The following is a 57,671-nucleotide window of genomic DNA, read 5'->3' as shown; positions in this document are numbered from 1 at the left end:
GACCTTGTAATGCTTGCACAGCTTGTGGCCATATCCTTTGCCGCCAGCGCCACTCTCCTCGTAGGGAAACATGTCCAGGTAGAATTTTTCGTGATGATGTTTCCCGCACGATTAAAGGCAATTGTGGACGCCTTCATACAGCTTTTGGGCTTCTCCCTCTTTGTGGTTATTGTGTGGCGCCTTACCGTTTATGGTTATCACCTCCAAATCTCGGGAGAGGTGAGTTCCACGGCCCGTATTCCATTATACTTTTTTGCATATGGAGCGGCCTTGGCCTGTTTGCCCGTGTGTCTGCTACTGCTGCTCCATTTCCTGAAAATAATCGGCAAAATGGTGGGCGACAAATGAATCCTTCTACGATAGGAATTTTGGGAATTGCACTTCTTTTAATACTCTTTTTACTGCGGATGCCCGTGGCCTTTGCCATGATCTTTGTCGGGGTCCTGGGATTTGCGGCCCTCGGGGGCATAGAACCGGCATTCAGCATTCTGGCCCAGGACCTCTTTGAGACCTTTTCATCCTACCCCCTGTCCGTAATACCCATGTTTATCATGATGGGGTCATTTGCCTTTGCATCGGGCATAAGCCAGAGGCTTTACAAGACGGCTTACGCCTGGGTGGGGCCGATGCGGGGAGGACTCACAATCGCCACAGTTCTGGCTTGTGCCGGATTCGCGGCCATTTGCGGATCTACCGCAGCAACGGCGGCCACTATGGGAAGAATCGCCCTTCCGGAGATGCGCAAATACGGTTATGACACCACCCTTTCAACCGGTACCGTTGCGGCCTCCGGGGCACTGGGCATTCTGATCCCACCGAGCACGATACTTATCGTATACGGCATACTGACTGAAGAATCCATTGGCAAACTCTTTATAGCAGGTGTCCTCCCTGGCATATTATTGAGCTTCTTTTTTGTGGCCACGGTCGCCATACTTTGCATCAGGGATCCCAAATTGGGTCCTCCCGGGAAATCCATCAGCCTGAAGGAAAAATTAATCGCCACCACAGGAATCATCGAGGCCGCCATCCTCTTTGTGCTTACGATCGGAGGGCTGTTCCTGGGATGGTTCAGCCCAACCCAGGCCGGGGCCATCGGGGCGGGCGGGGCCTTGCTTATCGGCCTTGGCCGACGACAGCTCAACTGGAAGAGATTTATCAGTGCGAGCAAAGACGGCCTTCAAACCTCCTGCATGGTCCTTTTCATTATCGCCAGTGCGACTGTTTTCGGGCATTTTATGGCCATTTCCAATATCCCTTTTATGCTTGCGGATTGGATAGGACAGCTCCCCGTCTCCCCAATCATCATCATGGGAGTCATTATCTTCATCTACTTCCTCGGTGGCTTCTTCATGGACTCCATGGCCCTGGTGGTGGTCACGATCCCCATATTTTTTCCTGTGGTCATGAAGCTGGGATTCGATCCCATATGGTTCGGGGTCATCATAGTCCTCGTGGCCGAGATGGGTGTCATCACTCCTCCCGTGGGCGTAAACGTCTTTGTCATCAAAGGCATCGCCCCCGATATTCCACTCCACATCATCTTCAAAGGGATCTTTCCTTTTCTCTGGGCCTTGATCATCCTAACCGCCCTCCTGATGATCTTTCCCCAGATCGCCACCTTCCTGCCCAGCCTGGTATCCATTTAGGGAAGGAGGGGTGTCTTGCAGAGCCGGTATTCCGGGGTAATCGGGCCGGGGGGCCGAGGGAGGACTGGGTGGTGCGGATCTTTCCTGAAATCCTAAAAGGAATGAATACTCCATGGGTAAGCACAACCCTTTAAAAAAAGTTTATTACGGTTGGGTGATCGTCGGGGTATCTCTCGTCTCCATGGCCTTCTGGCTGGGGATCCGCACCAGTTTTTCGGTCTTCTACGTGGCGCTACTTGAGGAGTTCTCCTGGCGGAGGGGGGACTCCGCAGGCGTTCAATCCATGGCCCTCATCACATACACCTTCCTGGCTCCTGTGGTCGGCTCCCTGATCGACCGTTTTGGACCCAGGCGGGTCATTCCTCCGGGTATCCTTGTCCTGGGTTTGGGATTGGGTCTTTGCGCCACCATAAAAACCCTACCCCAGTTCTACCTACTCTACGGGGTGGTAATGGGTTCCGGGATTACCTGCATAGGGATCATCTCTTATTCCGCCATCCTCGCTCACTGGTTCGAAAAGAAGAGGGGCCTGGCCAGCGGGATCGCGGTTTCCGGCATGGGACTCGGCACCTTCACTCTGGTCCCCCTCTCCCAGACCATGATTACCGCATGGGGTTGGCGGGCGGCCTTTATCATCCTGGGCGGGCTGGTACTGATCATTCTCCTCCCCCTTAACGGCCTAGTGCTGAGGCACAAGCCGGCCGATGTTGGACAGGCTGTAGACGGCGAGGAAACAACGCCACCGGTTACCGGTGAAGGGACTGATCCTGTTTCCGCCCAGCGGGATCGTGAATGGACAATCGGGAGTGTCTTCGTCCAGGGGCGGTTCTGGGCCCTCATGGGGTTCGCTTTCTTTTCCATTATAGGGATCTACGCGATTCTTACCCATAACGTGAAATACCTTGTGGACCAGGGAGTGGACAAGATGACAGCAGCTTGGGTCTTTGCTCTCGTGGGCGTCGTCTCTTCCATATTCCGGATCTTCTGGGGGTGGCTGTCGGATCGAACCAGCAGGGAGGCCACCTTCACCATGGGAATAGGGTGTGCCTGCCTGGGAGTAATATCCCTCATGCTCGTAGAGATAACCGGGAACAAGGGCTTCGTTTACGGGTTCTTCCTCCTGTTCGGCATGGGGTGGGGCGCCACGGCTCCCATGTTCATGGCCGTTTCGGCTGATCTTTTCCAGGGCAGGATCTTTGGATTCATATACGGGTTGGTCGAGGCCGGGATCGGGATCGCCGGGGCCATCGGTGCCTGGATGGCCGGGGAGATTTTCGATCGAACCCAGAGTTACCAGGTGGCCTTCGTCCTGGTGCTGGTCGTCTTGGTCCTCTCGGCGGCCCTCGTGTGGCTGGCAGCCCCGCGAAAAATAAGAAGGTTTATCTAGTTCCCATTCATAAATGACCGTTTATGGACGGAAACCAGCCGCTTGGCGGCATGGAAAAAGTGAAGATGAGCATCAATAGTAATAACGTCCTTAGATAAAATCTACCCTGTCATGAGCAAACTACTATCGGATGAAGCGGATAGCTTTAGGATCCAAGGGGTCGAGGGGTCAAGGGGTCAAGTGAAAATCATCTTTCCTTATATCCCGATTTTTCACTCGAACCCTGGACCCCTTGGATCCTTGAACCCTACTCAAAAAAACGATCCAACTAAAGTCTTCGCCTGAAGGCGAGGGATTTTCTCCCATTCCCAGTATGGGACATTAATAGTGATAGCGTCCCTGGATAAAATCCACCCTGTCATGACTAACGACATAAACCAGCCGATGCTCTTGTGTAATTCGACGTGACCAAACTCCCGTTCACACAGTTCAAGGTGTCTCGATTTTCACTGCATCCTGGACCTTTCATTTTCCCAACAAAAAAGGACCTACGGTTCAATCCCGCAAGTCCTTGAAGAGACCTTTTAAAAACGCCCCTTTTGCCCAATCTCTGCGTTTTTCAAAGGTCTCTTTGATTTTCCTGGTGGGCCTGGGAGGCTTCGAACCCCCGACCAATTGATTAAGAGTCAACTGCTCTACCAGCTGAGCTACAGGCCCTTTTCTTTGCGTCTTTGTCGTGTTATAGAAAGCGCGCCCGGCAGGATTCGAACCTGCGACCTACGGGTTCGAAGCCCGGCGCTCTATCCAGCTGAGCTACGGGCGCAAGAGAATTATGCAGACTTTTAACAACGATTCGAGTATTTGTCAACACCATTTCTGCGAAAAATTTCTTGACATTGAGAGGGAGGTCTTTTAAATATAACGTTTCCGATATTTACAAAAGGATCATATGCTATGAAAACCTTTGTGGCAAAGGAACATGAAGTCGAGAAAAAATGGTACCTGGTTGACGCGGAAAACAGGGTCCTCGGAAGGCTGGCAACCCAGATCGCGAATCGTTTGCGCGGAAAGCACAAGCCCATTTTCACTCCCCACGCCGACACGGGAGATTTCGTGGTGGTCATCAACGCGGAAAAAATCCGACTGACCGGAAGAAAATGGGACAACAAGTACTATTACCGGCACAGCGGATACCCGGGCGGCCTCAAGGCGATATCGGCCAGGAAACTCCTGGAAAAAAAGCCGGAGGATATCCTGCGCCTTGCCGTGAGGCGGATGCTTCCCAAGAACAGCCTGGGAAGAAGGCAGCTAAAAAAATTGAAAGTCTATGCAGGACCTGAACACCCGCATCAGGCACAACAACCGGAAAAACTGGAGATCTAAATGGCCGAAGGGATGATTCACGCGGTAGGAAAAAGAAAAACATCCGTCGCCCGGGTCTGGATGAGGCCGGGGCATGGTGTCATCACCATCAACAAGAAACCGATGGATGAATATATCACCAGGGAGACCGACAAGATGGTCATCCGCCAGCCCCTTGAGCTGACCGACAACCTGGAAAAATTCAATATCACGATAAACGTAAGGGGAGGGGGCATTTCCGGTCAGGCCGGGGCCATCAGGCATGGCATCGCGCGGGCCTTGGGGGAATTGGACCCGGAATACCGGCTTATCCTGAAGAAGGCGGAACTCCTTACCCGCGATTCCAGGATCAAGGAAAGAAAGAAATACGGACAGCGCGGCGCCCGGGCCCGTTACCAGTATTCCAAGAGATAGCATCCGTCTGTACCCTTTGCCCTCCAGCGAGGACAAGGATATTGCCGGTACCGCAAGAAAAAGGGAAGCCTTCGGGGCTTCCCTTTTTTTCTAAAACGCCGATCCCCCCGGAAGGGAGTGCCTTTTGGCTGATCCCACTGAGACCGCGATGACGGAGGCAAAAAAAAACATCAGGATCGTTGTGGCCTATGACGGGAGCCGGTACCACGGATGGCAACGGCAACCCCGTGCCCTGTCCATACAGGCTGTCCTGGAGGAAGCGATCCACAGGATAACCCGCGAACCCTCCACCCTCATCGCTTCTGGAAGAACGGATGCGGGCGTTCATGCCCTCCACCAGGTATGCCATTTCTTCACACGTTCCTCCATTTCCCCGGAATCCATCAGGCGAGGGCTCAATTCCCTCACTCCCGAGGATATCCACATCAAAGAGGCGGGGTACGCTCCACTGAATTTCCACGCCCAATACAGCGCAAGAAGCAAAACCTACGAGTACAGGATTTTGAACCGCCCGGACCCGGACCCCTTCCTGCGCTTCTATGTCTGGCACATCCCCGTGAGATTGGATCTCCGTGAGATGGAAAGATGTCTCGAATTGATCCGTGGGGTCAATGACTTCTCGGCCTTCCGGTCCTCGGGCGGAAGTCCCGGCGACCCGATCAGGAACATGATCCGGGCCGAACTCCATCCCCCCCGGGGAGGGATTATCTCCCTGGTTTTTGAGGCGAACGGATTCCTCCGCCACATGGTCCGAAACATCGTGGGCACCCTTGTGGATGCAGGAAAGGGAAGGATCGACCGGAAAGAGTTCAAGCGGATCATGGCTTCCCGGGACAGGAGACAGGCAGGCATCAAGGCACCGCCCCAGGGCCTGTACCTGAAGATGGTCCACTACGACGTGACCTAGTGCCCTGTTTCCCCCCCGGAAAGCGCCTCCATGAGCGATTCTCTCACCGTCCGGTGGATCTGTTTGAATGTCCCGTCGAAGTTGCTCACGGACAGTCTTCCCGTCTCGATGAACTTCACCACGATTTCCTTGGCCGCCTTCAACGCCAATTCTTCTTCTCGTTTCATAGACCCTCTCTTTGAAAAATAGACCCCCGCTGACTGGAAGAAGGCAATGCGAAGGATCAGCGGGGGCCGCGACATAAGAAGAACCCTGTTGAGCCCTCCCTAGTCTTTACTATCTCAAGGAAATTCTATTTCCAGACCCCGGGAATCTCCGCATGGCATTCGGGGCAATGTCCGTCTTCGATCCTGAAAGTTCCAACGGTAAAGCCGTACCTGTCGATAAGAAGGTGCCCGCACTGGTGGCAGAAGGTCTTTTCACCCTCATCTCCCGGAAGGTTTCCGGTATAAACATACCTCAGCCCCGCCTCGAAACCGATTTCCCTGGCACGCCGGATCACATCCGGGGGAGTGGCGGGAACATCCAGAAGGCGGTATGTAGGATGAAACCGGCTGATATGCCAAGGAATATTCTGATCCAGCCGGGCGAGAAAACCGGCGATTTCCCTGACTTCCTCCTTGCTGTCATTCAGACCCGGGATCAGGAGGGTGGTCACTTCGATCCAGATCCCCTGTTTGTGCATGGTCTCCAGAGACCTGAGCACAGGATCCAACCTGGCCCCGCACTGATCCCTGTAAAACTTGTCCGAGAAAGACTTGAGATCCACGTTGGCGCCGTGGAGGTGCGGATGGATGTCCTGAAGGCATTCCACGGTCATATACCCGTTGGAGACGAAGACGTTCCGAATCCCCCTTTCAGTGGCGAGGCGGGCCGTGTCGACGGCCAATTCGTAGTAGACCGTGGGTTCCGTATAGGTGTAAGCGATGGTGGCTGAGCGACTCCTTTCCGCCTCCTCAACGATCCTCCCCGGAGTCATGTCCTCTCCCCATATGCGGCCTTGATCTACGGGCATTTGAGAGATGTCCGCATTCTGGCAGAAGCTGCATCGGAAATTGCATCCCACCGTGGCCATAGAATAGGAAGGGGTACCTGGAAGAAAGTGGAAAAGCGGCTTCTTTTCGATCGGATCCACGTGCCTTGCTACAACCTTTCCGTAAACGAGACTTACCAGGGTACCTCCGCGATTTTCCCGGACGTTGCAGATTCCCTTGCCCCCGTCCCGTATCAGGCACCGGTGATTGCAAAGAAGGCACTTGACCTTTCCGTTATCCAGCTTTTCGTACAAATAGGCTTCCTTCATATTTCCGCTTCCCCTCCATGCAACGGACATTCCCCCCGGCTGATTCCAGGGATCAGGGGGCGTTTGGTCTCCTTGAACCCGATTCGAAGCGGGTGTTGCTCGGTTCTCACCCAGTACTTCATGGTGATAAAAACCCCAAGAAAAAGACCGAAAGGGCAATGTTCGAGCCTGTCCGGTTTTTTCGGGTGCGGTGCGGGGAAATCCAAAAAAGCTGGATACAATTGGGCACATCTCCAGGTCACCGGAGCGTCTCCGAAGGCCCGTTGCACCAGATTTTTCAGTTCCCAGAGGTTGAAGAACCGGGCCCGGCTGAAAAGAGTCGCCCGAAAGAATCCCTGGAGCTTCTGGCAAAGCCAGAACCAGGAGAGACTGTTCATCACTCCGATGAACACTCCCCGGCGTGCCACCCTTCCCGCCTCCATCAAAGCCGCCAAGGGGTCATCAACGAATTCGAGGGTATTAATCATGACGGCCAAGTCGAATTCATTGTCGCTGTATGGAAGCTCTTCGGCCCTCCCGATCTTAAGCATACACCGGTAGCCGAGGCGCTCCCTGGCCCGATCAATGAGGTACGGGGAAGGATCGACGCCGTTGATATCCAATCCCAATTTGCTGAAAAAAAGAAGATGGTTTCCTTCTCCGCAGCCGATATCAAGCACCTTTTCTCCCGGTTGGGGATCCAGGAGTCCCCGGACCGATTTCTCGACGAACCGATCCATGGCCCGACCATGTGGAGACCTGCACCAGGTGGCGTAAAGGTTTGCGGAATCGGCATCGAAAACAAGACCCATGGAACGACCCCGGCATTGAAAGTTACCGGACCGGTTTGACGCCCTTGGCCCGAGGAATTCACTGTGAATTCCCGGCCCTCCAGAAGGACTCTCAAGGCAGGATAAATAATCATGGTGGGGATGTCAATGAAGGGCAGCGGAGGGGACAGGGCCGGCTCCAAAGGAGAAGCCACAGGCTCCTACCCTTTGATCTTCCTCCTTCCGAAGCTCCCATGCCTTGCGAACAGGTTGATTTCCGGCATAACTTCTGGTAGGAACCTGGCCATTCGGGGCCGCAAGGGGGTAACAGCGTGCCGCCCATCCTCTGATTTAACCGTGGGGCCGGTGAAGGATACCCTATTCAGGGAACTTTTTTCGAGAAAATGAATCCAATAAAGACAGATGATCTGGATCACGAGCTGATCACCCGGTTCAAGAAGGGTTCCATGGAGGCCATGGAAAAGATCGTGGAGAGGTACGAGGAACCGCTCTTCAATTTCGGTCTCAGGGTGTGCGGACACCCCCAGGACGCCGAGGACATCATGCAGGAGACCTTCCTCAACGCCTTCAAGTCCCTTCAGGACTTCAGGGAAGAGACGAAGCTGAAAAATTGGCTCTTCAAAATCGCCGCCAATGCCTGTTACCGGAAGCGGAGGAAAAAAAAGTTCGAGCCGGACAGGGAATTGTCCCTGGAAGAACTCGGGAACCCCGATAAGGGACCCCAGGCCTTTGAAATCCCGGATTGGTCGAACAACCCTTCCGACGACCTCCTCCGCACCGAGCTCAAGGAGGTCATCGCTGCTGCCATCGTAAAACTGCCTCCGAAATACAGGATGGTTTTCAATCTCAGGGATCTCCAGGGATTCAACACGGAGGAGACGGCCGAGATACTGGGGATCACTCCCCAATCGGTGAAGACCCGCCTGCACCGTGCCCGCCTTTTCTTACGAAAGGAGATCTCCGGCCATTACAAGGAGAGCGCACACCATGCATGAAAAGTGCAAAGCCTTGTTCAACAGGATCTCGGAGTACCTGGATGGTGAACTGGATTCATCCATCTGCAAGGAGATAGAGGATCACCTCCGGGAATGTCCTGAATGCGAGCGGTGCCTGGATTCCCTGAAAAGGACCGTGGCCTTATGCAAGGAATTGTCTAAGGAAGGAGTCCCGAGGGAAGTCCATGAACGACTTAAGAAAAGTCTCATGGCTTATCTGTCCCGCTGATCCCCCCTTGTTCTCCTTCCACTCAACCCCTTCGTGCGACATTGACATGCCCCCCCTTTTGAAACGAGATTTTTGAAAAATGGTCAATTTTGCTCAAGGTCAAGCTTACGCCTCGGAGGGGAAATCGAAATTTTCAACTGCCCTGCTTAATGTGCCAAACAGGGCAGGCATCTATACATGACAATATTCGGAATACTCATCAGATTAGTGCCCATCCATAAATGAAATCTGGGCATTAGTGAGTTTCCAATTCATAAATGAGATATTCAAGTTCAAGGAAGGCGAAAATTTCAACCGCAGGAATACATTTAGTATTTTGAGGATTGAAATTTGAGCCTGACGCCGCAATTGGGCAAAAGGGGGCGTTTTTCAAAGGTCTCACCAGATTGAAGGGGCATGGAGATCTTTTCTTCGCTTCGGAATCTCCCAGGCTATTGTCCTCCCGGCCCTTATCACCTATTATGGAATAGACTATCTACCCCGGGGCAGGAAGGTTTTCAGCCTGTGGTCGGCGTACCGCATCCAATAGAACCTTCTTGCCGGCGAGAGGGAAAGGGGATCCGCCGATGAAATGCCGCTACCATCCAGACCGGGAAGCTCAGGTGCGTTGCGAAAAGATGGAGATCGGATACTGCCAGGAGTGTCTCGATAATTGTGAAGCCTGCACGGATCCTTGCGGTTATTGCAAGTTTCGCCCACAGTGCATCATCTGGGAACTCTGCAGGAAGAGTGAAAAGCGGTACCAGCTTGAAAAAGACGCGGAAGGAAATTAGAGATCACAACCCCTTCCTCTTCTTCGCTTTCCCCATCGGTGTGGAATCCAGGTAAACCTTGCTGTCTATGAAAAAATCTCCTCCCACAGGCAAGCGAAAAATCAAGGGAGTCCTTTTTGATTTCGACGGCACCTTGACCTGTCCGGGAGCCTTGGATTTCCCCGCCATCAAGCGGGCCATCCGGTGCCCTGAGGACAAGCCTATTCTCGAATTCCTGGACGCCCTGCCCCCCGAAAAGAGAGCTCCCCTTGAAAAAATCCTCGAGGAGCGGGAAACGGCCGCCGCCAGGGTCTCCCTTCCCAATGCAGGGGCAGAGAGCTGCATCTCGGCATTAAAGCGAGAGGGCTTTTTCCTGGGAATCCTGACCAGGAACAGCCTTCGCTCGGTTCGGGTGGCATTCCAGCGATTCCATGGGATCGGCCCCGGGGATTTCGACGTGATCATCACCCGGGAAAACTCCTTGCCGAAACCCCATCCTGACGGCATCTACCAGGCTGCCCGAAAAATGGGCCTCTCCCCTGAAGAAATACTGGTCGTGGGGGACTTTCGGTTCGATGTAATCTGCGGGCATGAGGCCGGTGCTTCCACTGTCCTTCTGGCCCCTGACAATGTATCGGTGATGCATGCCGGTGATCCCGAACCGGATCACGTGATCCGCCGTCTCGAAGAACTCCTTGACATCCTGGGCATAAAATAGGATGGTTGGTATCTCGTCCTGATGCCGCTATGCTGGCTCAGGGATCGTCCTTTCCCTTTTCCTTCAAGACCGATCCTTCCTTCAAGATTTGTACCCTTAGGGTCGATGATTATCGTGAGGCAGGATATTCCAGGACAGGAGGTCAGAGAAAATCGACCACGCACTCCCCTACCCCAACCAGGCTCAACGCTCACCATTCAAGAACGATACGACCTTCCCTAAACGCCCGCCAGAACGAATCGTGCAATGGCTTTCTTGGGTCCTTTTTCTCTTGATCCTCTCCGGGCCCTTTTCCGTGGAGGCCCACGAACGGTACCCTGAGGGGGACCCCCGGGGGTTGCTTCGCGGTCGACTGAGCCTTACGGCGGCCGAGGTGCGGGACATCGGGCAAGGGAAGGTCGTAATCAAGATCCTCAACGGTGGACGGAAACAGGAGCTGGCCCTTCTGGGAATCGCCCGTATCAATGTGCCGCCTGACTTCTTCGCCGCCCGGTATGGAAAGGACGGGATGTGCATCGAGACGGCCTCGGCGCGGAGAAAGGGTCAGTTCAGCCATCGGCCGGTACTGGATGACCTCTCGGGCCTCTCCCTTCCCCTGGATGAACTCAAGGAACTCTCACGCTGCCGAAGTACCGACTGCAAGGTCAAGGCGGATGGGACGCTTATGGAAAAATTCCGCCCGTTGGATCCCTCGGCCCCCGGCTTCCGGGAGCGGGGGAACCGAATCATCCGGGAGGCCATGGTGGCCTACGTCCGAAAATACCTGACCCGCGGAGACGGGGCCCTGATCGAGTACTGCGATAAAAGGACTCTCATCCGGGCAAAGGACGAGATGGAAGACATGATCCGCTGTTCCTCCTTGCTCAGGGACCTTGCCCCGGAGCTTCAGACCCACCTTAAAGAATTTCCCCGGCGCGGTTCGCGCGACATCGAGGACCTCCTTTACTGGACATTCGAGTCCTTCGACAGACGAAGCCTCCGGCCGGTCTTCAGCATTCATCACCTGGCCCGATTTTCTCCCCCAAACCCCAGCAGGGGTATGATCGTGGCATCGAAACAGATCTATGCCACCCACTATTTCGAGGTGGCCCTGGGACTTACCTTTATTCTGAAGGACTCCCGGAAAAAAGAAACAGGAGGCCTGTATCTCATTCATCTCAATCGCTCCCGTATCGATATCCTGAGGGAACTGCCCTCCTTTCTTGCCAAGCGCCTTTTTGAACGGGTCCAGGGACTCCTGGATCGAAAGATGGTCGCCTTGAAAAAATCCCTTGAAGAGGACTTCAAAATCACCACCCGGATGGCCGGCATCCATTATCCTGCTTTCCAGCCGGGCCCGGGGGAAACGTGTCCTCCTTTCATCATGCCTCCCAACTGACCAAATCCCCCCATTCCTGGACGAACGAGCAAGTATGGGCAGGGAAGCGTAAAGTAGAACCTTAAAATAGCTGAAGCTGCTTTTGATGGGATTTTTTCGGCTTCCAGGGCCGCCTTTCCAGGGGCCTGCAGCATGCCCCCGGGAGCAGATCCAGGAATGGGGAAGGGCCTCCCTTCAGGATCCGGCCGTTGAGGTTCCGGCGGGCGGAATGGGAAAGAATCAAGCGATTCCGCGCCCGGGTCATGCCGACGTAAAAGAGGCGCTTTTCCTCATCCTCGTCCCTCGTGCCGAAAAGAGAACAAGGAATCAAGTCTTTCTCACAACCCGTGATAAAGACCACGGGCCATTCCAATCCCTTGGCTGCATGGAGGGACATGAGGGCTGTTCGGTCCCCGGCAAGGATCGAATGGTCGATGCCTCGTTCCAATGAAAGAAGATCCAGAAAGGCGGAAGGTTCCCCGTTGAAATCAGCCGCCCCTTCCATGAATCTCCGGAGAACGGATTCCTCTTCCTCGGACAGGTCCTTGAGTTCATGAAGGGCCAGGGCCTGGTCAATGATCTCTTGCAAGGATCCGGAGGGCACCGGGAGCTGGAGGATTCTTTCGCCCTCCTTCCCTTTCTCCTCGGCCAGTTCCAGGTACGCGGAACGGTAATAGGGGATATCGGGATACAGCCGGGCCCGGAGGAAACGCCAAAGGAGACTTGCAGGATATCGCTCGATAACGGGCCTTTCTCCAGACCGCACAAAGGGAATACCTGCTCTTCCAAGGGCCTCCTCCAGGGCGTCCCCTTGGCTGTTCAGGCGGAACAGGATCGCGATATCCCCGAAACCGAGGTTCTCCCCCTCCTCGAAGGACTCCACCCGACCGCTGTCCAGGGAGAAATAAGTGGTCCCACCGAGAAGCCGTTCAATCTGTTCCACGATCATCTCAGCCTCCTCCTCGGAAGTGCGGCAGGAGGCCACGAATAAGGGTTCGCCCCGCCCGCGGTGGCCTTTTAGCGCCTCCCCTTTACCCATCAGGCCGGCGGCAGCGTCCAGAATAGCCTGAGTGGATCGGTAGTTCTCGGGAAGGATCACCTTCCGGGCGCCGCCAAAATCCTTTTCAAAGGCGTGAAAATTCCGCACATCGGCGCCCCGAAAGCCATAGATGGCCTGGTCCGGATCGCCGATCGCACAAAGACTCGGCACTCTCTCACTTGTTTCCGATTCCCTTTCCCTCAGATACGCACAGGTCCCGATCAAGGTCTTCAGGATTTCAACCTGGGTGGGATTGGTATCCTGATATTCGTCCACGAAGATCCAAGGAAACCGCCGGGCGTAGGTTTCCGCGACCTCCGGGCACCGGTGGAAAAGCCGCAGGGTCTCGATTTCCAGGTCGTCAAGATCAAGCATGCCCAGTTTTCTCAGTCTTTCCTGGTAGCGGCGAAAAGGTACGGCAAGCTCCATGGGGATGTCGTGCGGGGGGTCGGAGAGGGTGGCCCGTTTCAGGCCGGGCAAGGCCTTCAGCAGGGATCGGGCTGCGCGGCTTCCCTTGCCCAACGAAGAAACCACTTCTCGAACCAGGCCGAGGGTATCCCGTTCCGGGCAAAGGCTGAAGTCTTCCGGGAGACCGGTTCGTCCTCCTTCCGCCCGCAATACTTCCAGGCAGAAGCGATGGAAGGTGGCGATGAAAACACCCCGTGAGGAGGCTTCAGGGAGCAGGGACTCGATCCTTTCCCCCATTTCCCTGGCCGCCTTGTTGGTGAAGGTCAGGGCAAGGACCTGCTCGGGCCTTGCCACTCCCTCCCGAATAAGGTAAGCGATCCGGTGGGTGAGGGTCATGGTTTTCCCCGTGCCCGGCCCGGCCACGATGAGAAGATGGCTCCCCCTGTGGGTCACGGCTTCCCGCTGGGCGGGGTTGAGGGGCCCCAGAAGGGGATCGGAATGGGATCGAGCCCTTTCCGAGGCGGGATCCTCCAGGGTAACGGGCCTGTGATCTTTCGGAGGCTGTGGCGCCCGTTCTTTTTTCGGGGAATGGACCTCCGGGACGGCAAAGAGCGCCAATTGGCCTCTCCACTCCTCGATCTCCCTTTCCCGGAAAAGGCGGATGGTGCCGTACTGTCCATCGAAACCCTCCTGCCGGATCACCCGGTTCTCTCTCATCCGGCCGACGGCCTCCGCGAGCAGCGCGCCCCCGGCCCTCTCGATGTCGGACAAGGATCTGTCCATGAGAATCGCAAGTTCAGGTCCCAACGCGGCAAGAAGATCTTCGTAGGCTCCCAGGACCTTTTTGGTGGCCGGACCCGCACCGAGGATCTCCGAAAGGATCTCCGGGAGCGGGATCAGGCTGTAAAAGGGCTCGGTGAGTCGGGGGGATGTTCTGTCCGCCAATTCATCGATTCGGTGGAGAACTCCCAATGTCACGGGTTTCCCGCATTCAGGACAGAGACCGTTCCAGGAACGGGTTTCCCGCGGATGGAAAGAGATTCCGCATTTCCGGTGGCCGTCGTAATGGTACTTGCCCTCTTCTGGAAAGAACTCCACGGTCCCCAAGAAACCCTCACGGGTGACCATGGCCTCCAGCATTGAATCATATCCCAAAGGGGTATCGAAAAGATTGGCCTCGCGGCCCAACTTGGACGGAGAGTGGGCGTCGCTGTTGGAAACCAGGAGGTACCCGTCCAGGGTGGATAGAAGCCGATTCATGGGAGGATCAGAGGAGAGCCCGGTCTCCAGAGCGTGAATGTGGGGTGTGAGGTCGTCAAAGCACTCCTCCACTGCATCGAAACCGGATTTGCTTCCGAAAAGGCTGAACCAGGGGGTCCATATGTGGGCCGGGATGAAAAAGGCCCGGTCATCAACCTCGAGGACGATCTCGAGCAGGTCCCTGGAATCGATCCCCAAAATGGGCCGTCCGTCCGAGTTGAGGTTTCCGATCCTGGACAGCCGACCATTCAGACGCGCGGCGGCATCAAAATCAGGGAGAAGAACCAGGTTGTGGACCTTCCGTATCCTGCCCCCGCGCTTGTATATGCAACTTATTTCCCCGGAAAGTAAAAAACGAACGGGCCCCCTGCAGGCAGCGGGAAGGGATCTTTGCACCTCTTCCTCCAGGTCGGGTTTTAGACGGTAAAGGCCCTGCTCCGCTTCCTCCAGATCCCGGCGAAGCTCCACCAACCAGGCGGAGTGAGTCATATCCCCGGTCCCAACAACAGTGATCCCTTTTCTCCTGGCCCAAAAGGCGATTTCCCTGGGGACCAGGTTTCGGGCCGTGGCCCGGGAATAGTGGGAATGGATGTGAAAATCGGCGATATATGGCATTCCAGAATCCTTCCTTCCCCCTGAGACCTTTGAAAAACACCTGACTTTGCCCGGTCTTCCGCCTTCGCTACGGCTACGGCGTGACAAGTCCGCCAGACAACGGCGGACAAGCGCTACGCCGTCCAGGCCGAGGATCACCGGGTATTTCCCTCGAGGGCCGAACTATCCTTCCAGGCAGAAAAGGACCGAAAACATCAAGCCTTGGTACTCGAATTTCAACTGTAACTGAGCCTATTGAGCCTGAGTGGCAATGGGCCTTTTCCAGGCCCTTTCTGGATCAAGCGCTTTCCCTGAAAACATCGTCCGCACCACCGGGAGAAGGGGCATGGAGATCTTTTCGGAAGTGACCTGTCGGGAGGCCACGCCAGACTGCCGGCGGGCAAAACTCCCCCGTCCCTAACCCCTTGAAATAGTGTCCATCCATAAATAGGCAATTTTGTTCAAGGTCAAGGAAGGCGAAGATTTTAACCGCAGGAATACATTGAAGTATTTCGAGGATTAAAATCTGAGCCTGACGCAGCCTGGTCACGCCGTAGCCATAGCGAAGGCGGAAGATTGGGGAAAAGGGGCATTTATGGATGGACACGAAATAACCAAGCCGGGAGACTCGGGAACGAAGAAAAGATCTCCCATGCCCCTTCAATCTAAGCCTGTGAGTACTCCATTTCGATAACAGTCTCCAAAAGGCCGATGGCGCCTTTTCTTTCGTCGGGCTGGTGTTTTCAGCGGCTTATCAGCGGGGGACACCGGCCCCCTCCGCATTCTCCCGCTCTAAGAAGAGCGTGAGCTGCGGCTTCCCCCACTGATAAACCGCGAAAACCACGGCGCCCTCCCGCCGGTCACTCCAGAAAAGGGGCCATCGGCCCTTGCTCGAATCATCCTTCCAGCAGATAGACCCTCCTAGGCCTACCCGCCGGCTGTCAGCGGACCTGTCCAAGGAATCGCTGGATCAAAGATTTCACCTGAAAACCACTGCCCGCACCACCGAAAAAGGGGCATGGGGATCTTTTCGATGCGACCTATCGGGAGGCCTTCGTTATTTCATGGGGTTAGGGATGGGGGAAACCCCGGCTCCCGCTTGTAAAAGCGGGAGATCGGCGGAGGGGGCAAAACTCCCCCGTCACTAACCCCTTGAAATAACCAGGCCGGGAGATTCGGAAGCGAAGAAAAGATCTACATGCCCCTCCAACCTAAATCCAGTGAGCATTACAATTTTTCTATTCTACCTTTCCAAAAATCACAGGGTATACCGCTTCAAGCAGGGACTCGGGATGTTCTCCTCGCTAACATTCGCTATGTTTTTCAACAACCTGTTAGAGATGTCGGCAAATATTTATCCCAGACTATGTCTCTGCTTTTACAGCACTTCTGAGAGTGATTTATATTGGTAATTCCCCGCAGCTTGGAGCAGGGAATTATCAAGATAAATTTTTAGTGGGTTCAAAGCTCTCTCCCTGTCTCCGTGGCGGTGGTAGGGGGCCGAAAAGGAAAAGGCAGGCGGGGCAAGATAAAACGGGCGGGGATGGTTTTCTTCAATGGGAGGGCCGGGCAACGGAATCCAGCCCCCCATAGATCCAAAGAAACCGGCAACATCTCCCGTCACATCCTCCGATAGAGTTCCCGGATCCTGTCCCGGGTCATGATCTTCCGCCACTCGGTGCCGAGAGCGTTCTCCCACAAAGGATCCAGCACCAGGGTCACGTCGATCATTCGTTCCAGATCCTTTTCCTCGACGCTCTGCGTGATGTTCCGGGGAAGGGAAATATTCCACTTTTTCATCAGTTCCCGGAATTCACGGACGTCATCGGGATAGTACTCCTCCAGGTAATCGAAAACGATGCAATTGCCGATGCCGTGATGGATCCCCAGAACATAGGACAATCCGTAAGATAAGGCGTGGCAGATTCCTACCTGGGAATAGGCGATGCTCAACCCCCCGAAATAGGAGGCCATCATCATCTTGGAGTCCCGCTCCGGGTCGTCATCCCTGAAGACTTCCCGGCAGAGGCTCAAGGCCTTTTCGGCATAGGCGCGGGCAAAGGTATTGATATAGGTCCCCCGGAGGGACTCCACGCAATGGATATAGCAATCCATTCCCGTATAGAACCTTTGCTCGACCGGAGCGTCTGCTACAAGCTCGGGATCCAGCAGGATCTGATCGAATACGACATAGTTTGAATTGATACCGAGTTTCTTCTCCGGTCCGCAGAGAACCGTGGTCCGGGAAACCTCTGCCCCGGTACCCGAGAGGGTAGGGATGCCCATGTGATGGACCGCCGGGTGCTGCACGAGGTCCCAACCCTGGTATTTCACCGATGAACCGGGATTGGTCAGCATAACGGAGACCGCCTTGGCCAGATCCATGGTGCTGCCCCCGCCGATTCCCAGTACGCTGGCCGGGTGTTTATCGGAAAAATCCCGTGCCGCGGCCGTGAGTTCATCCACGTACCAGGTCGTGGGTTCTTCATCCACATTGACCCAGAGGAGTTGGTCTCCCTTTTCCAGGGGCAAACGTTCCTCAAGCGGGGTTCCCCGGAAAACATCGTCCACGATAAAAAGGGCATGGGCCTTGGCAGTGATTCGTCTTTCCTGGAGAATGCCGGGTAATTCCGCAAAGGCTCCTTTCCCGAATAACACGTAAGTAACCATCTTGAGGTTTTTGGGCATCATGTGATCGAAACTCCTCCGTCCCTAGGATCTCATCCGCCGAGGACCCGCTGGATCTTATCCGACCGCTTCTCCAGTTCTTCCTCCGACCAGGAAACCTTGATCAGCAGGGAAATGGTTCGCTTCATGATCCCGTCGGATTGGGGAAGGGCCAGTGTCCGGTAGTCGGGAACCGTGTCGAGAAGTGCAAGGGGAAGCTTCCCCGCTGAAGACAGGTTTTTCAGGTGGTCCCATTTTCGAAAATAGTGCCAATTGTTGTCATACCAGTAGAAGGTCCCATCGACCCCCTCCTCCGCAAGCCTTTGAGCCGCCTCTCTGGCGTCCGTTTCTCCAGGCAAAAAGAATGAGAGAAAGGTGGCCGAATCCCCTTCCTCGTCCGGTACCTGTCGGAAGGTGACACCAGAGACAGACTCCAGTGCCTTTTTTATCCTGGATTTATTGAAACGCTGCTTTTCAAGGATCCAATCCAGCTTTCTCAGTTGGGCGAGCCCCACCGCGGCGTTCAATTCGCTGATCCTGAAATTGGTGCCAAGGATCGGATGCCCTTCCAGTCCCCGGTCGTTCCCGACGTGATCATGCCCGTGGTCCGCGTACCTCTCCGCCCTCTGGTAGACATCGGGATCATTCGTGACCAGGGCACCCCCTTCCCCGCAGGTTATGGTCTTGACCGCGTCGAAAGAATAACATCCCACACGGCCGAATGTTCCGAGGGCCTTCCCCCGATAGGTCGCGCCGAAGGCCTGACAGGCATCCTCGATGAGATGAAGCCCTTTCCTTCGGCAAAGGTTTTCAAGTTCGTCGATGCGGGCCATTGAACCACACATATGAACGGGCAGGACAGCCCGTGTGCGGGGTGTGATGGCAGACTCGACCGATTCGGGATCAAGGCAAAGGGTCTTGTCAATCTCGGCGAAAACCGGCACGGCCCCGGCGAGAAGCACCGCCTCGATCGTTGCGATGAACGTAAAGGGGGGAACGATCACCTCGTCCCCGGCCCCGATGCCGCAGGCGGCCAGGGCTGTACTAAGCGCCCCAGTCCCGCTGGAACACACATGGCAATGGGCCGCCCCCACTCGGGCCGCCACTTCCTCCTCAAGGCGCCTGGCCTTCCAGCGACCCTTCCGCGCCTGGTCGAAACCATACCGGAAAAGCACTCCGGTCTCCAGCACCTCCTGGACTTCCTTCCGCTCCTCCTCTCCGAACACCTCGAATCCAGGCATATCAACCTCTCCTTTCGCCCTTCAAGTGCAGTATTTCTCCCTGAATTCCCGCCCGAAAGGCCGGACTTCGAGATAGTACACGAGGGGCCTCGAATATTCAAGGGGCAGGAAAGGAATCCCGGTCGGGAAGGAAAGAACCTTTTACGGATGGATTCCGCCGGATTCCGTGGGGCAGTATTTTACCGGCGTATCAGGGGAAGTTACGGGAGCAATTGCCGAGGACTGGTCATATCCTGTCACACCGGATATCTCCCAAGGCCTCGAGGATATGATCGTCCAATTCCCGGACGAAGCGCTCAATGGGGAAATCCTCACCGCAGGACCTGCAGTGGAGAAACACCCGGCGTCAGGTCCTTTTGAGATCCAACCCACACTTGCACACTGGGCAGTGGGGTCCTCTATTCTCCAAACCCTTCTCTCCTCCGGATTTCACCCCCTCGGGATTGTCGGCGGGGGACTCAGCTCGCACCGGGGGGGGAGGCAGAGGAAATCACACCTTTCATAAATTACCGCAAAATCTCCGTGCATAATCCGATCCGAAGAGGTCTTTTACAAGCGCATAAACCTTCTCATCAGGCAAGCCGCTTTTCTGAAGATCATGGATTGCGTCTTTCAACAGTTCTTCGAAATATTCCTGGGAAATGGCAGGTTTATAACTTTTCATTTTTCTCGCTCAGGTCTCCTTCGCCCTTCCGTCGTTCGGATAGGACGCCTGTTGGGCGGTTCAATCGGAACCCCTTCCGGATCTGCGCCAAAGGGGGCTGAAAACCCCGTCTCTTGGTGGTGGGTTCCCGACTTCAGCCGTCAAAGAGTCCCCATCAGGATTTCAATCGGTTTCCCCGGCTCCATCACCGGACTCCCCTTCCGGAGCATCATTTTCCGTCTCCCGCTGCCGGTTCAGCATCTCCTTTCTCAGGAGTTCACCTAGATTCGACGTAGCCTCCCTTGAATGCTCCGATGAGGTCTGGGGTCCGTAAGGAAATTCATTCTCTTTCGGAGTACGCGCGGAAAGTCCGATTTTCTTTTCCTCCCTGGAAACCCGGATCACCTTGGCATCCAGCATATCTCCCACCTGGAAACCTTCCAAGGGGCTTTCCCCCTCGCCCTTGGGCAGCTCGGAGACGTGAACCAGCCCCTCGACCCCCGGCTCAAGCTCCAGGAAGAGCCCGAAATCCGTGACGTTGGTCACACGGCCGCTGATTCGGGTCCCGACGGCGTATTTCCGGGCGATCTCTTCCCAAGGGTCCGGTGTCAACTGTTTGATCCCGAGGGAAAACCGTTCCCGCTCGGCATCGATCTCCAGGATCACGGCCTGCACTTCCTGGCCTTCTTCGTACAGCTCCGACGGATGTCTGACCGTTTTGGACCAAGAAAGATCCGAGACATGAACAAGACCATCGATACCTTCATCTATACCTATAAACATGCCGAAGTCCGTGATGTTCTTGATTTTTCCCTGGATGATGGCCCCGACGGGGAACTTCGTGGCGATGACTTCCCACGGATTCGGTTCGAGCCGCTTGATACTCAGGGAAATCCTCCTCTTTTCCACATCCAGGTCCAGCACCAAGGCCTCCACAATGTCACCGACATTCAGGACCTGAGAAGGATGTTTCACGTTCCGGGTCCAGGACAGCTCATCGAGGTGGATGAGCCCGGAGAGGCCTTCCTCCGTTTCCAGGAATGCTCCATATTTGGCAAAGCTGGTTATTCGCCCGGTTATCTTGGCGCCCGGAGGATACCTGTCAGCTGCATTTTCCCAGGGGTCCGGGCTCAACTGCTTGATCCCGAGGGATATACGATCCCTTTCCCTGTCGAATTTCAGTATCTTCACCTTGATCCGGTCCCCGATCCGGTATTTCTCTGATGGGTCTCCGACTCGTCCCCAGGCCATGTCCGTGACATGGACCAGGCCGTCAATACCTCCCAGGTCCACGAAAAGCCCATAACGCATGATGTTGGTGACGGCCCCCTCAAGAACCGCCCCTTCCTCGATGCTCTCCAGGGTCTTTTCCCTCAACTTTTTCCGCTCCGCCTCGATCACGGCCCTGCGGGAGAGTACGATGTTTCTCCGCCTCCGGTCGAACTTGATGATTCTGAAATCACTCTCCATACCGATAACGGAGTCCGGGTCCCCGATCGGACGCCGGTCAACCTGGGAGATGGGCAAAAAGGCCTGAAGGCCGATATCCACCGAAAAGCCTCCCTTCACACGGGACACGATTTTCCCCGCAATGGTTCCTTTCTCCCGGTAGGCCTCTTTAACCCTCTTCCAGAATCTTTCCTCCGCCGCCCTCTTCCTGGAAAGGACGATACACCCGTCCTTGTCCTCCTTTCGAACCAGGAGTACGTCCACCTCGTCACCCACCTTCACATTCAACCGGCCCGAGGAATCAATGAATTCGTTCGTGGGAATCTGGCCCTCGGATTTGTATCCGATATCAACGAGGACATGGCTGTCATCCAAGTCGACGACTCGCCCACGGATGACCCTGCCTTCCCGGATACCCTCCATGCTCTGCTCGAAGAGCTCCTTGAAGCTCAAATCGTCTTCTCCATCTCCGATCTGCCCGCCCGAAGGGTTTTCAGGCTCTTTATAATCATGGGGAGAGTTATCATCACCTTGCATCCGGATTTCTTCTTCTGAAGAATCCATGGTTTTGTTTGTCATCAATCGTTTACTCCTTGAAATAAATGAATCCTTGAACCGGGTCACGTCCTGGTTAAAGAAAAAGGCATCTCATCGAGGATGAGATGCCTCTTCCCGTCCCTTTCGGTCGGGTTATAACCTTATGACGTTCTTGGCTGCGGGTCCCCGGTTACCCTGTTCAATGTCGAAACTTACGCGATCCCCTTCGGAAAGGGTTTTGAACCCGGTTCCGTTGATAGCGGAATAATGGACGAAAACATCCTCTCCGTCATCCTGCTGAATGAACCCGAATCCCTTCTTGTCGTTGAACCACTTGACGATTCCTTTGGCCATGGGGCTGACCTCCTTTCTTGTATTTTTTTTTGCTCTCAGACTTCAGGTCGCCTTTCTGGCAAAGGAATAATCCTTGGAACAAGAACAACCTGCGAAACGGAAGGGGGGCCCACCGTCTCAATGAATCTTTGAAGCAATGACACCCAAAATAGCAATATTTTTCGAACTGTCAATAAAAATCCTCTCTATACCGTTTTTTTTCGGGGCCGACACGCCCCCTTCTCCCACCATGAACAAGTAAATTCAGTATAACATGCATGCGTTCCAGGGTCAATCCGCCTCATGTCAATAGCATTTCAAAATGTCCGGTTTTCATAGCAAGTGAAATGTCCGGGTTGAGGTTTAATACAAGGATTGATTTTTGCTTTTACTGGATATTCACTGCTATCCAAAAACGAAGAATTTCTAAAAATAGCCCCTGATATTTCAATATGTTAGGACACCGAGATAGTGTTCCGGGGAATTAGGTTATCGCCAATCGGCCATGCTGTCCAAATCTGGATGTAGAGAGCGTTCTGGGTGGTACCAACAAATGTCTTGATCTCGAGGTTCTGCTTGAGGGCTTTGAAGGACAACTCGATCTGCCAATGATTCTTGTAGATGGTCGAGACGGTATTGGCCCCGAACTTGAGATGATTAGTCAGCAAAACGATCCGCCGGGCATTGGTTGCATCCCACACCACGACTTTTCGCAGAATGTCCGTTTTTCTAAACCACACCACTCAGCTCAAAATCCGTTTTAGGACAAGAGTGATTTCCGTGATAATCACCGCCTTGGAATTGCAGACGGCTTCGCAGATCCGGCAACCCAGGCAGTTATCCGGTCGGGTGAGAACGGCCTTGTGGGTCATATCAAAAACATCCACAGGGCAGAACTTGACACATTCCTCGCATCCGTCGCAACGCGCTGAGTCCACGAAAACCAGATAGACCTCGTAATCCCTGTAGATTCCCCCCCATATTCTTCGCTCCATTCAACGTTTATAGCCCCCTTGTTCCCGCCCCATAGAAGGGACCTCTCCGGAAACGCCTGACTTTGCCTGAATCCCAGGGCCTGCCTGTGCGTTGCCACTCAGGGAGGTCTGGCCCCAAACCTGCGATCCGCCTGAAGGATGGAAAGGCGCCGCTACACATCGAACGTCTTTCAAAGGTCTCCGGGGGTGCGGGAACAAGGCTTCCCTTTTCCGACAGGAACCGTCCCATGCGGTTTCCGCAACCCTGAAGGGCTCCTACTTCTTCTCCAGTTCCTTCCACTTGTAATCGATGAGTTCCAGAAGAACCCCGTTGACCTTCTTGGGATGAATGAAGGCGAATTCGCAATCCCTGAAAGGCCTGGCCACTTCCCCCCGCTTGTCGGGGATGAAAGGATAGCCCTTCCCCTGGAGTTCACCGACGGCTTCCCGGGTGTTGTCAACGTTCAAACTGATGACCATGACACCCTCGCCGTTCTTCTCGATGAACTTGGCCACGTCTCCGTCCGGTGAGGTTGATTCCATCAACTCGAAACCCACCTCCCCCACCCAGTACCGGGCCACGCGGATCTTTTCCGGTTCGTCCACATAAGTATCATCCGGTTCGGGTTTCCCGAGTATTGGCTCCCAGATCTTCCGGGCCTCCTCCAGGTTTTTAACGGCGATACAGATATGGTCGATCTTATTGACTTTCATGCTGACCTCCTTATGCACAGGGTAATGTAGTGTCCATCCATAAATGTCCATCCATAAATGGCCAATTTCCGCAATCTCTGCGTCAGGCTCAAATTTTAATCCTCAAAATACTTCAATGTATTCCTGCGGTTAAAATTTTCGCCTTCCTTGACCTTGCATAAATTTTCTCATTTATGGATGGACACAATGTAGAGAAAAAAGATGACTCCCAGGATAACCGCCCATTAAAAAGTCACTTTATCCCAAATTATACGTGAAAGATGAACCCAAATTATGCATTACTAATGAAATTGATCTTTATTACAATATGTTAAAGTATTCTAAGGGCACTCGATGGATGGAGGGTAAAGGGATGTTCCCCTCGCTACATTCGCTCTCCCTGCCTGCGGCAGGCAGGCTGCTCCAGAGCAAAAATGGGCCGCTCCCGGGAAAATCCTTCTATCCTTTCTCGGACAGGCCGCGCCCGAGGGGGGCAAGCCCGCCAGACAGCGGCGGGCAAGCGTTCATGCATAATTTGGGGTAAAATCGGAAATCCCGAAGGGTTTCAAAATTTGATGATTAGAAAAATATACTTAATTTCACTCTTTTACTTTTTGTAGACGGGTTTTCTCTTCTCCAGGAAGGCGGAGATTCCCTCCCTGGCCGCCCCGGTGCAGGCGATCTCGCCGAAGCCCCTGTAACCAGCCTCAAGGGCCTCCTCGAAGGTCTCTGCTGCAGCGCCTTCCTGTATGGTTTTGGCAGTGATGCCCACGGCCTCCCTGCTCAGGACCAGGTTCCCGGCCGCCGGGGAATCGGGCGGTCGGACCGGGGGGATCTCGACCTTTCCATCCGGAATTCTCGGGATGCGTCCTTCAAGGTTTCCGACCTCTTCCACGGCCGCCCGGATCAGCCCCGGGTAATCCTCGGCCAGGCTTCCGACCATCCCGATCTCCAGGGCCTCCTGGACCGAAAGGGGTCTTCCCAGGAGAAGCATGTCGTGGAACAGCGCCGCCCCTTTAGGCCACTTGCGGTAAGGGACCACGCAACCCCCGATGGCGGGAAGGATCCCCAGGGTGATCTCGGGAAACTGGAACGAGGCGTTTTTCGCGGCAGCAATGGCGTGGCACCTGATGGCCAATTCCAGGCCGCCTCCCAGCGCGAGCCCGTTGACCGCGGCCACGACGGGTTTCCCCATCCGGTCCATGTAGAGCTGGACCTCAGCGCAAGTCTTGGCATAGTCGATCGAGGCCTCTCGGTCTCCCAGCATCTCGGGCAATCTGCCGATATCAGCTCCCGCCGAAAAGGCCTTCTCCCCGTATCCCGTCAGCACGAAACCCTTTACAGACGGGTCGTTCTCATAGGACTTCAGGACCTCCAGGATCTCGTTCGTAACTTCGTCGTTAATGGCGTTCATGGCCTGGGGACGCCGGATGGTAATGATCTTTACCCCTTCCCTCTCATCCACCAGGAGGTGGCGCAGGAACTTCTGGTATTCGGAAAAGGAGGCCCTGGGCTGCGGAAACCCGGGGCGCGCCTTCTCGAAGGCGGCCATGATCCGGGCCACTTCCTCCTCCCCCAGGTCCCGCATGAGATCCAGAGGGCCCTTTCGGAACCCGAGGGCGATCTGGCAACCGAGGTTGAGGTCGCTTGCGGTCCCAATGTCCCGGTCCAGGATATCGAAAGTCTGGGAAAAAAGGATCCCCAGCAGACGATCCCGGATCAGGCCCTTCAGGTCGTCCGGCACCTCCACCTCTGAACCCGGGCGATGGGTGACCCAGCGCTCAACCGAGGCCAGAATGGGAGCGGGCCGGTAGTGGGGACCCTCCTCCATCTGGAGGGTGTTGGTCTCAATGATGATGGGATTTCCGTTGGCCATGTTCAACACGAAGAAAGGACCCGCATAAACGAACTCCTCGGCTACCTTGTCGATCTGGCTGGCGGTGGCCTGGTCGAGAAGGTAGGCCGCCTCGTTGCACCAGTTGTCGAAGATCCTGTCCAGCATGAAACAGATGGCGTTGGCCGTTACTATCGGGACTTTTCCCGTGTGGGCGAAGAACCAGCAGAGGTCATCCACCGTTGCCGGGTCGGCTCCCTCCCACCGGATCACTTCCACGGGAAGGCTCCTCCACGCAGGGGCGAAAAAATGGGTCACGGTGGCCCGCTCCGGGTGTTTCATCCGGTTGAAAATCCGGTCGGCCGGGATGGAACTGGTGTTGGAGGTAATGACGGCCTTCCTGCTTACGATGGCCTCCACCTGCTCGAAAATCCTTTGTTTCAGGGGGATGTTCTCGGTTGCCGCCTCCACTACGAGATCGCAGTCCTTGATCTTGTCATATTCCGTGGTGAAAACGATGTTCTCCAACACGGCCTTCACCATCTCCCCGCTCATCTTTTTCCTGTCCAGGGCCTTCTGGGTATAGGAGGAAAAACGCTTCTCGGCCCTTTTCAAAGGCTCCTCGGCCACATCGACCATGTAAAGGGTGATCTCAGGAAGTGCGCTCTTCAGGTAGTATCCAATGTCCGGTCCGATGGTCCCGGCCCCGATGATCGCCACTTCCTTGGGCAACGGCCTGGAAGATTCATGGAACAGGGGGTTGAAGGTACCCGGATAGAGTATCTTTTCCTGATCCATGTCGTCCTTGCCCCTCCGATTTCTTATCTGGTGCCCAAAGCCTCCCGAAGACTCCTTGTGGCCTCCGGATCCACCTTGAGGGTCTCGGGATCAATGACCACACCGTAGTCCTCCCTGGCCCGCTCTATGCTGACGTAGCCGTCGAGCACGTCCCGTTCAACCTTTTCGGGATCCCGTTCCAGGGGATTCCCGAATCCTCCTCCCCCTGCTGCATCCATGGTCACCACGTCGCCCGGGCCGAACTGGGTCAACCCGTAAGGATTCCCCGGCTTGCCGTTCACGAGGAATCTTGCCTTGGCCCCGGGTTTACCTCCGAAAAGTCCCTCCGGGGGGTAGCGGAATCGCCCGGACTGGATTCCGAGGTTCACCGGGGGAAGGGGCGCGAAATCGTCCTCCGGTGCCCTGAAAACCACCCGCCGTCCCAAGCCGCCCTTCATTTTACCGGGTCCTCCGGAATCGGGCAGGAGTTCTCTCCTTTCCACAATGAGGGGGGTATCGCTCTCAAAGATTTCAATGGGGGTATTGGCGCCGTTGGCCGGGAAAATATAGGTGTAGTACCCGTCGTTTCGGGCGCTGGCCCCCATGCCGCCCCCCCGGATGATCACGGAGTGCCAGGGGTTTCCGTTCCTGCGGCGGCCGTAGAAGACGTTCATGGTGGCGGGGGTTCCGCCGCTTCCGGCGATCACCCTGTCCGGAAGGGCCTCGGCCATGGCCCGGTAAATGATTTCAGTGATGAAGTGTCCGATCTGCATCCGGGCGGCCACTGCGGCGGGAAACCGGCAGTTCACCACGCTTCCCTCGGGGGCGCTCATGGTGATGGGGGCGGCACACCCGTCGTTGTTGGGTATGTCCGGGTCGAACATGCTCTTCATGGCCATGAAGACATAGGCATAAGTAAAGTTGTAAACCACGTTCCCTCCCCAGTCGACCTGGGGAGAGGAACCTTCCAGGTCCACGTGGATATCGCTCCCCTTGACTTCAACGGCCACCTTGAGGAGGATATCTTCCTTGTCCTCCATCTGCTCCACGATCCCCTCGGCCCGGTAGATTCCGTCCGGCACTTTGGCGATGGCCTCCCTCATGCTCCTTTCCGTTCGCTGGATGATCTCCTCAGCCAGGTCATCGAGTCCCTCCAGCCGATACTCATCCAGCATCTGGCAAATCTTCTGGGCGCAGACATGGTTGGCGGCGATCTGAGAACGGATGTCCCCGACGACCTCGTCGGGGGTCCGAACGTTCCAGCGGATCATCTCGAATACGGCCTCGTTGACCTTTCCGCCGTCATAGATCTTTACCAGGGGGATGAAAAGCCCGTCTTCGAAAACGTCGTGGTTGTCGGAGGACACCCGCCCTCCAATGTCGGAATGGTGAAACACGCAAGCCGTAAAGGCCGTCAAGCGCCCCTCGTAGAAAATAGGGCTCAGGACGCATACATCGTTCAGGTGCCCCGCCAGGGCCCAGGGATCGTTGGTGATGAAAATGTCGCCGGGCTTGTAACTTTCGGGGGGCAAACTGTTGACGAGTTTCTTGATGCCCAGGGCCATAGCACCGGACTGCCCGGGCGTGGCGAAGGTGCCCTGGGCCAGTTCCCGACCTCTTCGGTCCGTGAACATGCAAGTATAATCGTGTGCGTCCCGGAGCAGGCTCGAAAAGGCGGTGCGGGCCACCGTGGTGTCCGCTTCGTCCACGATGGAGATAAGCCTCCTCCAGAGGATCTCAAGGGTGACGGGATCGAATTTTCCGGCCATAGCCACCTCCCTCTTATTTCACGTCATGATCCGTATCAGGTTTCCTTTGCAAGGGCGATCAGAGATTAGGTCCTTCCTCCACTCCACTCTCAACACTATGCCTCGTCCAGGGGGGCAGGACATTGCTCCTCGGCCCGGGCCAGCGGCAAATCGATCCAGAGGAACCCGTACTCATCCACCGAGACCGTGGCATCTTCACCCACAATGACCGTGGATTCCCTCTCTTCGATGATGGCCGGGCCCTTGAAGGATGCACCCGGAAACAATTTGTACCGGTCGTAGACCGTATAGGGGATGAAATCCCCGGCCAACCCCGAATAGGCCGGCCGCCGCCCTTTGACGGCCTGTTGGATGTCCCTTTGCCCTACCTCCCCCATCTTAGGGAGTTTCAGGAGCCGCTCGGGAAGGCTGGCCCGCACCTTGAAGGTTATGAATTCCACGGGACTTTCGGGGTAGGTCCTGCCGTAAAGTTTCTCGTACATCTCGTCGAACCGGCGACGGATCTCGTTACGATCAACCTCTCTGAAATCCCTTTCGGGGACGGGAATGTTGGTCTCGGATCCCTGGCCGATGAAGCGCACGTCCACGGATCTTCTGAAGGACACTTCTTCCCCTGTTCCGGCTTTCCGGAGGGTCCGAACCCCTTCCTCTTCCATCTCCCGGAAAATCTTCTCGATCTCTCCGAAATCAGCCTCCATGAGGGACACCTTGTGACTCCTTACCAGATCGAAGGCCCTGGGTGCCGTGAAAAAGCCCAGGGCCGACCCCACACCCGCGTTGGGAGGGACCAGGATGCGGGGGGCACCCAGTTTTTTTGCCAGGCCATAGGCATGGACCGGGCCCGCTCCCCCGAAGGCCGAAACAGTGACGATCTTGGGATTCCCCCCTTTTTCTGCAATGTGGGTCTTGGCGGCCGCGGCCATGGTTTCATTGATCAGGTCGTGGATTCCCCAAACTGCCTGGAGGAAGGATACCCCCAGGGGCTCCGCGATCCTTTCCTTCACCCCCCGGGCCGCCGCTTCCTTGTCCAGGGTCATCTCTCCACCCAGGAAATATTTTTCGTCCAGATACCCCAACAGAAGGTCCGCATCCGTTACACAAGGGTCTTTCCCGCCCCTGCCGTAACAGATGGGACCGGGATCCGCGCCGGAACTCTCCGGTCCCACCTGGAGTGTCCCAAGGCGGCTTACTTTGGCGATGCTTCCGCCCCCGGCCCCGATCTCCATCAGGTCCACCACGGGAACCTGGATGGTGAGACCGCTTCCCTTCATGAATCGCTGGACCCGGCCCACCTCGAAGGTGGGAACCACTCCGGCCACTCCCCCCTGGATCAGGCAGGACTTGGCCGTGGTCCCTCCCATATCGAAACAGAACATCTCCGGGATGTTGAAAAGCTTTCCGTAATATTGTCCGGAAATGACCGCGGCCGTGGGTCCGGACTCTATGATCCGGACCGGGAATCGCGCGGCGGTCTCCACGGAGGTGATTCCGCCGCTCGAGAGCATGATGAAGAGCTTTCCCTTGGAGCCGATGGCCTCAAGCCTGCCGGCGAGCTTGGACAGGTACCGGCCGGTAAGGGGTTTCACGTAGGCATTGGTCACGGTGGTGCTGGTACGTTCGTATTCCCGGATCTGGGGAAGCACCTCGTAGGAAATGGAAACGGAAAGCCCCGGGGCCTCCTCGACGATAATATCCTTCAGGAGGAATTCGTGGGCGGGATTTTCAAAAGAATTGATCAGGCAAACGGCGATGGAATCCACCCCCATATCGAGTAAGCGCCTTACGACGCCCCTGGCCTCCTCGGGGTCAAGGGCCTTGAGGACCTTCCCGTCGCTCCGGATCCTCTCGTCGACTTCCAGGCGGAATCGCCTGGGGATCAAGGGCTCAGGGAACTCGGCGAAGATGTCGTAAGGGGCATAGCGTATCTCGCGGCCCAGTTCCAGAACGTCCCTGAATCCCCTGGTGGTGATGAGCCCGGTCCGGGCTCCTTTCCTCTCGATGATGGCGTTGATCACAAGGGTGGTTCCATGGATGACCTCATCCAGCCTTTCCACGAATCCGGGGACCTTTTCCTGAAGCTCCCGGATCCCCTGTTCCACGGCATCGGAGGGGTCCTGAGGGGTAGTAAGGCACTTGTTGATCGTCAGTTCGCCCGTCCGGTCGTTGAGCAAGACGAAATCCGTAAAGGTACCCCCGATATCACAACCCAACCGGTAGTACTTCTCAGACATGGGTCTCCCCTTTCAGCACCTTGAGTAGAAAAACAATGTCCACATGAAAACCTTGAAATTTCACCCTCGCAGGTTTTAAAATTACTCCGAGGGGTCTCCGTAATCCTTACTCTGAACCGAAGGAATCGGGATGGCCCGGGAAGGCCCATCCCCCGGATAGGCCTAACAGGCCGTTTTTTTCCCCTTCAAGGCATTGAGAATTTTTTCCGGGGTGATGGGCAAGTCCCGGATACGAACGCCGATGGCGTCATAGACCGCGTTGGCGATGGCGGGTGCGGTGGGAACCAACCCCGGCTCTCCCACCCCCTTGGCGCCGAAGGGGCCATCAGGGTCCTGGGTTTCCACGATCACTGCATCCACAGGGATCTTGTCCTTCGCGGTGAGCATCTTGTAATCACGGAAATTGCCGTTCATGACGCGACCGTTCTTGAGGATCATCTCTTCACAGAGGCCGTACCCCACCCCCGTGTATGCCGCCCCATAGATCTGCCCCTTCAGGAGGGTCGGGTTGATGGCCTTCCCCACGTCGTGGGCTGCGACGAGATTGAGGATCTTGACCTCGCCCGTCTCCCGGTCCACCTCCACCTCCACCCCGGTGGTACCGAAGGCATAGGTACAGGAGAGGTTTCCCTTGAGTTCCCGGTCGAGCATTTGCGTAGGTGGATCGTAGAAGGCCTCTCCCACCACCACCTTACTCTGCCCGGTCCCCACATGAAGGCCGGCCCGCAGGATCTTGTCCACATCCATGGTGAAATAGGGATGCTCAGGATCACTCTTGAGAAAGACCTTCCGGTCCCGGATATCCAGGTTCCCGGGATCCATGATCAGGCTGTAGTCCAGTTCCGGTTCCTGGAATTCGGGGTCCCTCCGCTTCTTTCGCCTGAAACCGGCCTTGATGAGTTTGGGCATCTGCTCGGAGGCCATTTCCAGGATCTGCCGCTTGACCTCGGCGCAGGCCAGGAGGGCCGCGTTTCCGGCCATGAAGGTATGCCGGCTTGCGTGGGTTCCCGCGTCCCACAGGGCGAGAGCAGTGTCCCCAAAGGTTAGGTTGATGTCCTCGGGCCTGAACCCCAGGGCTTCGGCCACCATCTGGGCGATGACGGTGGGGGACCCCTGCCCCTGGTCCGTTCCACTCTCGAATACATCCACCATACCCTGTTCATCCACCTTGATCATCATGCCATGGCCGTCGGACTTGTAGACCCGTGCCCCCCCGGCCACGTGGATCAGGGAGGCCACACCCACGCCCCGGCCGTTGCGCTTGCCCCGCTTCTCCTTCCAGTTCAGTTTATCCCTGACCGCGGTGAGGCACTCTTGCAGGCCACAGGAGGTGATCCGCAGACCCATGGGGGTGACTTCCCCGGAAAGGTTCCGGTTGATGAGCCTGAATTCCAACGGATCGATCCCCGCCGCCTCCGCAAGGCTGTCCATGGAGGTCTCCACGGCATAAGTGGCCTGGGGATTCCCGTAGCCCCGCATGGCCTGGGCATAGATGTTGTTGGTGTAAACACAGGTGGCCTTGAAACTCACGTTGGGAACGCGGTAGAGGGATGAAACGGGCTTCATCATGATGGAGGGGGTCGTAGCGCCCCAGGACGTATAGGCACCGTTGTCGAGGATCGCCTCCACTTTCCTGAAGGTGAGCCGTCCCTCCTTGTCGCATCCTTGCTCTATGGTGAACCGGGCGGGTTGACGCGGCGGAAGGGCCATAAATTCCTCTTCCCGGGTGAAAAGGATCTTGACGGGTTTGCGGGTCCTCAGGGCAAGCTGGATACAGATGAATTCATAGATATCCGTGTCCAGCTTGGTCCCGAAACTCCCACCCACAATGGGGTTGACGATCCGTACCTTCTTCCCCTTGAGCCCGATCTGGGAAAGATACTCGATGATGCGTTGCTTGTCCCCGAAGATGACGTTGGTCTGGTTGTAGAGGGTCAGGTTATTGTTCCCGTCAAACTCCGCGATGCAGCCGCTCGTACCCATACAACACTGGTTCACCCAGGTGGTGCTGACCTCGTCCGTGACCACATAGGCAGATTGCCTCCGGCCCTCCTCGATGTCCCCGTGGGAAAACTTCCAGGGAAGGGGCAGGATATTGGTTCGAACGGGCCTTCCTCCTGCGTCCACCTCGTGGATGAGAGGGGCGTCCTCCTTCATGGCCTCGACGGGGTCGAAAACCGCAGGCAGTTCCTCGTATTCCACCTTGATGAGGCCCAAGGCCTCCTCGGCCACATCGGGGTCCACTGCGGCCACCGCCGCCACCTCGTCCCGGAACTGGCGGACCTTGTCCTTTTTCAGGACCACCTGGTCCTTGAGAAAGCCTACCCTCACGTCCGGGATGTCCCGGCCCGTAATAACCGCACGCACGCCCGGAAGCGCCTCCGCCTTCGATGTATCAATGTGTTTGATCCTGGCATGGGCGTAAGTACTGTACAGAATCTTGCCGTACAGCATGCCCGGGCGCTTGAAATCATCGATATAGACGGCGCGGCCCGTCACCTTGTCGACTTCAATGGTTCTTGGAATGTTCTTCCCGACAAAGAGATACTCTGACATCGTGTCCTCCCTTGGTGATCCCCTCATTTTTCCGTCTTGGAGGCCATGTCGATGGCCTCAACGATCTGAACGTATCCGGTGCACCGGCAGAAATTCCCGGAAATGGCGGTCCGGATCTCCTCTTCCGTGGGGTCCGGATTCTTGTCCAGGAGGGCCTTGGCCGACATGATCATTCCCGAGGTGCAGAAGCCGCATTGAACGCCGTTGTTTTCCAGAAAAGCCTTCTGAAGCGGGTGAAGTTCACCCTCCTTGGAGGCCAGGCCCTCGACCGTCGTGACCGAGCGGCCCTCGATCTCTGGAATGGGGAAGAGGCAGGAGTTCACGGCCTCCCCGTCCACGATAACCGTGCAGGCGCCGCATTCGCCCACACCGCATCCCTCTTTGGCCCCCGTCAGCTCGAAGACCTCTCTCAGGGTTTTCAGAAGGTTCCAGGTGACCGGCACTTCCGCCGTTACGGGATCACCGTTCAGGGTAAAGGAGACGGTTATCTTTTTCATATTCTGCTCCTTGCTGTCGTCATCTGGTCTTGATTCGCTCCGCTGCCAGGCGGGCCATGCGCCGCACAAAAACGCCCACCATGTCCTGCCGGTACCAGGCCTCGCAACGGATGCTCGTTCTGGGGGTACAGCATTCCGGTGAGGAAGCGATCCGTCCGGCCTCCTCCAGGACCTCATCCGTCAAGGCCTTTCCCTTCAGGAAATCCTCCGCCGGGACCGCCCTTACCGGGGTTGGGGCGGCGACGGTCAAGGCTATCCTGGCGTCCCGGATCATTGAGCGGTCTTCCGAGAGATCGAGGGAGACCGCCACCCCCAGGAGGGGCAGTTCCATGGCCTTGCGCCGGGTATGTTTCCAGTAAGCGCTTCCATACCGACCCATCTCCTCCGGAATCCTGAACTCCACCAGGACCTCTTCCGGCTTCCTGGCCGTTCGGTAGGTCCCCACGAAGAATTCACTGATGGGAACCTCCCTCCTTCCCTCAGGACCTTCCAGGACCACGATTGCGTCCAATGCCAGCAAGGGGCCGGCGGTGTCCGCCGAGGGGGCGGCATTACAAATGTTTCCACCCAGCGTACCCACGTTCCGGATCTGCACCGAACCCACTTCGGATGCCCCGTCATGCAAGGCGGAGAGTTCTTCCCGGACGAGATCCGACTGCTCCAGCATCCGGTGGGTGGTGAGGGCGCCGATATGGTACCCCCCGTTCTTTCGGATGTAGCGGAGATCCGTGAGCCCCCTCAGTGAAATGAGGACTTCAGGGGCCTTCCGGGTTTTTCGGATCTTGACCATCACGTCGGTGCCCCCGGCCACGAGGGTCGCCCTGGAGCCGTATTCCTTGAGAAGGTCGAAGACCTCTTCGAGGCTCTTGGGCATGAGGTAGTCGTATTCAATCATGATTCCACTCCTTCAGGTATCATCGCGGTTGTCGAATACCCGCTTGCTCTTTCTTTCGCTCCTGGGAAGGCTTCCGTAGTCCACGATCTCGACCTCTGCGCTCACGAGGATCTGCTTCTTGATCTCCATGGCCACCAGTTTTCGGAGATCGGCGTCCCGGGCCTCCTCTACCCCGAAATCCCTCTCCACCTTCAGGGTCATGTAATCCTTCCCGTCTTCCTTTCTGTCGAGAATGATCTGGAACTCGCTTCCGATTCCCTTGATTCCGGACAGGACATGATCGATTTGGCCGGGGTAGATGTTCACGGCCCTGAAGATGATCATGTCGTCTGAGCGGCCCAGGAGGCGGTCGTGGCGGGGCATCAAGGAGCCGCAGGGGCACTGCCCCGGGATGAGGCGGGTGAGATCCCTGGTCCGGTAACGGATCAAGGGAACCGCCTCCTTTCGGAGGGTGGTCACCACCATTTCCCCCATCTCCCCCTCTGGCACGGGATCAAGGGTATCGGGGTCCAGGATCTCCAGGATGTAGTAGTCCGCCCAGTAATGGATTCCCTGGTGATGGACACAATCCAACCCGGTCCCGGGCCCGTAAAGTTCAGTCATTCCCGGAATATCAAACAGGTCCTCGAGTTCCAAAAGTTCCCGGATGCGCTGCCTCATGGCATCGCTCGAGCGCTCGGACCCGAAAATCATTTTCTTCAGGTTGATTTTTCCCTTGAGGCCCCTCTTCTGGATCTCTTCCGCCAAGAGAAGCCCCATGGAGGCCGTACAACACATGACGGTGCTCTGCATGTCCACCAGAAACTGGCATTGCATGTCCAGATTCCCCGGTCCGGCCGGAATGGCCATGGCGCCGAAGGCCTCGCAGGCCGTCTGAAAGCTGATCCCCGCGGTCCAGACGCCGTATCCAACGGCGATTTGAACCCGGTCTTCCGGCGTGAGGCCCGCCATCTCATAGCAACGTGCAAAGAAGTGGGTCCAGTCCTCTATGTCCTTGCGGGTATAGCAGAGGACCTTCCTCTTTCCAGTAGTTCCCGATGAAGCGTGAATCCTCACCACCTGCTCAAAGGGTACGGAGAGCAGGGGGAAGGGGTAGCCCTCCTGTAAGTCCTGGGCCGTGGTGAAGGGGAGCCTTCGGAGATCGTCGAGGGAACGAATGTCATCGGGGCCCACCCCGGCGCCTTCCAGCTTCTTTCTGTAGGCCGGAGATCCGTGGTAGGCGTGATTCACGGTCCATTTCAGCCCTTCGAGCTGAAGTGCCTGCAATTCCTCGTATGATCCCACCGTCGGCATAAAGGTCTTGCTCATGATTTACTTACCCCTTTTCCTTCATCCCCTGTTGGGTTTACAAGGGCTGAGGAGCCCGGATACCGCCTCGCCCTTCGGTTCATGGTCTCCACCCCCCAACATTCTCCCCTCTCCCACTCCCTCAGTGTTCAATACCGGGCAAAAGGAGGTTGATCAGAGGAAAGACGATCAGGATGGTCATACTGGTAATACCGAGCAGTTGCAAAAAAACGCCGAGGCAATGAATGCCAAACAAAATGTGCCCGCCGTGATGATTGTCCCTCATGTCTCACACCACCCTCTCGGTTGGCGAGGGATTAACGGTGGTCGACTTTCTCTCTTCACCTCCTTTCTCCTGCCGTTCACAAGGACTAAAAGATACTCGGCTCCACGTATTCGCCAAAAACATCCCTGAAGACATTGGCCATTTCACCCACCGTCGCATACCGCTTGCAACAATTCACCAGGAAAGGCATGACGTTTTCCTGTCCTTTAGCCGCCTTCTCCAGGTCCTTCAGGGCCTCGGCTACGGCCTTGTTGTCTCGTTTCTTCCTGAGTTCTTTGAGCCGCTGGATCTGGAGACGCGCCCACTCTTCGTTGTACTCGTGCAGTTCCACCTCCATGTCCACGCCCTCGGTGTACTTGTTCACCCCCACCTTGGTGACTTTCCCTTCCTGGAGCTTCCTCTCGTACTCGTATGCCTGCCGGGCCACTTCCCTCTGGACGTATCCAGTGGCCACGGCCTCGATCATACCGCCGATCTTCTCCACCTTTTCCATCTCCTCCAGGATCTTTTCCTCCATCTCCTTGGTGAGGGTCTCGATGAAATAGGATCCCCCCAGGGGATCCACCGTGTCCCGGAGGCCGATCTCGTCCATGAGAATCTGGAATGTCCTGAGAGACAGGAGGGCGGCCCTTTCGGTGGGGATGGTGTAGGCCTCGTCAAAGGAACAAAGGGCCGTGGTCTGGGCGCCGGAGAGGGCCGCCGCCAGGGCGTAATAGGCGCCTCTCACGATATTGTTCTCCGGCTGCTGCTTGGTCATACCCGATCCCCCGCCGCCGAAGATGCCCCGGAGGAAAAGGGCCTTTTCCTTCTTGACGCCGTATCGTTCCTTGAGCAGCCTTGCCCAAAGCTTGCGGGCGGCCCTGAACTTCGCCACAGTTTCCCAGAGATTACCGTACACATTCAGGTTGAAGGAAAACCTTCCCACGAACTCTTCCGCCTTGTACCCCCTGGCCACCACATTGTCGATGTAAGCAAAGGCGATCATGAAGGCATAAGAAATCTCCTGGGCCGGCGTGCAACCCGATTCCCGGATATGGTATCCGCAAATGGACACCGGGTTGCACCGGGGCAGTTCCTTCATGGAATACTCGATGGTATCCCCGATCAACCGGACGGCGGGCTCCACCGGGTAGACCCAGGCACCACGCCCGACGATTTCCTTGAGGATGTCGTTTTGGGGGGTCGCGGAGATCTGCCGCTTGTCATAACCGAATTTTGCCGCTACGGACTCGTACATGGCCAGCATAATAGAGGCCACGGCATTGATGGTCAGTCCCGACCCGATCTTGTCCAGACGGATGTCCTTGAAGGCGATCTCGAAGTCTTTCAGAGAGTCCACGGCCATCCCCACCCGGCCCACTTCTCCTTCGGCCATGGGGTCGTCGGAGTCGTACCCCATCTGGGTCGGCAGGTCAAAGGCCACGTTGAGACCGGTCTGGCCGTGGGATATCATCAGCTTGAACCGCTCGTTGGTCTCCTCCGGGGTGCCGAATCCCGTGTATTGACGAGTGGTCCAATTCCGGCTCCGGTATCCCAAAGGATGGAGGCTCCGGGTGTAAGGAAACCGGCCTGGATCTCCCAGATCCTTTTGATAATCGAACCCGATCCTTTCCAGGTCTTCCGGGGTGTAAACCGGTTTGACCTTGATCCCGGACTGGTAGATGACCTCCTGGATAGCGTCTTTTTCATCCTTGATGTAGGTTGCAACTCCCATTTTTTCCCTCCTGGGGCCCCCGCCGCCCCCGAACGCATTCCGGGTCTCTAGGTGCCTTACCTTCGAGAAACACGCTCCCGGATGAACTTCACGATCTCCTCAAAGGAGCTCCCCCCGGGGAAAACCCCCTCGATTCCCATCTCCTTGAGCACTGGTACGTCCTTGTTGGGAATCACTCCGCCCACCACGACGAGGACCCCGTCAAAATTCTCCTCTTTGATCAGGGACATGAGTTTCCTGCAGATAGGCACATGGGCGCCGGACATGATCGAGAGCCCGATGACATCCACGTCTTCCTGCACGGCCTGCTTAACGATACTGGGAACCGGTTGATGCAGACCGGTATAGATGACCTCCATCCCGGCGTCTCTAAGGGCATGGGCCACCACCTTGGCCCCACGGTCATGTCCATCCAGCCCGGGTTTCGCCAACAGGACCCTGATTTTTTTATCCGTCATTTTTTTCTTGTCCTCCCCGTACGGCCTGAATTCTCCACTCCCAGGGACCACGGGCGCGGCCCTCAAAGGAGGGAATCAGCCCTCATATTCCCTGTTCTCAAAGGCCTCAAGAACCACCCGTTGCCCCCTGAGGATATGTTCCCGGACCAGCCGCTCCACTCCCTCAAGGTCCCTGGCCCTAATGGCCCTCAGCATCTTCAGGTGGTCCTCGTTGCTGGTGCGCGCCATGTTGTCCACCTTGAGGATAATCTTCCTGAAGCGATAGATCTGGTCCCGAAGATCGTTGATCATCTTTATGAGCCTCGGGCTCCGGCTCAAGGCATAGAGCAGATTGTGGAACTCGGTGTTGATCTCCGGCAGTTTCTCCATTCGGCCCTTTTCAAGGCAGCTCTGAAACTCCCGGATCTTCGCCTCCAGTGGCAGCAGATCCTTTTCCTCGTGCTTTTCTGCCGCCAGCCGGGCGGCGTAGCTTTCCAGGACGCTCCTGATCCCGAAGGTCTCTTCGATATCCTGCCGGGTGAACCCCAGCACCGAAAAGCCGCCCCTCGGGAGCCTCTGGATAAGGCCTTCTCTTTCCAGCTTGTGAATGGCCTCCCGCACGGGTGTGCGGCTGATATCCAGACTGTTGGCGATACGGCTCTCCACCAGTCTGCTCCCCGGCGCGATGTCCCCGCGGATGATGGCCTGTTTGAGGCTCTCGAAGACATGCTCTCCCAGGGACTTTCGATGCGCAAACCGCCCCAAGGGCTCAAGATCGAGTTCCGCCGCTTCGCCTTTTCTGTTCATTTCCCCTCACCCCGTCAAAATTACAATCCGACCCACCGTGCAATGTTGGGCAAAAGCACCTCATGGGTCCCTCCTCCGTAAAGGAGGAACCGATTGTCCCGGTAATATCGCTGGGCGGTATATTCCATGGAATATCCATAGGCCCCAAAGATCCTCGTGACATAGTCCCCGGCCTTGCAGGCCGTCTCCGTGGCGAAATACTTGGCCATGGAAGATTCCTTGAGGCAGGGGATCCCGTCGTCGATCATGTGGGTCGCCTTGTAGGTAAGCAACCGGGAGGCCTCGATATCCACGGCCATTTCCGCCACCTTGGCCTGGATGAGCTGGAACTTGCTGATCGGTCTTCCGAACTGGATCCTTTCGTGTGCATACTTGATGGAGTCCTCCAGGGCGGCCTGGGAGAGGCCGATCGCAAGGGCGGCCGTCATGGTCCTGATCTCGGAGAGGATCTCAAGGAGGTTGTTGGTACCCTGGCCTTCCCCCCCGAGGCGGTACTCGAATGGAATGTGGCAGTTGTTGAAAGAGAGCTCCGAGATCTTGGTCGTCCTCGTACCCAGGAGATCAAAGGGCTTGCTCACCGAGACCCCGGGGGTCTCCCTGGGGATGAAGAAAAAATTAAGACCCTTCAGTTTCTTGGCCGGGTCCGTTTGACAGAGGACCGTGAAAAAGCTCGCCACCGGTCCGTTGGTCACCCATGTCTTCATGCCGTTGACGACGAAGCCCTTGTCCGTCTTCTTCGCGATGGTGTTGACGTTGGCCAGATCGGAACCCACCTCGGGTTCGGTCAGGAGGAAACAGCCGATCTTCTCCCCCTTCATGGCCGGGAGAAAATACTTTTTCCGCATCTCCTCCGTACCGTAGTGAAATAGAAAGTTGGTCCCCATCAGGCACTGCATGGCCGTGATGGCCGCCAGACTGAGGAGACCGCGGGCCAGTTCCTCCACGCATATACAGTAAAGGGTCGTGTTGCCCCCTGATCCCCCCTTATTGCGGGGATAACGAACACCCAGGATTCCCATGGCGGCCACTTTCTGGAACAGCTCCATGGGGAACTCGCCCTTCTCGTCCACCTCCTGGGCCACCGGGATCACTTCCTTGTCCACAAACCGGGCTACGCTATTACGAACCAGGTTTTCAGCATCGGATCTGATCATCTGATGAATCCTCCCTGCCGGAACCTCTTCAACCTTTTTTCAACCTGTTGATCAACTCGGGCACGACCTCGTGCAGGTCTCCCACGATTCCCCAGTCAGCCACCTGGAATATGGGGGCCCGGGGATCCCTGTTGATGGCCACGATGTACCGGGAATTCATCATCCCGGCCCTGTGTTGGATTGCGCCGGAGACCCCGCAGGCTATGTAGAGTTCAGGTCTGACCGATTGTCCTGTCTGTCCGATCTGGCGTTCCTGGGGTATCCACCCTTCTTCCACGGCTACCCGGGTCCCCGCCACTTCCCCTCCGACGGCCTCGGCCAATTTTCTCAAAACACCAAAGCCCCGGGCGTCCCCTACCCCGCGGCCCCCGGCCACGATCACCTTGGCCTGGGCGAGGTTCACGCCCTTCTTCTTTTCCCTCACGGACTCCAGCACCTTGGTGCCGATCTCCTTCTCCGTGATGGAAACCCGCTGTTTCACGATCTCCCCCTTCTTCCCCGGGACCCGCCTGGGTTCCATGATCCCGGGCCGGACCGTGGCCATCTGGGGACGTGAGTACCGGCTGGCGATGGTCGCCATGACGTTCCCGCCGAAGGCGGGCCGTGTCTGGAGAAGAATCTTCTCTTCCGGGTCGATGGTCAACTCAGTACAGTCCGCCGTAAGTCCGACCGCCACACGGCGGGAGAGCCTCGGTGCGAGATCCCTTCCCACATGGGTCGCCCCGATGAGCAGGATATTGGGCTTGTATTCCCTGATCCACTCCTCCATCACCCTGACATAGGAGAGGGGACGGTAATCCTTGAGGGCCTTGTAGTCGGCCAGGTACACCTTGTCCGCCCCGTATTCCATGAGGGTGGAGGCAAGACCAGACACGCCGTACCCCACCAGCACAGCGCAGACCTCCTGGTCCAGAGCCCCGGCCAGGTCCTGGGCCTTGCCGAGGAGTTCCAAGGAGACCGGGTGAAGCTCTCCTCCTCGTTGCTCCACGTAGACCCACACCCCCCGCCATTCGCTGAAATCCGGGATGCTCCTCGGCGTGATATCGCTCTTGATGGCCCCCTGCTTGCAAACCTCCAGGCAGGCCCCGCAAGAGGTGCACCGCTCCAAGACATGGGCCTTTTCTCCCTTCAATTCTATCGCCCCATAGGGGCAGGCCTTGATGCAACGTCTGCAGGCGTTACAGAGATCCGCTTCAATCCATACCGTCATGATTTACTCCCCTACCCTGTGATGGACTACGGCTCAAACGAGTCTCTTTTCCCTAAGCTTCTCCACCAGGGTTTCGACCGTCTCCCTGGCGCTCCCCTCCAGGATCTCTCCCTCTCTGCGGGCCTTGGGCGCAAAGGTGCGAATGACATGGGTCAAGGAGCCCTCCAGGCCTACCTGGCGCACCTGAGCCCCGATGTCAGCAGCGTTCCAGACCCGGATGGGGGCCTTTTCCCTGCAGGCCTCGATCAGGCCGGCAACGTGGGGATAGCGCGGAGTATTCATTTCCCCGATCACGGTGAGCAGGGCCGGAAGGGCGCATTGGATGCGCTCAAACCCGTCTTCCAGCCTCCGTTTCACGATGAGACTCTTTTTCCTGACTGCCTCTATTTCAAAGACATAGGTGACATGGGGGATATGGAGGTATTCAGCCACCTGCGGGCCGATCTGGGCCGTATCCCCGTCTATGGCCTGCCTACCGGCGATCACGAGATCGAAATCCCCGATCTTCTCCATGGCCAAGCCCAAAGTGGTGGACGTCGCCCAAGTGTCCGCACCGGCAAAGGCCCGATCGGTAAGAAGGATGCATTCATCGGCCCCCATTCCCATGGCCTCGGAAAGGGCGTCGATGGCCTGGGGAGGCCCCATGGAAAGGGCGATGACCCGCCCCCCAACCTGCTCCCTGATCCCGACGGCGGCCTCAAGGGCGTGGAGATCGTCCGGGTTGATGATGCTCTTGATCCCCTCCCGGATGAGATTTCCCGTCTTGGGATCCAGTTTGACCTCCGTGGTATCCGGCACCTGTTTGACCAGTACGATGATCTTCATGGTGATGAGTGCTCCATTGACGATGAAAATGAATAGGCCCACGCGGCGGTCTTTTCGGCCGAGAGGGCTAGGCGTGAAAAAGGCCCCGCCGCTTCCCGGTCCGCCTTGAGCGCGGGGACTAAATTACCTTTTTCTCTTTCAAATCCGCCAGTTGCTGATCCGAATAGCCCAGGATGCCGCCGTAGATGGCCTGGTTGTGCTCCCCGAAACGGGGAGGGAAAGAAAGCATGCGGCCTGCGCTCTCCAGAAAAGGGCTCATCACGGGGGGCGGCGCGAGGGTGATACGGAGTCCGGTTTTCGGATCCTCTGAATAGAGGAGCCGTCGCTCCACGAGGGGATCTGCAATCACCTCGGGGATCGTGTTGATTCGGCTGACGGGAAGGGTGATGGAATTGAACAGTTCGATGAGTTCACTGGAAGTGTGCTGGCTTGTAATCTCGTTGATGGCCCGGTTGATCTGATCCACGTCCTTGATCCGGCCCGCGTTCTTTTCATATTCCGGGCGGTCGAGGGACTTGAACATCTCCAGGGAAACCATGGATTTCCATTGTCGATCGTTCCCCACGGCAAGGTAGATAAACCCGTCGGAAGTCTTGTAAACCGAAACCGGACAGAAAAACTCGTGGGTGTTCCCCCTCCTGGAAATCTTCTTCCCGGTGAGGGTCGAGATGGTGATGGGGACCGTCAACCAGGAAACGGATGATTCGAACATCGATACATTGATACAGGCCCCTTCCCCCGTGACCTGTCGGCGGTAAAGGGCCTTCATCAATTCCCCGTATGCATGAACGCTGGTTCCCATGTCGGGGAGTGGGATTCCCAGGACCTGCGGATCTCCGTCGGCCTCCCCCGTGAGTTCCATGAGGCCTGATCGGGCTTGGAGGATGGGGTCGTAGGCCGCCTCGTTGCTGTCCGGACCGAAACCCGTAAGTCCCAGCCAGATGATGTCCGGCTTGATTTCCTTCAGGGTCTCGTAATCGATCCCCAGCTTCTTGTAATTCCTGGGAAGCTGGTTGGTTGCAAAGATATCCACCTTGAGATTGGTGATCAGGGAACGGAACAGCTCTCGGCCCTCCGGTGAGGCAAGATCCAAGGTCAGGGCCTTTTTCCCCGCATTGATGCAAAGGTAGTAGGAGTTCATTCGTTCCTCGTCCATGACCCTTTCTCCCACCATCCGGTTGGGGTCGCCATATACGGGATGTTCCAGCCGAATGACGTTCATCCCGTCATGGGCCAACCTGAAAGTAAGGTAGGGGAGGACGGTCGCCTGTTCGAGGGACAATACCGTGAGGTCCTTGAAAAGATCCATGAAACACCTCCAATGGGGATAGGGGAAAGGGTTAGCGGTGATTGTATCCCGGGGCCTTTTTGCGGAGTGTCGTCCTTATTTCCTGAGACCTTTGAAAAACGCTCCCTTTTGCCCAATCTCGGCGTCAGGAGACGGTCGCGTGCATCAGGGACACGTTAAATGGCCTGTATACTGTATACAGTATTCAGTGTCAAGACCCTTTTTTATGTCCTTTTCCCCTCTTTTTCTGGTACCTGGAAACGGCCCGGTTGTGTTCACGGAGGGTTTTTGAAAAATGGTGGGTGCCGTCGTTCTTGGAAACGAAGTAGAGGTATTCAGTCCGTTCGGGGAAAAGGACGGCCCTGATGGATGCAAGACCTGGATTGGCGATGGGTCCGGGGGGGAGTCCCCGGATGACATAAGTGTTGTAAGGTGTGGGCCGGTGAAGATCTTTCCGCGTCAGGTTCCCGTCGAAATGGGAAAGACCGTATATGACCGTGGGATCGCTTTCCAGGCGCATTCCCCGCTTGAGCCGGTTCAAGAAGACGCTGGCGATCAAGGGCCGCTCCTCCGGCCTCCCGGTCTCCTTTTCAACGATAGAGGCCAGGGTCACCACCTCCCTCAAGGTCAAGCTTGACCGCTTGATCGCTTCACCCAGGGGTTGAATCACCTCGAGGAACCGTTTCACCATCACGTCGATGATTTTGCGGGCGGGAAGCCCTAAGGAAAAATGGTATGTGTCGGGATAGAGAAATCCCTCCAGAGTTTCTCCCTCAAGACCATACGCCTTAACCAGGCCGGGATCATTACACAGGGAAAGAAAATGCCTTTCGTCCACAAGGCCTTTCACGGCCAGCAAACGGGCAATCTGATACCTGGTCCAACCCTCCGGGATAGTAACGGCATGGGTCATCACCTCGCCCCTGGTAAGCTTTACCAGGATCCGGGAAGGGGGCATTGAGGCGCTCAGCAGGTACTCTCCGGTCTTGATCCGTCGTCCTTCCCCCTTTGCCCGTGCCCATATCAGGAATAACAGCCTATTCCGGAGGATCTTTCGGTGCTCCAGTTCCGTAGCCACCTCGGAAAGGGTAGCGCCTTCCCGGATGAGCACCCGCTCCAATGGAGCCACAGGGTCAGCCGGGCGATATATGAAGAGGAACATGCGGGCAAGGAAGAGAAGACCGCCGAAAAGGACCAGGCCGAAGGAAAGAACGGCCCACTTTTTCGAAACCCCGCTAGCCATGTAAAAGCCTTTCCCGGGGAGAAAGGCGACCGGAGGGGCTCTTCATGCTTGTGTCGTACACTCCCCCCGGATACGCCATCAATGGAGTCATGTACATTTCCCGGATTGAGTTTGTCTCTTCAACCGCAGAATAACATAAGGAAAAGGGGGCAACAATCCCCCTTTCCACGAAAAATCCCTGAAACCGGGCACCTGTAGGCCTCTGGGAATTTATCACCTGATTAGGGATTAAATTGAAGGGGTATGGGGATCTTTTCCTCGTTCCCGAGTCTCACGGCCTGGTTATTTCAAGAGACCTATGAAAAACGCCCATTGTCACTCCGGTTCAAGAGGTCCAATTACAGTTGAAATTCGGGTACCAAGGCTTGATGCTTTCGATCCTTTTCTCCTCGGAAGGATGGTTTGAACAAGGGCCGATGGCCCCTTTTCTGAAGTGACCGGCGGGAGGGCGCCGTCGTTTTCCGCAGCTCACGCTCTTCTTAGAGCGGGAGAATGCGGAGGGGGCCGGCCCGCCAGGAAGCGGCGGGCAAGTGTCCCCCGCTGATAAGCCGCTGAAAACACCAGCCCGGGAGCCTCCGAACGAAAGAAAAGGCGCCAGCGGCCCTTCAGAAGCTGGTATCGAATTAATAAAGTATTCACCAAATTAGATCAAAGGGACATGGGGATCTTTTCTTCGTTCCCGGTCTCACGGCCTGGTTATTTCAAGGGGTTAGGGACGGGGGTCCCGGTCTCACGGCCTGGTTATTTCAAGGGGTTAGGGACGGGGGACACTGGCCCCCTCCGCCGTTCTCCCGCTTTTACAAGCGGGAGCCGGGGCTTCCCCCATCCCTAACCCCTTGAAATAACGAAGGCCTCCCAACAGGTCACTTCAGAAAAGACACCCATGCCCCTTTTCCCGGTGGAGCGAACGATGTTTTCAAGAAAAATGCTTGATCCAAAAAGGGTCTGGAAAAAGGCCCATTGTCACTCAGGCTCAAGAGGTTCAGTTACAGTTGAAATTCGGGTACCAAGGCTTGATGCTTTCGATCCTTTCCGTGGATGATTCTCATGAGGAGAAGGAATCCTCCGAATCCTATGCCAACGGCCGAGATGCCTCCCCCGATTACACTCAAGAGTCGAAGGGGGAAAGTCGTCATGCTGGTGAGCAGGTCGAACTGAAGATTGATGAGTTTCCACAGATCATATTTGGACTCCCCCCTGCTCCTGTTTTCGTGACGGACCTCGATTTCCGTGGTGTTCCGGGCGAAACAGTTGGCCAGGACGGGGATAAAGGTGCCCCGCTCGTGACACATAAGCATGGCGTCCACGATAGGGCGACTGTAAGCCCTCAGCATGCATCCATAGTCATGCATCATCACGCCCGTGGATTTTTGAACCACCTTGTTGATCACACAGGATGCCATCCTGCGGAACAGGGGATCCTGCCTGGGGACACGGACACTGCCTACCACGTCAAACCCCTCTTCGATCTTGGCAACGAGCCTGGGGATCTCCTCCGGGGGATTCTGAAGGTCCGCATCCAGGGTCACCACGATATCGCCCCTGGACTGTTCAAAACCGGCCATGACCGCCGCGTGCTGGCCGTAATTCCTGTTCAGGAATATACCCAGGACTTTTCCCCCGGAACTCTGTGCCGCCTCGGTGATAATCTCCGGGGACCCATCCGTGCTTCCGTCGTCCACCAGGATGATCTCAAAGGGCTTCCCTATTTCATTACATGCATCCAGGCATCGCCTGATGAGCTCCTGGAGGTTTTCATCCTCGTTGAATACGGGGATAACGATGGAAACGGAATGAAAATCCATCATTTTTCCCGGACCAGGGCTTCCTTCCCGCATCATTTCCCCACTCGCCTGCACCCATTCACTGGGGGCCTCTCCCACTGGACAGCCTTTCATGGAGAAATCAATAGCCCAGGAAACTAACCCCAACATGACCCGAAGATTATCATTGGGTAAGGTTTAACCCAAATTATGCATGACAAATTTTGAAAGAAGTCATTTGTTTAATGATTGTAGGTTGTTGGACATCTTTCCGGGTCAGATTACATTCACCCAAAAGGGGCAGTAAGGAAACATCAAATTCATTCAAAATTCGTCACCCTTCGGGATTGCCGATTTTGCCGAATCTGCTGCGTTGTAAGGTGCGAAGACGTACTTTCAGTACTTCGAGCGCCTTACGCCTTGCTCTTCGGCAAACTTGGCAATTGCATAATCCGGGTTTAAAAAAAACGGGTGGAAAACCGAACTTAAGGGGATCGGTTTTCCACCCGTTTATATTTATCAAAGATTAGAGGATCCTAAGCCTTAGAGGTCACAGGTCTTGATCGCGTCACACACCTCTTTGAACACATCCGTCAGCCTGAGGATACCCACGATATCCCGACCCTTGGTGACCAGCAGTGACTGGTGATGTCCCATGATCAACTGGTGCAGGGCCTCGTTGAGGGTAGCATCTTGATCCACAAATTCCCCTTCCGTTGGGGTGTACATGATGTCTTTCACCTTCAGTTCCACGGCCTTCCGGCAGATGTCGTTCAGGGGTTTATCCCAGAGTTTGTAATGTTCCACCATGGATTTGATAAAGCTTTTCGAAAAGCCACCCCACCTTGGGATACTCTTGGCTTCCGCAATTTCCCCATACCGGGGTTCGAGGGCCCTGATGATATCATGCTGGCTCAGCTTTCCTACGATCTTGCCCTCCTTGTCATACACCAGCACCGCCCGGTGCCGGTACCGGCTCTGGTCGAATTCCGCCTGGGCCTTCTCCAGGGCCATGACCGCCTCGTACAGGTTGGCGTCCTCGGAAACCGTTGCGTACTCCGATAGGGGAACCATCAACTCCTTGACCCGGATCGTCCTCATTCAACACCTCCTTGGTTTCTTTAAATTTTGTGCCCCCTTTCGGGGGAATGGGAGAAAAAACCCCTGCCTGCAGAAGGCGGGCTCACATTCAGGCTGAAACAGGGCTCCAAGTGACTCCTGTCCTTGAACCCTCAATTCATCACACCGTATTTCTTGAGTTTCTTATGCAGGGTTTTCCGGGTGATCCCCAGCCGCCTCGCGGCCTCGCTCTTGTTTCCCCCGGTGAGTTCAAGGGTTTTCAGGATCGTTGCCTTCTCCACCTCCTCCAGGGGCAGATCTGCCGGAATTTCCTCCCTTCCCTCAGGGCCGTTCTCCGCCGGGGGATCCCTGGGAATCAGGGGAAAATCCTCCACTCCGAGGTATTCGTCCCTTCCAAGGATCACCCCCCTTTCCACAGCGTTCATGAGCTCCCTCACGTTTCCAGGCCAATCGTACTTGATGAGCCGGTCCATGGCCTGGGGAGTGAATCCCTTGATCACCTTTTGGTTCTTCCTTGAAAAAACATCCAGGAAATGCTGGGCCAGGAGGGGAATATCCTCCCGTCTTTCCCGTAGGGGGGGCAGGTACAAGGTCACCACGTTTAACCGGTAGTAAAGATCCTCCCGGAACCGCCCCTCCTGGATCTCCCGGAGGAGATCCTTGTTGGTGGCCGCGATGATCCTCACATCCACCTTCAAAACCTCCTCGCCCCCCACGCGCGTGATCTCCATGTCCTGAAGGACCCTCAGGAGTTTCGCCTGCATGGCCAAGGACATTTCGCTGATCTCGTCCAGGAACAGAGTGCCGCCGTCGGCCTGGACGAAGCGGCCCTCTTTCCTGCGGTGAGCCCCGGTAAATGCACCCCTTTCATGCCCGAAGAGTTCGGATTCCAGCAGGGTTTCGGTGATGGCCGCGCAATTGACCTTGACGAAAGGGCCTTCCTTCCGGAGGCTGTTGTAATGGACGGCGCCTGCGATAACCTCCTTCCCCGTTCCCGACTCCCCTGTGATCAACACAGTGGCCTCTGTGGGCGCCACCTGGGCCACCGTCTCCAAAAGACGCACCATCGCCGGACTCCGACCGATGATGTTCCTGCGATCAAGGGAATTCCCCAGCCGCTCCCTGAGAAGCCTGTTTTCCTCCTTCAGGTGGGTGTGATCCATGGCCCGTTCCATGGCCATGCGAAGCTCGTCGAAATCCAGGGGCTTGGTGAGATAATCATAAGCACCGTTTTTCAGGGCCTCAAGGGCGGTCTCCACGGAGGAGTAAGCGGTCATAATGATCACGGGGATGGCCGGGTTATAAGCCTTGATCTCCCGAAGGGCCTCAAGGCCTGAAACCCTGACCATCCGGATGTCCATCAGGATCAGGTCGAAGGCCTGTCGGCGGGCCATCTCAACGGCCCTATCGCCGTCTTCCGCCTCCAGGATCTCGTAGCCCCATCCGCCCAGGAGGGTCCTGAGCATAGTCCGGTGGGCCGCGTCGTCATCAACGATCAGAATGGTGCTTTTCTTGTCCATTGCTCCTGCCTTGATCTGTATAGCCGTATTGAGCCGGATGGTCTGGTCTCTACCGGAACCAGGCCCCCTTCTCCCCCAGATCACTCTTTCCGTGTGGGTGGGGTATCCGTGGGAAGGACAACCGTTACCTTCGTCCCCTTTCCCTTCTCGCTTTCAACGCGCACTTCTCCCCCGTGGGTCTCGATGATTTTATGAACGATCGCAAGCCCCAATCCGGTCCCGGAGGACCGGGTCGTAAAATATGGATCGAAAACATGGGCCAGGTCTTCCTCCCTGATTCCCACTCCCGTATCCGACACCACGATGGTTACCCGATCATCTTCATCCAGACCGACCTTCACCGAAAGCGTTCCCCCCCCTTCCATGGCCTCGATAGCGTTGAGGTAGAGGTTCAGGAGGACCTGGTTGATCCTGTCCGGGTCCATCCAGGCCTCATTCACGCGGGCAGAGAGTTCTGCATCGATACGAATCCCCTTGTGCTCGGCCTGCTGCTCGACCATTTTCAGTGAATGTTGAATCACTGAATGAAGCGAGATCCGCCGTTTCTGGAGGGTCACAGGGCGTGCGAAATCCAGCAATTGGGTAATAACACGGTTAAGCCGTTCCACCTCCTGGATCATGATGTCCGCCGTGGCCTGGTCCTCCGGGTTTTCCCTGTAACGGTCCCTGAAATAAGTGGCGAATCCCTTGATGGAACTCAGCGGATTACGGATCTCGTGGGCCACACCAGCCGCCAATCTTCCGAGGGAAGCCAGGCGCCGGCTCCTCTCGATTTCCCGCTTGAGATCCCGCACCTCCGAAAGATCCCTGAAAAGAATGAGATGCCCCCACGTACCCCCATCCTGGCCTCTAAGAACGGAGGCGCTCACATCCAGGGGAAGGACCCTGTCCCCTCCAAGGGAACAATCCAGTTCCCCGTCCAGGATTCTTGGTTTTTTCCTCAACTCATTCGTAATTCCCCATAGCGCCCCCGGCAGGACCTCCTCGCCCTTCTTGCCCAGGACCTCCCGGGCCGAAACGTTGAGGAGGGATTCGGCGGCCTGGTTGAATGAGGCGATCTTTCCCTCCCCATCCACAGCCACCAGCCCGATGGGCATGTTTTCCACTACGTTGTCTGAAAAGGCCTTGATTCGAGTAAGGGAAGTGCGTGTTGTCCGGTAGGCCTGGGCCAGGAATACCATGAATATCCCCGTAAAACCGATCAGGAGAAGTATGGCCGCCATGATCATCGTGTGCCGATTGTCCGCTCTCCTGGCCTCTTCCAGGGAAGTCATGTCCATGCCCACGAAGATGATCCGGTCCGACTCTCCCTTAAGCTCCCGAAAGTCCGGAGGAACGTTATGCCTTCGTGGGGCGCCCATTGGGCCGTTTCGCCTCCCCATCAGTACGGTAGTGGGAGAAAAGCGCCGAAAAACTTCGAAAACCTCCCGACCTCCCGGCCGATCCCCGACCTGCCTGTAACGTATATCATCGGATCGTGCCACTTCTTCCAGATCCAATTTCTCCCCGTAAATGCCTCCGATTCTCGAGGGATCGTTGTGAGCAAGAATCCTCCCCCTGGAATCCGTAACGATCAGGTGAACGATATCCGGCTGCTGCGCTGTCTCCATGAGGAGATTCTGGAGCTGGAATCTCCCGCCATGCATACCCATCATACCCATCATACCGGTCCGGGTTCCCGCCTCAAAAGATCGAATCAGCGCCGCGCCCTTTTCCAGCAACAGGAGGACCATCTGTTCCTTCTGTTTATGGATATTCTGGATCGTCCAGAACAAAAAGATGGGGACAAGGATCAAGACCGAGGCCAGGATCACCCAAGGGGGAATATCGACACCTATTTTTTTAAGTGACCTGAACATGTTTCAACCCAACTCACGATTACTACCAGCTGGTTTCCAGATTTCATTTATGGATGGGCACTAGCTATTAGGAAGAAGCAAGGCACGTACCAAAGTCCGTCCATATAGAGATAAAGAGCCTCCTCGGCTCCATCAACTTTCATGAAGAAGAGGGCCCTTTCCCTCCTGGATACTTTTTACCCAAGCGAATATCCAACCTGGATACTTAGTATCCGCGTTTTTTTGCCTACTTTCAACCAAAAGGATCAGCAATCAGGGCCTTGGCATCAATTTTTGTCTGTATATCAAGGGAGTTATGCCCCCAAACATAAAGGATGGCACACCTCTTGCTCATTCATGAAACCGAAAACAGGAGGGATCAACGTCAACCCTTCTCTATTGTTTCACAAACACCAAGAATTAAGGAGGAAGAAAAATGAAAAGACTTGCCATCGTAGCAGCGATTCTCGCACTGGCCGCAATCATCGTTGTTCCCGCCATGGCTGATGGTCCCCGCTGGGGAGCCCGCGGGCGCATGATGAGCCAGGCCTGGGGCCCCGGCAATCGTCCTGCCTTTGGCGGATATGCAGGTGCTTACGGCAATCTGACGGATGAACAGAGGAAACAACTGGAGGACCTTTCCAGGAAATTCTATGACGAAACCGCTCAGATCAGGAACCAACTCTGGACCAAGAGGGGTGAACTCAACATCCTGCTGAACGGCTCTGAACCGGATGAGTCCAAGGCCATGACCCTTCAAAAGGAGATCAGTGAGTTGAGGGCCAAGCTGGCTGATGCCAGGATCCGATACGCCCTGGAAGCCAGAAAGATCGCTCCTGACGCCCGGCCCGGATGGGGAGGGTACGGCATGGGCGCCCGTGGTCACCATATGTGGAATTTCGGTCCCGGCCAGGGCCGGATGTGGGGAGGGCACGGGCCCGGCAGAAGCTGGAACTGAATTCTGATACGGTAAACCGTTATAGCCGGGGGGGACAAATCCACCCCCGGCTTCAATATTTTGAGATCTTTGAAAACGTCCGATCTAGTCGACCTGCATGACGATTCCCTTTTCCCGGTAAGGCGATCGGGTCTGATCCCGCTTTGGCGTGCGCGCGTCCCGCACAACTTCATAGATGAGCTTTATATGACCTTGGTGGCCGGCATACTTTTTCAGCCTGACGATATCCCTTTCGCCGTCAAGGGGAGGGGTCATCCCGTTAAGGGCTTTTCTCACTTCCTCGCTGGCTTTTACGATCATACTGCTCCGCGTATCTCTTTGAATTTTGATATCGAGTAGGATTTCCATGGTTATCCCCTTGCCGTACTTTAGCGGCGCATCCTCCCGCCACCTGAGTCCAGGGGAATGCCCGGCCCAAACCCCTCAAGGGCGGGCCGGTCCCCCTTTTGCCTCGCGCGAACCCCATTTCCCATGAAAAGAACGGCGATGACCGGAACCTCGTCCCCTGGGAGCCCATCCCCGCCAAGAAGAGTGCTCCCTCTCCTCAAGGCCCTTCTTCAATCCACAGGGAGAGGATCCCTCCTCAGCCGCAGTAAATCACTATCAACTGAGGGCACAGATTTTTCTCCCATTCCCAGAATGGGACTTTAATACCGGGGCCCCCTGTTCCGTCCCATTCCTCCGTGCGACCGATCCCGGCGAGGGCGGGCCTCGTTCACGTTGATGGTCCGGCCTTTCAATGCTTTCCCGTTCAAGCCATCTATGGCCGAGCGCGCTTCCGTCTCATTCGGCATCTCTACAAAGCCGAAACCCCTGGACCTGCCCGTGTACTTATCCTTGATGATATTGACCGAATCAACGGCCCCATACGCCTCAAAGGCCTCCCTCAATTCGCTTTCCGTCAAATCATAGGACAGGCTGCCGATGTAAATATTCATTGAATCCTCCTTTAGATTTACTGGAGAGAGGACAAAGGGGGCCCTAAAGGGACCAAGCTCGGATCTCCCTCTCCGATTCAGAATCCTGAAACGAATCCTCCGGTTTCACGGATCCCCATCCTCATGGTCTCGTATCCGGGCAAACTCTTTGCGGGGGAAGCGTCCCCCTATTGGCCCGCTTTTTATCAAGCAATGAATCCGAAGAATCCTTTACGGTTTTCTCTGGTTAATGATGTTTTATCCTGGAATGGTAAACGGATTGGTTCCGGCCATTCAGGCCTGCCATGAATCCAAGCGGTAGGATGAATTCGTGTAGGCTGGAAAGGCGCTGACTGCCCTACCCGAGGGTCTCCTGCCCGGTGAAAAGCAGGAAACATTCATCGTACCCGAATCGGTGCTCTGAGACCTTTGAAAAATAGTGAACGTTTTTCAGGGGGCTTAAAGGTATCGAGACCTTTGAAAAACGCCCCCTTTTGCCCAATTGCGGCGTCAGGCTCAAACCGGGGACCCACCCGAAGGGTGGGGAGTCCAAGTGAAACACGGACAAATTTCAATCCTCAAAATACTAAATGTATTCCTGCGGTTGAAATTTTCGCCTTCCTTGAACTTGACCAAAATTGAACATTTTTCAAAGGTCTCGTATCGTCCCTCCCCACCGGCCATCTTCGCCATCCGGCACGCCCCCCTTTCCCTCGTGCAAACCGTGAGGCCGCCGTTACCGGGAAATGGAAAAATTCATTTTACAAGGTCTCATGGCAATATAGCAACCTCTTTATTTCCTCGAATCCTTCTTTTCCGGAAATTTCCGACTACTTGCCGCTCAGGCTTTTCACGAAAAGAGAAAATATCCGGGAGCTGCATTTACCTGCTTCCACGTCTTTTCGAATGATCTGTCCCAGGGTCTCGAATGCCTCCATGGCATTCCTGTAAGGGCGGTCATTATTGGTCAAGGCCTCATAACAATCAATGATGCCGATAATCTGCGCCGTTTCTGAGATAGAGCTCTTCCCGAAAGGGTAGCCGCTCCCATCCAGTTTCTCGTGGTGTTCAAGGGCGCAGAGGCTGACGGCTTCATTTTCGAACCGGCATCTTTTGAGGATTTCATATCCTATCGTCGTGTGCCTTTTCATCTCTTCGAATTCCTCGGAAGTCAATCTGCGGGGAGCAACAAGGATCTCTTTGTTGATCCGAGTCTTTCCCACATCATGGAGCAGGCCGCTCAGGCCCAGCCACTTGGCCTCGCTCCGGCTGTATCCATTGTAAAATGCGAAGAGCAATGAAAAAGCCATGACATTGATGGAATGAAGCACGGTGGAATAGTCCGTTGAAGACATATCGATCAATTGCCTGATGACGTCCGGCTGCTCCGAATAACTGTCGACAAGAATGTTCACCGTATCGGCCATACCCTCCAGGCTCCCGCTCCTTGGTTCCCGGAGAGTTTCATCCACGATTTCCACGATCGTTTCCTTCACCCTGACGAGATTGCCGGACCTCGCATCCTTTCTCAACTGCTCATTCAAGGCGGTTTGGGCCTCACGGATCCCTTCAAGCCGATCCGACTGTCTCAGGAAAAGAATTTCCGGGTGCCTGCCCTGGCTTATCCGCATCTCTCCCAAGGTGATCCCTGGTGGTTTGTAGAGCACGAAGCGGGTATCTTCCACCTGTTCATAAAGCGGCACGTCTCGGTAAAACGGTAACAAGGCTTTCCTGGCCTGAATATAGTCCGGCATGGCACACCTTGCTTGATTTCATTCGTTCTGCTGTTATAATCTATTTAAAAGATAGGGATTGTAAGGGTTCACGAACCAGAAACAGGCACTACTTAACAAATTAAAACAGGAGGAATAACATGGAAAGAAAAAAGTTTTCCATCCCCAACATCACCTGTGGTCATTGTGTTATGACCATCCAGAGGGAACTAGGGGAACTGGAAGGGGTATCGAAGGTCGAGGGAGACCCCTCCAGGAAGGAAATCGAGGTCGAATGGGATTCACCGGCCACCCTGGAGAAAATCAAGGCGACCCTGGAGGAGATCAATTATCCGGCCGGCTAGATCGCTCCAAGCTTACCCCAAGGGGCTGTAAACAGACCTCTCTTCCCCCCAACCTCTAAGGACTCGCGCCGTGGGCATCCGACGATATCGGGCTCACTAGGCCCCTGTCCTTTCTTAAACCAGGGAGGGCCACGCAACCCTTACGGAGAATCCATATGCCCTTATCGAACATCCAGATTCCTATCACAGGGATGTCCTGCGCCAATTGCGCAGCTAATATCGAGCGTAATTTAAAGAAGACGCCCGGGGTAAAGGAAGCGAATGTAAATTTCGCATCCGAGCGGGCATCTATCGCCTTCGATCCCCAAGACGTTCGGGTCGAGGACCTCCTCCGTAAAATCGAGGAAACCGGTTACGGAGTCCCCAAGGCCAAGGTTGAATTCACGGTGACGGGCATGACCTGCGCCAACTGCGCCATGACCATCGAGCGGACCCTCAGGAAAAAAGTCCCAGGCGTGGTAGCTGCCTCGGTCAATTTCGCATCCGAGCGGGCCAGCGTGGAATACCTGCCGGGGCTGACGGATATCGAGCAAATGATCCAGGCCGTTGAGAAGGCTGGCTATGGCGCGATTCGTCCATTGGAGGGTGACGAAGAAGGGGCGGAAGACCTTGAATTGGCCGCCCGGAGGGCCGAAATCCGGAATCAAACGCGGAAATTCGCAGTGGGACTGGCCTTCACCACCCCTTTATTCGCACTCAGCATGGGAAGGGATTTCGGCCTCCTGGGGACCTGGAGTCACGCCCCTTGGGTCAACTGGCTTTTTTTCATTCTGGCCACCCCTGTCCAATTCTATACCGGTCTTGATTACTACCGGGGCGGGTGGAAAAGTCTAAAAAACAAGAGCGCCAATATGGATGTTCTGGTGGCCATGGGATCCTCTGTGGCCTATTTTTACTCCCTGGCCCTGCTCCTCCTTCCCCTCCTCGGGAAACACGTCTATTTTGAGACATCAGCGGTCATCATCACCCTGATCAAGCTGGGCAAGATGCTGGAGTCCCGCACCAAGGGCCGAACCGGGGGTGCCATACGGAAACTCATGGACTTGAGGCCCAAGACCGCCACGATTCTGCAGAACGGAACAGAAAAGGAGATTCCCCTCGCCAGGGTCAAGGTAGGGGATGAACTGATCGTCCGGCCGGGAGAGAGTATCCCTGTGGACGGGGAGATACTGGAAGGAGAAAGCAGCGTTGACGAATCCATGCTGACCGGCGAACCTCTTCCGGTGGACAAGAAACCGGGAGATACTGTAACGGGTGGGACCCTCAACGGAGAAGGCCGCCTCAGGATGCGGGCCACCCGGGTCGGGAAGGACACGGCACTGGCCAATATCATCCGGCTCGTTCAGGAGGCCCAGGGGAGCAAGGCGCCCATTCAGGCCCTGGCCGACCGGGTGGCGGCTGTTTTCGTTCCTTCAGTGATCGGGGCCGCGTTCCTGACCTTCTTGCTCTGGTGGGTCATCGGGGGGGAATTCGTCCACGCCATGATCCGTTTGGTGGCGGTCCTGGTGATCGCCTGTCCATGTGCCCTGGGTCTGGCCACCCCTACGGCCATCATGGCAGGGACCGGTAAGGGAGCTGAGCGGGGCATCCTGTTTAAGAACAGCGAGGCCCTGGAAACAGCCACCCGGCTCGATACCATCGTCCTGGACAAAACCGGAACCATCACGCAGGGAAAACCTTCGGTGGCGGACCTCGTGGTCCTGGGAAACTCTATAAGGGACGAAGAGGAGTTGCTGAAAATAGGGGCCTCAGCTGAAAGGGGATCCGAACATCCCTTGGGCCGAGCCGTCGTGGAAGAGGCGATGAACCGACGTCTGTCTCTCCTGGAGCCAAAGGATTTCAAAGCATTTCGGGGTTCGGGCGTAAAGGCCTTGATCGACGGAAAGGAAGTCCTGATCGGTAAACCGGGCTGGTTCAAAGAGATGGGCCTGGATATCGACCCGGCCATGGAATCCATCCGCAGGCTTCAAGGCCAGGGAAAAACCGTGATGCTGATCTCTCTGGAAGAGACCCCCGTCGGCCTCATCGCCCTGTCCGATAACCCGAAGCCGGAATCCGCCGATGCCGTGGAAGATCTTCACCGTCTGGGGTTGACTACGGTCATGCTCACGGGTGACAACGAGCAGACGGCCAAGACCATCGCCTCCCGGGTGCGTGTCGACGAGGTGGTCGCTGAAGTCCGGCCCGAGGACAAGGCTGCCAAGATCAAAGACCTCCAGGGTAGAGGGAAAAGGGTGGGAATGGTGGGTGACGGTCTCAATGACGCCCCCGCCCTGGCCCAGGCCGACGTGGGGTTTGCCATCGGCACCGGCACGGATGTGGCCATCGAGTCGGGGGACGTCATCCTCGCCAGCGGGAGTCTGAAGGGCATCCCGAAGGCGATCCATCTGAGCCGGGCCACCATGCGAACAATCCGACAGAACCTTTTCTGGGCCTTTTTCTACAATATCATTCTCATTCCCGTGGCTGCGGGCGCCCTTTATCCCCTGGCATTCCTGCCCCGATTCCTAAGGGAACTCCACCCCATCCTCGCTGCCCTTGCCATGGCTGTGAGCAGCATCACGGTGGTCTCCAACAGCCTGCGGCTCTATCGGGGAAGGTAAGACGCTAAAACCATTATGAAATTTGCCGCTTCAAGCAGGGGAACTTGAATTCGATACCAGGCTCCTAAAGGCCGGTGGCGCCTTTTCTTTCGTTCGGAGGCTCCCGGGCTGGTGTTTTCAGCGGCTTATCAGCGGGGGACACCGGGCAGCGGCAGCCCACACAAAGCGTGCGGATGAAAGCAAAACATATGGGAAAACATCAGGGTCGCCACGTCGACTCCTTGACAAGTGCCTTCTCATGAAAGTCACTCCAGAAAAAGAGCCAGCGGCCCCGGCTAGATACCCCCCTGTTTCAAAAACACCAAGATATCACCGGGCGGGAACATCAAGCCTTAGCATCTGGATCTCAAATGTAATATTGAATCCTTGAGCGGGCGTGAAAATGGGCTTACATACCCCTGCGATGTGATTCGGTGACACTCCCCAGGAAGAAGCCGGGGCATCTGTAGCTCCAAATGCCTGGCTCTAAAGGCTGCCGCTCCAT

The 57,671-nt window shown here is 56.0% G+C and carries 47 protein-coding genes, 2 tRNA genes and 2 pseudogenes (1 of these 51 running past the window's edge); 14 read left to right on the top strand and 37 right to left on the bottom strand.

The window, feature by feature from the left end:
* The 3 genes from JRF57_10260 to JRF57_10250 all read left to right on the top strand — a co-directional run.
* Nucleotides 1-348, top strand: the 3' portion of a protein-coding gene (locus JRF57_10260; protein MBW2304081.1) for a TRAP transporter small permease. Its footprint begins 147 nt before the window's first position; 348 of the gene's 495 nt are visible here — the last part of the coding sequence; its start codon lies off the left edge, out of view; its stop codon occupies nt 346-348.
* On the top strand, nt 345-1,649 hold the full coding sequence (locus tag JRF57_10255) for a TRAP transporter large permease (protein MBW2304080.1): 1,305 nt from the start codon (nt 345-347) through the stop codon (nt 1,647-1,649). Before JRF57_10260 ends, JRF57_10255 begins: the two co-directional genes overlap by 4 nt.
* 112 nt (nt 1,650-1,761) lie before the next feature.
* Nucleotides 1,762-3,036, top strand: coding sequence for an MFS transporter (locus tag JRF57_10250; protein ID MBW2304079.1), 1,275 nt, complete (start codon nt 1,762-1,764; stop codon nt 3,034-3,036).
* 321 nt (nt 3,037-3,357) lie between these two features.
* Here the strand turns inward: JRF57_10250 and JRF57_10245 are convergent.
* The 3 genes and pseudogenes from JRF57_10245 to JRF57_10235 all read right to left on the bottom strand — a co-directional run bounded on the left by JRF57_10245 (nt 3,358) and on the right by JRF57_10235 (nt 3,799).
* A pseudogene (locus JRF57_10245) lies at nt 3,358-3,450 on the bottom strand (type II toxin-antitoxin system YoeB family toxin).
* 167 nt (nt 3,451-3,617) lie between these two features.
* Nucleotides 3,618-3,693 (bottom strand) — tRNA-Lys (locus JRF57_10240).
* Nucleotides 3,694-3,725: 32 nt separating this feature from the next.
* Nucleotides 3,726-3,799: transfer RNA gene (locus JRF57_10235), tRNA-Arg, on the bottom strand.
* Nucleotides 3,800-3,930: 131 nt separating this feature from the next.
* On the opposite strand from JRF57_10235, the gene rplM reads away from it, so the two are divergent.
* The 3 genes from rplM (at nt 3,931) to truA (ending at nt 5,659) form a co-directional block, all read left to right on the top strand.
* Complete coding sequence (gene rplM, locus JRF57_10230; GenBank protein MBW2304078.1) at nt 3,931-4,359, top strand: 50S ribosomal protein L13; 429 nt, start codon at nt 3,931-3,933, stop codon at nt 4,357-4,359.
* A complete protein-coding gene (rpsI, locus tag JRF57_10225; protein MBW2304077.1) occupies nt 4,360-4,752 on the top strand; it encodes a 30S ribosomal protein S9 in 393 nt (130 codons plus the stop codon).
* 124 nt (nt 4,753-4,876) lie between these two features.
* Nucleotides 4,877-5,659, top strand: coding sequence for a tRNA pseudouridine(38-40) synthase TruA (gene truA, locus JRF57_10220; GenBank protein MBW2304076.1), 783 nt, complete (start codon nt 4,877-4,879; stop codon nt 5,657-5,659).
* Here truA and JRF57_10215 read toward each other — a convergent pair.
* The 3 genes from JRF57_10215 to JRF57_10205 all read right to left on the bottom strand — a co-directional run bounded on the left by JRF57_10215 (nt 5,656) and on the right by JRF57_10205 (nt 7,753).
* Complete coding sequence (locus JRF57_10215; GenBank protein MBW2304075.1) at nt 5,656-5,826, bottom strand: hypothetical protein; 171 nt, start codon at nt 5,824-5,826, stop codon at nt 5,656-5,658. The genes truA and JRF57_10215 overlap by 4 nt on opposite strands.
* Before the next feature lie 125 nt (nt 5,827-5,951).
* Entirely contained in the window at nt 5,952-6,962 is a 1,011-nt protein-coding gene (gene amrS / locus JRF57_10210) for an AmmeMemoRadiSam system radical SAM enzyme (GenBank protein ID MBW2304074.1), read from the bottom strand.
* Nucleotides 6,959-7,753 (bottom strand): class I SAM-dependent methyltransferase, encoded by a 795-nt coding sequence (locus JRF57_10205; GenBank protein ID MBW2304073.1) that lies wholly within the window; start codon nt 7,751-7,753, stop codon nt 6,959-6,961. Before JRF57_10205 ends, amrS begins: the two co-directional genes overlap by 4 nt.
* A gap of 362 nt (nt 7,754-8,115) precedes the next feature.
* Between JRF57_10205 and JRF57_10200 the strand changes: the two genes are divergently transcribed.
* From JRF57_10200 to JRF57_10180, 5 genes are all read left to right on the top strand, one after another.
* Entirely contained in the window at nt 8,116-8,727 is a 612-nt protein-coding gene (locus JRF57_10200) for a sigma-70 family RNA polymerase sigma factor (protein ID MBW2304072.1), read from the top strand.
* Nucleotides 8,720-8,956 carry a zf-HC2 domain-containing protein gene (locus tag JRF57_10195; GenBank protein MBW2304071.1) on the top strand — a complete coding sequence of 79 codons (237 nt, stop codon included), beginning with the start codon at nt 8,720-8,722 and terminating at the stop codon, nt 8,954-8,956. The genes JRF57_10200 and JRF57_10195 overlap by 8 nt, the downstream gene beginning before the upstream one ends.
* A 566-nt stretch (nt 8,957-9,522) precedes the next feature.
* Nucleotides 9,523-9,729 carry a hypothetical protein gene (locus JRF57_10190; protein MBW2304070.1) on the top strand — a complete coding sequence of 69 codons (207 nt, stop codon included), beginning with the start codon at nt 9,523-9,525 and terminating at the stop codon, nt 9,727-9,729.
* 67 nt (nt 9,730-9,796) lie between these two features.
* Nucleotides 9,797-10,426, top strand: a complete 630-nt coding sequence (locus JRF57_10185) for an HAD family hydrolase (protein MBW2304069.1) — start codon at nt 9,797-9,799, stop codon at nt 10,424-10,426.
* A 241-nt stretch (nt 10,427-10,667) separates the two neighbouring features.
* Nucleotides 10,668-11,804: a hypothetical protein gene (locus tag JRF57_10180; GenBank protein ID MBW2304068.1), complete on the top strand. Its 1,137-nt coding sequence runs from the start codon at nt 10,668-10,670 to the stop codon at nt 11,802-11,804.
* Nucleotides 11,805-11,865: 61 nt separating this feature from the next.
* Here the strand turns inward: JRF57_10180 and JRF57_10175 are convergent, their stop codons facing one another.
* The 28 genes and pseudogenes from JRF57_10175 to JRF57_10040 form a co-directional block, all read right to left on the bottom strand.
* Entirely contained in the window at nt 11,866-15,105 is a 3,240-nt protein-coding gene (locus JRF57_10175; GenBank protein MBW2304067.1) for a UvrD-helicase domain-containing protein, read from the bottom strand.
* 1,599 nt (nt 15,106-16,704) lie between these two features.
* The gene (locus tag JRF57_10170; GenBank protein ID MBW2304066.1) at nt 16,705-17,772 is read right to left on the bottom strand and encodes an iron-containing alcohol dehydrogenase; all 1,068 of its coding nucleotides are present in this window, start codon (nt 17,770-17,772) and stop codon (nt 16,705-16,707) included.
* 32 nt (nt 17,773-17,804) lie between these two features.
* Nucleotides 17,805-18,992, bottom strand: coding sequence for a DegT/DnrJ/EryC1/StrS family aminotransferase (locus tag JRF57_10165; protein ID MBW2304065.1), 1,188 nt, complete (start codon nt 18,990-18,992; stop codon nt 17,805-17,807).
* 499 nt (nt 18,993-19,491) lie between these two features.
* Entirely contained in the window at nt 19,492-19,656 is a 165-nt protein-coding gene (locus JRF57_10160) for a hypothetical protein (GenBank protein MBW2304064.1), read from the bottom strand.
* Nucleotides 19,657-19,818: 162 nt separating this feature from the next.
* Complete coding sequence (locus tag JRF57_10155) at nt 19,819-21,621, bottom strand: 30S ribosomal protein S1 (GenBank protein ID MBW2304063.1); 1,803 nt, start codon at nt 21,619-21,621, stop codon at nt 19,819-19,821.
* Between the two features lie 153 nt (nt 21,622-21,774).
* A complete protein-coding gene (locus JRF57_10150; GenBank protein ID MBW2304062.1) occupies nt 21,775-21,975 on the bottom strand; it encodes a cold-shock protein in 201 nt (66 codons plus the stop codon).
* Between the two features lie 485 nt (nt 21,976-22,460).
* Nucleotides 22,461-22,670 (bottom strand): annotated as a pseudogene (locus tag JRF57_10145) (transposase).
* A 27-nt stretch (nt 22,671-22,697) separates the two neighbouring features.
* Nucleotides 22,698-22,949: a 4Fe-4S binding protein gene (locus JRF57_10140; protein MBW2304061.1), complete on the bottom strand. Its 252-nt coding sequence runs from the start codon at nt 22,947-22,949 to the stop codon at nt 22,698-22,700.
* A gap of 255 nt (nt 22,950-23,204) precedes the next feature.
* The gene (locus tag JRF57_10135) at nt 23,205-23,642 is read right to left on the bottom strand and encodes a VOC family protein (protein MBW2304060.1); all 438 of its coding nucleotides are present in this window, start codon (nt 23,640-23,642) and stop codon (nt 23,205-23,207) included.
* 586 nt (nt 23,643-24,228) lie between these two features.
* Nucleotides 24,229-26,253: a 3-hydroxyacyl-CoA dehydrogenase/enoyl-CoA hydratase family protein gene (locus tag JRF57_10130; protein MBW2304059.1), complete on the bottom strand. Its 2,025-nt coding sequence runs from the start codon at nt 26,251-26,253 to the stop codon at nt 24,229-24,231.
* A gap of 23 nt (nt 26,254-26,276) precedes the next feature.
* Nucleotides 26,277-28,001 carry a hydantoinase B/oxoprolinase family protein gene (locus JRF57_10125; protein MBW2304058.1) on the bottom strand — a complete coding sequence of 575 codons (1,725 nt, stop codon included), beginning with the start codon at nt 27,999-28,001 and terminating at the stop codon, nt 26,277-26,279.
* A gap of 95 nt (nt 28,002-28,096) precedes the next feature.
* Nucleotides 28,097-30,232 (bottom strand): hydantoinase/oxoprolinase family protein, encoded by a 2,136-nt coding sequence (locus JRF57_10120; protein MBW2304057.1) that lies wholly within the window; start codon nt 30,230-30,232, stop codon nt 28,097-28,099.
* 162 nt (nt 30,233-30,394) lie between these two features.
* On the bottom strand, nt 30,395-32,788 hold the full coding sequence (locus JRF57_10115) for a xanthine dehydrogenase family protein molybdopterin-binding subunit (GenBank protein MBW2304056.1): 2,394 nt from the start codon (nt 32,786-32,788) through the stop codon (nt 30,395-30,397).
* Between the two features lie 23 nt (nt 32,789-32,811).
* Entirely contained in the window at nt 32,812-33,285 is a 474-nt protein-coding gene (locus tag JRF57_10110; protein ID MBW2304055.1) for a (2Fe-2S)-binding protein, read from the bottom strand.
* A gap of 19 nt (nt 33,286-33,304) precedes the next feature.
* Nucleotides 33,305-34,180, bottom strand: a complete 876-nt coding sequence (locus tag JRF57_10105; GenBank protein MBW2304054.1) for an FAD binding domain-containing protein — start codon at nt 34,178-34,180, stop codon at nt 33,305-33,307.
* A 12-nt stretch (nt 34,181-34,192) separates the two neighbouring features.
* Nucleotides 34,193-35,488: a phenylacetate--CoA ligase gene (locus tag JRF57_10100; GenBank protein ID MBW2304053.1), complete on the bottom strand. Its 1,296-nt coding sequence runs from the start codon at nt 35,486-35,488 to the stop codon at nt 34,193-34,195.
* A 350-nt stretch (nt 35,489-35,838) separates the two neighbouring features.
* Complete coding sequence (locus tag JRF57_10095; GenBank protein ID MBW2304052.1) at nt 35,839-37,467, bottom strand: methylmalonyl-CoA mutase; 1,629 nt, start codon at nt 37,465-37,467, stop codon at nt 35,839-35,841.
* Between the two features lie 56 nt (nt 37,468-37,523).
* Nucleotides 37,524-37,925 (bottom strand): cobalamin B12-binding domain-containing protein, encoded by a 402-nt coding sequence (locus JRF57_10090; GenBank protein ID MBW2304051.1) that lies wholly within the window; start codon nt 37,923-37,925, stop codon nt 37,524-37,526.
* 75 nt (nt 37,926-38,000) lie between these two features.
* The gene (locus JRF57_10085; protein ID MBW2304050.1) at nt 38,001-38,711 is read right to left on the bottom strand and encodes a GntR family transcriptional regulator; all 711 of its coding nucleotides are present in this window, start codon (nt 38,709-38,711) and stop codon (nt 38,001-38,003) included.
* Nucleotides 38,712-38,731: 20 nt separating this feature from the next.
* On the bottom strand, nt 38,732-39,865 hold the full coding sequence (locus JRF57_10080; protein MBW2304049.1) for an acyl-CoA dehydrogenase family protein: 1,134 nt from the start codon (nt 39,863-39,865) through the stop codon (nt 38,732-38,734).
* A gap of 28 nt (nt 39,866-39,893) precedes the next feature.
* Nucleotides 39,894-41,075 (bottom strand): electron transfer flavoprotein subunit alpha, encoded by a 1,182-nt coding sequence (locus JRF57_10075; GenBank protein ID MBW2304048.1) that lies wholly within the window; start codon nt 41,073-41,075, stop codon nt 39,894-39,896.
* A 33-nt stretch (nt 41,076-41,108) separates the two neighbouring features.
* A complete protein-coding gene (locus JRF57_10070; GenBank protein ID MBW2304047.1) occupies nt 41,109-41,900 on the bottom strand; it encodes an electron transfer flavoprotein subunit beta/FixA family protein in 792 nt (263 codons plus the stop codon).
* Between the two features lie 118 nt (nt 41,901-42,018).
* Complete coding sequence (locus JRF57_10065) at nt 42,019-43,209, bottom strand: CoA transferase (GenBank protein ID MBW2304046.1); 1,191 nt, start codon at nt 43,207-43,209, stop codon at nt 42,019-42,021.
* A 190-nt stretch (nt 43,210-43,399) separates the two neighbouring features.
* Nucleotides 43,400-44,431, bottom strand: coding sequence for an endolytic transglycosylase MltG (mltG, locus tag JRF57_10060; protein MBW2304045.1), 1,032 nt, complete (start codon nt 44,429-44,431; stop codon nt 43,400-43,402).
* 986 nt (nt 44,432-45,417) lie between these two features.
* A complete protein-coding gene (locus JRF57_10055) occupies nt 45,418-46,239 on the bottom strand; it encodes a glycosyltransferase (GenBank protein ID MBW2304044.1) in 822 nt (273 codons plus the stop codon).
* A gap of 498 nt (nt 46,240-46,737) precedes the next feature.
* On the bottom strand, nt 46,738-47,295 hold the full coding sequence (locus JRF57_10050) for a CBS domain-containing protein (GenBank protein MBW2304043.1): 558 nt from the start codon (nt 47,293-47,295) through the stop codon (nt 46,738-46,740).
* Between the two features lie 131 nt (nt 47,296-47,426).
* Nucleotides 47,427-48,794, bottom strand: a complete 1,368-nt coding sequence (locus JRF57_10045; GenBank protein ID MBW2304042.1) for a sigma-54-dependent Fis family transcriptional regulator — start codon at nt 48,792-48,794, stop codon at nt 47,427-47,429.
* Nucleotides 48,795-48,874: 80 nt separating this feature from the next.
* On the bottom strand, nt 48,875-50,653 hold the full coding sequence (locus JRF57_10040) for a PAS domain-containing protein (GenBank protein ID MBW2304041.1): 1,779 nt from the start codon (nt 50,651-50,653) through the stop codon (nt 48,875-48,877).
* Nucleotides 50,654-51,068: 415 nt separating this feature from the next.
* On the opposite strand from JRF57_10040, the gene JRF57_10035 reads away from it, so the two are divergent.
* On the top strand, nt 51,069-51,590 hold the full coding sequence (locus JRF57_10035; GenBank protein MBW2304040.1) for a Spy/CpxP family protein refolding chaperone: 522 nt from the start codon (nt 51,069-51,071) through the stop codon (nt 51,588-51,590).
* A gap of 84 nt (nt 51,591-51,674) precedes the next feature.
* Here the strand turns inward: JRF57_10035 and JRF57_10030 are convergent, their stop codons facing one another.
* The 3 genes from JRF57_10030 to JRF57_10020 all read right to left on the bottom strand — a co-directional run bounded on the left by JRF57_10030 (nt 51,675) and on the right by JRF57_10020 (nt 54,261).
* The gene (locus JRF57_10030; GenBank protein ID MBW2304039.1) at nt 51,675-51,938 is read right to left on the bottom strand and encodes a hypothetical protein; all 264 of its coding nucleotides are present in this window, start codon (nt 51,936-51,938) and stop codon (nt 51,675-51,677) included.
* Between the two features lie 299 nt (nt 51,939-52,237).
* Nucleotides 52,238-52,528, bottom strand: a complete 291-nt coding sequence (locus tag JRF57_10025; protein ID MBW2304038.1) for an RNA-binding protein — start codon at nt 52,526-52,528, stop codon at nt 52,238-52,240.
* Nucleotides 52,529-53,337: 809 nt separating this feature from the next.
* Nucleotides 53,338-54,261, bottom strand: coding sequence for an HD domain-containing protein (locus JRF57_10020; GenBank protein MBW2304037.1), 924 nt, complete (start codon nt 54,259-54,261; stop codon nt 53,338-53,340).
* Nucleotides 54,262-54,380: 119 nt separating this feature from the next.
* Here JRF57_10020 and JRF57_10015 point away from each other — a divergent pair, with 119 nt between their 5' ends.
* The gene (locus tag JRF57_10015) at nt 54,381-54,584 is read left to right on the top strand and encodes a heavy-metal-associated domain-containing protein (GenBank protein MBW2304036.1); all 204 of its coding nucleotides are present in this window, start codon (nt 54,381-54,383) and stop codon (nt 54,582-54,584) included.
* 155 nt (nt 54,585-54,739) lie between these two features.
* A complete protein-coding gene (locus JRF57_10010; protein MBW2304035.1) occupies nt 54,740-57,187 on the top strand; it encodes a copper-translocating P-type ATPase in 2,448 nt (815 codons plus the stop codon).
* Nucleotides 57,188-57,671 lie beyond the last annotated feature (484 nt).

The organism is Deltaproteobacteria bacterium (assembly GCA_019310525.1).
Classification (GTDB): domain Bacteria; phylum Desulfobacterota; class DSM-4660; order Desulfatiglandales; family HGW-15; genus JAFDEE01.
Note: the sequence above shows the minus strand (reverse complement) of the source record. Positions and strands in the feature narration are given on the sequence as shown.

Bases quoted from the DNA above. Each gene is read 5' to 3' on its own strand.
- JRF57_10185 (MBW2304069.1), top strand. From the start codon at position 9,797: ATGAAAAAATCTCCTCCCACAGGCAAGCGAAAAATCAAGGGAGTCCTT.
- JRF57_10020 (MBW2304037.1), bottom strand. From the start codon at position 54,261: ATGCCGGACTATATTCAGGCCAGGAAAGCCTTGTTACCGTTTTACCGA.
- JRF57_10055 (MBW2304044.1), bottom strand. From the start codon at position 46,239: ATGATGGATTTTCATTCCGTTTCCATCGTTATCCCCGTATTCAACGAG.
- JRF57_10080 (MBW2304049.1), bottom strand. From the start codon at position 39,865: ATGATCAGATCCGATGCTGAAAACCTGGTTCGTAATAGCGTAGCCCGG.
- JRF57_10255 (MBW2304080.1), top strand. From the start codon at position 345: ATGAATCCTTCTACGATAGGAATTTTGGGAATTGCACTTCTTTTAATA.
- rplM (MBW2304078.1), top strand. From the start codon at position 3,931: ATGAAAACCTTTGTGGCAAAGGAACATGAAGTCGAGAAAAAATGGTAC.
- mltG (MBW2304045.1), bottom strand. From the start codon at position 44,431: ATGGCTAGCGGGGTTTCGAAAAAGTGGGCCGTTCTTTCCTTCGGCCTG.
- JRF57_10140 (MBW2304061.1), bottom strand. From the start codon at position 22,949: ATGGAGCGAAGAATATGGGGGGGAATCTACAGGGATTACGAGGTCTAT.
- JRF57_10200 (MBW2304072.1), top strand. From the start codon at position 8,116: ATGAATCCAATAAAGACAGATGATCTGGATCACGAGCTGATCACCCGG.
- JRF57_10105 (MBW2304054.1), bottom strand. From the start codon at position 34,180: ATGATTGAATACGACTACCTCATGCCCAAGAGCCTCGAAGAGGTCTTC.
- JRF57_10120 (MBW2304057.1), bottom strand. From the start codon at position 30,232: ATGTCTGAGAAGTACTACCGGTTGGGTTGTGATATCGGGGGTACCTTT.
- JRF57_10025 (MBW2304038.1), bottom strand. From the start codon at position 52,528: ATGAATATTTACATCGGCAGCCTGTCCTATGATTTGACGGAAAGCGAA.
- JRF57_10150 (MBW2304062.1), bottom strand. From the start codon at position 21,975: ATGGCCAAAGGAATCGTCAAGTGGTTCAACGACAAGAAGGGATTCGGG.
- JRF57_10085 (MBW2304050.1), bottom strand. From the start codon at position 38,711: ATGAACAGAAAAGGCGAAGCGGCGGAACTCGATCTTGAGCCCTTGGGG.
- JRF57_10165 (MBW2304065.1), bottom strand. From the start codon at position 18,992: ATGCCTGGATTCGAGGTGTTCGGAGAGGAGGAGCGGAAGGAAGTCCAG.
- JRF57_10070 (MBW2304047.1), bottom strand. From the start codon at position 41,900: ATGAAGATCATCGTACTGGTCAAACAGGTGCCGGATACCACGGAGGTC.
- JRF57_10010 (MBW2304035.1), top strand. From the start codon at position 54,740: ATGCCCTTATCGAACATCCAGATTCCTATCACAGGGATGTCCTGCGCC.
- JRF57_10205 (MBW2304073.1), bottom strand. From the start codon at position 7,753: ATGGGTCTTGTTTTCGATGCCGATTCCGCAAACCTTTACGCCACCTGG.
- JRF57_10110 (MBW2304055.1), bottom strand. From the start codon at position 33,285: ATGAAAAAGATAACCGTCTCCTTTACCCTGAACGGTGATCCCGTAACG.
- JRF57_10035 (MBW2304040.1), top strand. From the start codon at position 51,069: ATGAAAAGACTTGCCATCGTAGCAGCGATTCTCGCACTGGCCGCAATC.
- JRF57_10115 (MBW2304056.1), bottom strand. From the start codon at position 32,788: ATGTCAGAGTATCTCTTTGTCGGGAAGAACATTCCAAGAACCATTGAA.
- JRF57_10040 (MBW2304041.1), bottom strand. From the start codon at position 50,653: ATGTTCAGGTCACTTAAAAAAATAGGTGTCGATATTCCCCCTTGGGTG.
- JRF57_10095 (MBW2304052.1), bottom strand. From the start codon at position 37,467: ATGGGAGTTGCAACCTACATCAAGGATGAAAAAGACGCTATCCAGGAG.
- JRF57_10175 (MBW2304067.1), bottom strand. From the start codon at position 15,105: ATGCCATATATCGCCGATTTTCACATCCATTCCCACTATTCCCGGGCC.
- JRF57_10135 (MBW2304060.1), bottom strand. From the start codon at position 23,642: ATGAAAGTCAATAAGATCGACCATATCTGTATCGCCGTTAAAAACCTG.
- JRF57_10030 (MBW2304039.1), bottom strand. From the start codon at position 51,938: ATGGAAATCCTACTCGATATCAAAATTCAAAGAGATACGCGGAGCAGT.
- JRF57_10065 (MBW2304046.1), bottom strand. From the start codon at position 43,209: ATGGATCTTTTCAAGGACCTCACGGTATTGTCCCTCGAACAGGCGACC.
- JRF57_10075 (MBW2304048.1), bottom strand. From the start codon at position 41,075: ATGACGGTATGGATTGAAGCGGATCTCTGTAACGCCTGCAGACGTTGC.
- JRF57_10130 (MBW2304059.1), bottom strand. From the start codon at position 26,253: ATGGATCAGGAAAAGATACTCTATCCGGGTACCTTCAACCCCCTGTTC.
- JRF57_10190 (MBW2304070.1), top strand. From the start codon at position 9,523: ATGAAATGCCGCTACCATCCAGACCGGGAAGCTCAGGTGCGTTGCGAA.
- JRF57_10215 (MBW2304075.1), bottom strand. From the start codon at position 5,826: ATGAAACGAGAAGAAGAATTGGCGTTGAAGGCGGCCAAGGAAATCGTG.
- JRF57_10195 (MBW2304071.1), top strand. From the start codon at position 8,720: ATGCATGAAAAGTGCAAAGCCTTGTTCAACAGGATCTCGGAGTACCTG.
- rpsI (MBW2304077.1), top strand. From the start codon at position 4,360: ATGGCCGAAGGGATGATTCACGCGGTAGGAAAAAGAAAAACATCCGTC.
- JRF57_10100 (MBW2304053.1), bottom strand. From the start codon at position 35,488: ATGAGCAAGACCTTTATGCCGACGGTGGGATCATACGAGGAATTGCAG.
- amrS (MBW2304074.1), bottom strand. From the start codon at position 6,962: ATGAAGGAAGCCTATTTGTACGAAAAGCTGGATAACGGAAAGGTCAAG.
- JRF57_10050 (MBW2304043.1), bottom strand. From the start codon at position 47,295: ATGAGGACGATCCGGGTCAAGGAGTTGATGGTTCCCCTATCGGAGTAC.
- JRF57_10090 (MBW2304051.1), bottom strand. From the start codon at position 37,925: ATGACGGATAAAAAAATCAGGGTCCTGTTGGCGAAACCCGGGCTGGAT.
- JRF57_10125 (MBW2304058.1), bottom strand. From the start codon at position 28,001: ATGGCCGGAAAATTCGATCCCGTCACCCTTGAGATCCTCTGGAGGAGG.
- JRF57_10250 (MBW2304079.1), top strand. From the start codon at position 1,762: ATGGGTAAGCACAACCCTTTAAAAAAAGTTTATTACGGTTGGGTGATC.
- JRF57_10160 (MBW2304064.1), bottom strand. From the start codon at position 19,656: ATGAAAAGTTATAAACCTGCCATTTCCCAGGAATATTTCGAAGAACTG.
- JRF57_10170 (MBW2304066.1), bottom strand. From the start codon at position 17,772: ATGCCCAAAAACCTCAAGATGGTTACTTACGTGTTATTCGGGAAAGGA.
- JRF57_10045 (MBW2304042.1), bottom strand. From the start codon at position 48,794: ATGGACAAGAAAAGCACCATTCTGATCGTTGATGACGACGCGGCCCAC.
- JRF57_10155 (MBW2304063.1), bottom strand. From the start codon at position 21,621: ATGCAAGGTGATGATAACTCTCCCCATGATTATAAAGAGCCTGAAAAC.
- JRF57_10015 (MBW2304036.1), top strand. From the start codon at position 54,381: ATGGAAAGAAAAAAGTTTTCCATCCCCAACATCACCTGTGGTCATTGT.